The sequence below is a fragment of the Cohnella thermotolerans DSM 17683 genome, assembly GCF_000429825.1.
Taxonomy (GTDB): Bacteria; Bacillota; Bacilli; order Paenibacillales; family Paenibacillaceae; genus Cohnella; species Cohnella thermotolerans.
Genome location: NZ_AUCP01000036.1, coordinates 1 through 57,671 on the forward strand (window position 1 = coordinate 1; position 57,671 = coordinate 57,671).

The 57,671-nt window shown below is 60.1% G+C and carries 49 protein-coding genes, 1 other RNA gene, 2 pseudogenes, 1 riboswitch and 1 other annotated feature; of the genes and pseudogenes, 19 read left to right on the forward strand and 33 right to left on the reverse strand.

Annotated elements, in window-relative coordinates; genetic code table 11:
• Positions 1–243: 243 nt before the first annotated feature.
• The 16 genes and pseudogenes from G485_RS0106300 to rpoE all read right to left on the reverse strand — a co-directional run bounded on the left by G485_RS0106300 (position 244) and on the right by rpoE (position 15,435).
• Complete coding sequence (locus G485_RS0106300; protein ID WP_027091860.1) at positions 244–510, reverse strand: pro-sigmaK processing inhibitor BofA family protein; 267 nt, start codon at positions 508–510, stop codon at positions 244–246.
• On the reverse strand, positions 507–770 hold the full coding sequence (locus G485_RS25355; protein ID WP_051318070.1) for a DUF2508 family protein: 264 nt from the start codon (positions 768–770) through the stop codon (positions 507–509). Before G485_RS25355 ends, G485_RS0106300 begins: the two co-directional genes overlap by 4 nt.
• A 219-nt stretch (positions 771–989) precedes the next feature.
• Positions 990–1,589: a recombination mediator RecR gene (gene recR / locus G485_RS0106310; protein WP_027091861.1), complete on the reverse strand. Its 600-nt coding sequence runs from the start codon at positions 1,587–1,589 to the stop codon at positions 990–992.
• Between the two features lie 68 nt (positions 1,590–1,657).
• Positions 1,658–1,969, reverse strand: coding sequence for a YbaB/EbfC family nucleoid-associated protein (locus G485_RS0106315; RefSeq protein ID WP_027091862.1), 312 nt, complete (start codon positions 1,967–1,969; stop codon positions 1,658–1,660).
• A gap of 14 nt (positions 1,970–1,983) precedes the next feature.
• Positions 1,984–3,816, reverse strand: coding sequence for a DNA polymerase III subunit gamma/tau (dnaX, locus tag G485_RS0106320; RefSeq protein ID WP_027091863.1), 1,833 nt, complete (start codon positions 3,814–3,816; stop codon positions 1,984–1,986).
• A 38-nt stretch (positions 3,817–3,854) separates the two neighbouring features.
• A complete protein-coding gene (locus G485_RS25360) occupies positions 3,855–5,057 on the reverse strand; it encodes a two-component system sensor histidine kinase NtrB (protein WP_084423152.1) in 1,203 nt (400 codons plus the stop codon).
• 187 nt (positions 5,058–5,244) lie between these two features.
• Positions 5,245–5,510: signal recognition particle sRNA large type (gene ffs, locus G485_RS28805), an RNA gene on the reverse strand.
• 97 nt (positions 5,511–5,607) lie between these two features.
• Positions 5,608–6,021, reverse strand: coding sequence for a hypothetical protein (locus G485_RS0106335; protein WP_027091864.1), 414 nt, complete (start codon positions 6,019–6,021; stop codon positions 5,608–5,610).
• A 62-nt stretch (positions 6,022–6,083) separates the two neighbouring features.
• Complete coding sequence (gene rpmE / locus G485_RS28810) at positions 6,084–6,281, reverse strand: 50S ribosomal protein L31 (RefSeq protein ID WP_084423153.1); 198 nt, start codon at positions 6,279–6,281, stop codon at positions 6,084–6,086.
• An 85-nt stretch (positions 6,282–6,366) separates the two neighbouring features.
• The gene (locus G485_RS0106345; protein ID WP_027091865.1) at positions 6,367–7,647 is read right to left on the reverse strand and encodes a radical SAM family protein; all 1,281 of its coding nucleotides are present in this window, start codon (positions 7,645–7,647) and stop codon (positions 6,367–6,369) included.
• A gap of 1,129 nt (positions 7,648–8,776) precedes the next feature.
• Positions 8,777–9,998, reverse strand: a pseudogene (gene rho / locus G485_RS25365) (transcription termination factor Rho); the annotation flags it as partial.
• A gap of 58 nt (positions 9,999–10,056) precedes the next feature.
• On the reverse strand, positions 10,057–11,307 hold the full coding sequence (locus tag G485_RS0106355) for a UDP-N-acetylglucosamine 1-carboxyvinyltransferase (RefSeq protein ID WP_027091866.1): 1,251 nt from the start codon (positions 11,305–11,307) through the stop codon (positions 10,057–10,059).
• 175 nt (positions 11,308–11,482) lie between these two features.
• Entirely contained in the window at positions 11,483–12,337 is an 855-nt protein-coding gene (gene fba, locus G485_RS0106360) for a class II fructose-1,6-bisphosphate aldolase (RefSeq protein WP_027091867.1), read from the reverse strand.
• Between the two features lie 98 nt (positions 12,338–12,435).
• Entirely contained in the window at positions 12,436–12,831 is a 396-nt protein-coding gene (locus tag G485_RS0106365) for a response regulator (protein WP_027091868.1), read from the reverse strand.
• 132 nt (positions 12,832–12,963) lie between these two features.
• Positions 12,964–14,574 carry a CTP synthase gene (locus G485_RS0106370; RefSeq protein WP_027091869.1) on the reverse strand — a complete coding sequence of 537 codons (1,611 nt, stop codon included), beginning with the start codon at positions 14,572–14,574 and terminating at the stop codon, positions 12,964–12,966.
• A gap of 270 nt (positions 14,575–14,844) precedes the next feature.
• Positions 14,845–15,435, reverse strand: coding sequence for a DNA-directed RNA polymerase subunit delta (gene rpoE, locus G485_RS0106375; RefSeq protein ID WP_027091870.1), 591 nt, complete (start codon positions 15,433–15,435; stop codon positions 14,845–14,847).
• Positions 15,436–15,794: 359 nt separating this feature from the next.
• Between rpoE and G485_RS0106380 the strand changes: the two genes are divergently transcribed.
• Positions 15,795–16,961, forward strand: coding sequence for a S8 family peptidase (locus tag G485_RS0106380; protein ID WP_027091871.1), 1,167 nt, complete (start codon positions 15,795–15,797; stop codon positions 16,959–16,961).
• A 10-nt stretch (positions 16,962–16,971) separates the two neighbouring features.
• Here G485_RS0106380 and argS read toward each other — a convergent pair whose 3' ends face one another.
• From argS to speE, 5 genes are all read right to left on the reverse strand, one after another.
• Positions 16,972–18,651, reverse strand: a complete 1,680-nt coding sequence (argS, locus tag G485_RS0106385; protein WP_027091872.1) for an arginine--tRNA ligase — start codon at positions 18,649–18,651, stop codon at positions 16,972–16,974.
• Positions 18,648–19,079, reverse strand: a complete 432-nt coding sequence (locus G485_RS28260; protein ID WP_051318071.1) for a YwiB family protein — start codon at positions 19,077–19,079, stop codon at positions 18,648–18,650. The genes argS and G485_RS28260 overlap by 4 nt, the downstream gene beginning before the upstream one ends.
• Before the next feature lie 80 nt (positions 19,080–19,159).
• Positions 19,160–19,404 (reverse strand) — a binding site (T-box leader).
• Positions 19,405–19,491: 87 nt separating this feature from the next.
• Positions 19,492–21,717 (reverse strand): methyl-accepting chemotaxis protein, encoded by a 2,226-nt coding sequence (locus G485_RS0106395; RefSeq protein ID WP_027091873.1) that lies wholly within the window; start codon positions 21,715–21,717, stop codon positions 19,492–19,494.
• Positions 21,718–22,114: 397 nt separating this feature from the next.
• Positions 22,115–22,984 (reverse strand): agmatinase, encoded by an 870-nt coding sequence (gene speB, locus G485_RS0106400; RefSeq protein ID WP_027091874.1) that lies wholly within the window; start codon positions 22,982–22,984, stop codon positions 22,115–22,117.
• A gap of 25 nt (positions 22,985–23,009) precedes the next feature.
• On the reverse strand, positions 23,010–23,837 hold the full coding sequence (speE, locus tag G485_RS0106405; protein WP_027091875.1) for a polyamine aminopropyltransferase: 828 nt from the start codon (positions 23,835–23,837) through the stop codon (positions 23,010–23,012).
• 317 nt (positions 23,838–24,154) lie between these two features.
• Here speE and G485_RS25375 point away from each other — a divergent pair, with 317 nt between their 5' ends.
• Positions 24,155–26,260, forward strand: a complete 2,106-nt coding sequence (locus G485_RS25375; protein ID WP_240489081.1) for a transglycosylase domain-containing protein — start codon at positions 24,155–24,157, stop codon at positions 26,258–26,260.
• Positions 26,261–26,463: 203 nt separating this feature from the next.
• On the opposite strand, the gene G485_RS0106415 is transcribed toward G485_RS25375, so the two are convergent.
• Positions 26,464–26,973, reverse strand: a complete 510-nt coding sequence (locus tag G485_RS0106415) for a YwhD family protein (RefSeq protein ID WP_027091876.1) — start codon at positions 26,971–26,973, stop codon at positions 26,464–26,466.
• Positions 26,974–27,241: 268 nt separating this feature from the next.
• Here G485_RS0106415 and G485_RS0106420 point away from each other — a divergent pair, with 268 nt between their 5' ends.
• The 3 genes from G485_RS0106420 to G485_RS0106430 all read left to right on the forward strand — a co-directional run bounded on the left by G485_RS0106420 (position 27,242) and on the right by G485_RS0106430 (position 30,776).
• Complete coding sequence (locus tag G485_RS0106420; protein WP_027091877.1) at positions 27,242–29,236, forward strand: M1 family metallopeptidase; 1,995 nt, start codon at positions 27,242–27,244, stop codon at positions 29,234–29,236.
• 10 nt (positions 29,237–29,246) lie between these two features.
• Positions 29,247–30,065, forward strand: a complete 819-nt coding sequence (locus G485_RS0106425) for a hypothetical protein (protein ID WP_027091878.1) — start codon at positions 29,247–29,249, stop codon at positions 30,063–30,065.
• 95 nt (positions 30,066–30,160) lie between these two features.
• A riboswitch (cyclic di-AMP (ydaO/yuaA leader) is annotated at positions 30,161–30,304 on the forward strand.
• Between the two features lie 4 nt (positions 30,305–30,308).
• Positions 30,309–30,776 (forward strand): C40 family peptidase, encoded by a 468-nt coding sequence (locus tag G485_RS0106430; RefSeq protein WP_027091879.1) that lies wholly within the window; start codon positions 30,309–30,311, stop codon positions 30,774–30,776.
• Positions 30,777–30,942: 166 nt separating this feature from the next.
• Here G485_RS0106430 and uxaC read toward each other — a convergent pair whose 3' ends face one another.
• Positions 30,943–32,358, reverse strand: coding sequence for a glucuronate isomerase (gene uxaC, locus G485_RS0106435; protein WP_027091880.1), 1,416 nt, complete (start codon positions 32,356–32,358; stop codon positions 30,943–30,945).
• Positions 32,359–32,384: 26 nt separating this feature from the next.
• Positions 32,385–33,677, reverse strand: coding sequence for a Gfo/Idh/MocA family protein (locus G485_RS0106440; RefSeq protein ID WP_027091881.1), 1,293 nt, complete (start codon positions 33,675–33,677; stop codon positions 32,385–32,387).
• Between the two features lie 126 nt (positions 33,678–33,803).
• Here G485_RS0106440 and G485_RS0106445 point away from each other — a divergent pair, with 126 nt between their 5' ends.
• Positions 33,804–34,652 (forward strand): AraC family transcriptional regulator, encoded by an 849-nt coding sequence (locus G485_RS0106445; protein WP_027091882.1) that lies wholly within the window; start codon positions 33,804–33,806, stop codon positions 34,650–34,652.
• 152 nt (positions 34,653–34,804) lie between these two features.
• Here G485_RS0106445 and G485_RS0106450 read toward each other — a convergent pair whose 3' ends face one another.
• From G485_RS0106450 to G485_RS0106465, 4 genes are all read right to left on the reverse strand, one after another.
• Positions 34,805–36,115 carry a DUF4129 domain-containing protein gene (locus G485_RS0106450; protein WP_027091883.1) on the reverse strand — a complete coding sequence of 437 codons (1,311 nt, stop codon included), beginning with the start codon at positions 36,113–36,115 and terminating at the stop codon, positions 34,805–34,807.
• Positions 36,112–37,206, reverse strand: coding sequence for a DUF58 domain-containing protein (locus G485_RS0106455; protein WP_027091884.1), 1,095 nt, complete (start codon positions 37,204–37,206; stop codon positions 36,112–36,114). The genes G485_RS0106450 and G485_RS0106455 overlap by 4 nt, the downstream gene beginning before the upstream one ends.
• A 5-nt stretch (positions 37,207–37,211) precedes the next feature.
• Positions 37,212–38,177: an AAA family ATPase gene (locus G485_RS0106460; RefSeq protein ID WP_027091885.1), complete on the reverse strand. Its 966-nt coding sequence runs from the start codon at positions 38,175–38,177 to the stop codon at positions 37,212–37,214.
• Between the two features lie 127 nt (positions 38,178–38,304).
• The gene (locus G485_RS0106465; RefSeq protein WP_027091886.1) at positions 38,305–39,165 is read right to left on the reverse strand and encodes an ABC transporter ATP-binding protein; all 861 of its coding nucleotides are present in this window, start codon (positions 39,163–39,165) and stop codon (positions 38,305–38,307) included.
• Between the two features lie 301 nt (positions 39,166–39,466).
• Here G485_RS0106465 and G485_RS0106470 point away from each other — a divergent pair, with 301 nt between their 5' ends.
• Entirely contained in the window at positions 39,467–39,802 is a 336-nt protein-coding gene (locus G485_RS0106470; RefSeq protein ID WP_027091887.1) for a hypothetical protein, read from the forward strand.
• A gap of 13 nt (positions 39,803–39,815) precedes the next feature.
• On the opposite strand, the gene G485_RS0106475 is transcribed toward G485_RS0106470, so the two are convergent.
• Complete coding sequence (locus tag G485_RS0106475) at positions 39,816–40,598, reverse strand: YheC/YheD family protein (RefSeq protein WP_027091888.1); 783 nt, start codon at positions 40,596–40,598, stop codon at positions 39,816–39,818.
• Positions 40,599–40,772: 174 nt separating this feature from the next.
• On the opposite strand from G485_RS0106475, the gene G485_RS0106480 reads away from it, so the two are divergent.
• The 3 genes from G485_RS0106480 to G485_RS0106490 are packed head-to-tail and all read left to right on the forward strand — an operon-like array spanning position 40,773 to position 43,967.
• Positions 40,773–41,999, forward strand: a complete 1,227-nt coding sequence (locus G485_RS0106480; protein ID WP_027091889.1) for a phenylacetate--CoA ligase family protein — start codon at positions 40,773–40,775, stop codon at positions 41,997–41,999.
• 10 nt (positions 42,000–42,009) lie between these two features.
• Positions 42,010–43,008, forward strand: coding sequence for a 2,3-diaminopropionate biosynthesis protein SbnA (gene sbnA, locus G485_RS25380; protein WP_035155059.1), 999 nt, complete (start codon positions 42,010–42,012; stop codon positions 43,006–43,008).
• Complete coding sequence (locus G485_RS0106490) at positions 43,005–43,967, forward strand: ornithine cyclodeaminase (RefSeq protein WP_027091890.1); 963 nt, start codon at positions 43,005–43,007, stop codon at positions 43,965–43,967. Before sbnA ends, G485_RS0106490 begins: the two co-directional genes overlap by 4 nt.
• Positions 43,968–44,160: 193 nt before the next feature.
• Here G485_RS0106490 and G485_RS0106495 read toward each other — a convergent pair whose 3' ends face one another.
• Positions 44,161–44,688, reverse strand: coding sequence for an HPP family protein (locus tag G485_RS0106495; protein ID WP_027091891.1), 528 nt, complete (start codon positions 44,686–44,688; stop codon positions 44,161–44,163).
• A gap of 166 nt (positions 44,689–44,854) precedes the next feature.
• On the opposite strand from G485_RS0106495, the gene G485_RS0106500 reads away from it, so the two are divergent.
• On the forward strand, positions 44,855–45,826 hold the full coding sequence (locus G485_RS0106500) for a GntR family transcriptional regulator (RefSeq protein WP_027091892.1): 972 nt from the start codon (positions 44,855–44,857) through the stop codon (positions 45,824–45,826).
• A 378-nt stretch (positions 45,827–46,204) separates the two neighbouring features.
• Positions 46,205–47,827, forward strand: coding sequence for an alpha/beta fold hydrolase (locus G485_RS0106505; RefSeq protein WP_035155061.1), 1,623 nt, complete (start codon positions 46,205–46,207; stop codon positions 47,825–47,827).
• A 77-nt stretch (positions 47,828–47,904) separates the two neighbouring features.
• Here the strand turns inward: G485_RS0106505 and G485_RS25385 are convergent.
• Positions 47,905–48,630, reverse strand: a pseudogene (locus G485_RS25385) (MBL fold metallo-hydrolase); the annotation flags it as partial.
• An 83-nt stretch (positions 48,631–48,713) separates the two neighbouring features.
• Between G485_RS25385 and G485_RS0106515 the strand changes: the two are divergent.
• The gene (locus tag G485_RS0106515; protein ID WP_027091894.1) at positions 48,714–49,490 is read left to right on the forward strand and encodes an exodeoxyribonuclease III; all 777 of its coding nucleotides are present in this window, start codon (positions 48,714–48,716) and stop codon (positions 49,488–49,490) included.
• A gap of 53 nt (positions 49,491–49,543) precedes the next feature.
• Here the strand turns inward: G485_RS0106515 and G485_RS0106520 are convergent, their stop codons facing one another.
• Entirely contained in the window at positions 49,544–50,083 is a 540-nt protein-coding gene (locus G485_RS0106520; RefSeq protein ID WP_027091895.1) for a hypothetical protein, read from the reverse strand.
• A 95-nt stretch (positions 50,084–50,178) separates the two neighbouring features.
• On the opposite strand from G485_RS0106520, the gene G485_RS25390 reads away from it, so the two are divergent.
• Positions 50,179–50,820, forward strand: coding sequence for a TetR/AcrR family transcriptional regulator (locus G485_RS25390; protein WP_051318072.1), 642 nt, complete (start codon positions 50,179–50,181; stop codon positions 50,818–50,820).
• 98 nt (positions 50,821–50,918) lie between these two features.
• Here the strand turns inward: G485_RS25390 and G485_RS0106530 are convergent, their stop codons facing one another.
• Entirely contained in the window at positions 50,919–51,668 is a 750-nt protein-coding gene (locus tag G485_RS0106530; RefSeq protein ID WP_027091896.1) for a GntR family transcriptional regulator, read from the reverse strand.
• Between the two features lie 285 nt (positions 51,669–51,953).
• Between G485_RS0106530 and G485_RS0106535 the strand changes: the two genes are divergently transcribed.
• The 5 genes from G485_RS0106535 (at position 51,954) to G485_RS25395 (ending at position 57,643) form a co-directional block, all read left to right on the forward strand.
• Positions 51,954–53,300: an extracellular solute-binding protein gene (locus G485_RS0106535; RefSeq protein WP_084423156.1), complete on the forward strand. Its 1,347-nt coding sequence runs from the start codon at positions 51,954–51,956 to the stop codon at positions 53,298–53,300.
• A gap of 60 nt (positions 53,301–53,360) precedes the next feature.
• Positions 53,361–54,278, forward strand: coding sequence for a carbohydrate ABC transporter permease (locus G485_RS0106540; RefSeq protein WP_027091898.1), 918 nt, complete (start codon positions 53,361–53,363; stop codon positions 54,276–54,278).
• 13 nt (positions 54,279–54,291) lie between these two features.
• A complete protein-coding gene (locus G485_RS0106545) occupies positions 54,292–55,224 on the forward strand; it encodes a carbohydrate ABC transporter permease (protein ID WP_084423157.1) in 933 nt (310 codons plus the stop codon).
• A gap of 100 nt (positions 55,225–55,324) precedes the next feature.
• The gene (locus G485_RS0106550) at positions 55,325–56,248 is read left to right on the forward strand and encodes a carbohydrate kinase family protein (RefSeq protein ID WP_027091900.1); all 924 of its coding nucleotides are present in this window, start codon (positions 55,325–55,327) and stop codon (positions 56,246–56,248) included.
• A gap of 18 nt (positions 56,249–56,266) precedes the next feature.
• A complete protein-coding gene (locus tag G485_RS25395; protein WP_084423158.1) occupies positions 56,267–57,643 on the forward strand; it encodes a family 4 glycosyl hydrolase in 1,377 nt (458 codons plus the stop codon).
• Positions 57,644–57,671: the final 28 nt, after the last annotated feature.

The window sequence follows — 57,671 nt, forward strand, 5'->3', positions numbered from 1 at the left end:
GAGTGACAGGGTCCGTATTACGCTCGATGTTCAGTTTTCAAGGAACAAGTTTGTTGCGTTCGTCGCCGTAACAGCGACCTTCATAATATATCACAAACGGGCTCTTCATTGCAACAAGCAATTTATTCCAAATCGCCGTCCGCTCGCTTGCGATACATTCGCGCCTAACAAGCGCGAGAGTTAATGTAACACATCGGCCAGGTCTCCGTCAATCGTTTCTTGCTATTTTTTTATTGAATGTTTTTACGACAATACGAGATGTTGAAGCCCGAGCACCAATCCGATGCCCGGCAGACCGAGAACCGCAACCGTTCCGATCGTCCCCGGGTTCAGCGGAACGTACCACCCGGTGACGAGTCCCGAGAAGTTCAAGGCGTAGATCGCCAAAGCGGACAGTACCAGATGGGTTCCGAACCTTGTGGCCCACCCCCGAGGCAGGACCCGGCGAAGCATCAGATACAAGAGCGCGCACGAGGATGCGACGAACAACGCGAGCCACATCGTTCTCATCTATAGAACCCCCACTCCGCTTCCTTGTTGCTTTCGAATTTTCCCCATAAGAGCTTGGCCTTGCGAATCAGGATGTCCAGCTTCTTCTCGGCCGCTTCCAGCGAATAGATCGCGTAGTCCACTTGCTCGGGCTCGAGCGCTTCGTCGAATCGGTTCCGGGCGACCGAGCACTCCCGCTCCGCTTCCCTGATCTCCCTCACGATGCGTTCCTTCTCCGTATTCAAGTCGGGATCTTGCCGAAGTGCCTTTTTGCCGACCATTGCCATCCCCTCCCCATCGGAAATGAAATTGCCCGTAGACAACCCATTACCATCTCTATGTACAAAACCGATCGGCTAGAATCGGGATTCCAACCAAGAGCAGGGTTTGAAGGCAAGGAGCTCAAGATCCGCGACGTCGAACCGTCCCCTTAAAATAAAAACGCCCCGGCAAGGGCGTCGCATGCACAAAATTTCTATAATTGCACCATTTCAAGCGCTTCAATGGAGCTCCCGCCGGCCCTCGAGCGCCTTGGACAACGTCACTTCGTCCGCGTACTCCAGATCGCCGCCGACCGGCAGCCCGTGCGCGATGCGCGTGACCCTGATGCCGAACGGCTTCACGAGCCGGGACAAATACATCGCGGTCGCTTCGCCTTCGATGTTCGGATTGGTCGCCAGAATGAGCTCCTGAACCCGCTCGTCGCCGAGACGGCGGAGCAGCTCCGCGATGCGGATATCGTCCGGTCCGATCCCGTCCACCGGCGAGATGGCGCCGTGCAAAACGTGATAAAGCCCGGTGAACTCCCGCGTGCGCTCCATCGCCACCAGATCCTTCGGCTCCTGTACGACGCAGATAACGGAGTTGTCCCGGGTTGTATCGGAGCAGATCCGGCACGGATCGGTGTCGGTAATGTTGCAGCAGACGGAACAGTACGTCAACTGCCGCTTCACGTTCACGAGCGCTTTGGCGAAATCGATGGTGTCCTCTTCCTTCATGCGCAGAACGTAAAACGCCAACCGGGCGGCCGTCTTGGGACCGATACCCGGAAGGCGGGAAAACGAGTCGATCAGCTTGGCAATCGGTTCGGGGTAGAACAAAAGTTTTCAAACTCCTCTATTCCGGCCGGGTCGAGGCAAGCCGGCAACAGCCGGCCGGATTCGCTTGATCAGAACAATCCGGGAATTTTGAGCCCGCCCGTAAACTTGCCCATATCGTTGTTGGCCAGTTCGTCGGCCTTCGTGAGTGCGTCGTTCACAGCGGTAAGCACGAGATCCTGCAGCATTTCGACGTCTTCCGGATCGACGGCTTCCGGCTTGATCGTGACGCTCAGCACTTTCTTGTGCCCGTTCGCCTGCACGGTTACGACTCCGCCGCCCGCCGTTCCTTCCACCGTCTTGTTGCCCAATTCTTCCTGGGCTTTGAGCATTTGCTCCTGCATCTTCTTCACTTGCTTCATCATCTGGTTCATGTTGTTCATCTGTATGCGCCTCCTTAGTCGTCCTTAATAATGACCAGTTGTTCTCCAAAAAGCCGTATCGCTTCCTCTACCAAAGGCTCGCCCGGCGCGCCGCCGCCATCCTCCGGCTCCAGGCGGAGCTCTTCGGCGGCGGCCTCTTCACGGGCCGGCCCCCCGGAGGACACCGCCTCCTGCCACTCCTTCTGGGTGACCGTGGCGAGCTGGGTCGGGTGCCCCAGCAAAGCGGACAGGGCTCCTTCGATCACCTGCTTGTTCGCAGGCTTCTCCGTCGTCTCCCGGTGAATCGTGTTGCGGAACGCCACCAGAACGGTATCGTCCGCATAAGAGACGGGCTCCCCGTCCACAAGCCAGGCGTGGACCGTCACCCGCTCTTCCTTGACGCGCTGCAAAATCTGCGGCCATTTGGACAGCACCTGCAGCGCATGGGGCGAACCTCTGGCCGCGAGGAAAGGATCGAGCTTCACCCGCGTCCGCAGCCCCTTGGCGGAAGCGGCCGTCCCTCCGGCGGAGCCGCTCCGGCCGCCCCAGCCGTTGCCCTGGCTGCGGGCCGAACCGCCGCCGGCAGAGGCTGCTCCGCCCGGCGATACGGGCGCACCCGCGCCGCCGCGCAGCAGCTCTTCGAGCCGCCGCTCAAGCGCGGCCACCTGCTGCTGCAGCCGCTGCAGCTCGGGGCCGCCCGAGCCCGCACCCGCACCTACGCCTGCGCCGGGCGCCGGCGATCGCTGCGCCGCCGGCACGGTTGCCGCCTGCTCGGAGGCTTCCGCATCGGCGGCGCACAGCTTGAGCAGCGCGATCTCGAACATCGTCTGCGGGTGGGCGGCGTATTTCATCTCCGATTGGTACCGGTTCAGCAGGTCGATGATCGCGAACAGCCGCTCCTTGGAGAAGCTCTGCGCCATGTCGCGCAACTGTCCCGGATCGGCGACTCTCCCGGCCGAAGCGGCGGCTTGCGGCGCCAACTGGGCCAGCAGCAGATCCCGGAAATAATGCATCAGCTGCTCCAGGCACTTGTCCGCGCTCTTGCCCGCCCGCATCATCTCGTCGACTTCGCGCAGCACGGCCGACGCGTCCGCGTCCCGCACGGCGATCGCCAGCCGGCCGAACTGCTCGGCCGGCAAGCCGCCGGTCGCCTCCACCGCGTCCCGGAGCGTCACTTGTCCGCCCGTGAACGAGGAGATTTGATCCAGCAGGCTCAGCGCATCCCGCATCCCCCCGTCGGACAGGCGCGCGATATAAACGAGCGCTTCTCTCTCCGCTTGAATGCCTTCCTTCCGGCAGATGTCCTGAAGCCACTCGCTCTGCTCCTCCAGAGACACCCGGCGAAATTCGAAGCGCTGGCAGCGAGAGACGATCGTCGGCGGCAGGCGATGGGGTTCCGTCGTCGCCAGCATGAACATGACATGTCCCGGCGGCTCCTCCAACGTCTTCAGCAGGGCGTTGAACGCCTCCGTCGTCAGCATATGCACTTCGTCGATGATGTACACTTTGCGCCGGACTTCCGTCGGCGCGTATTTGACTTTATCGCGAATGTCGCGAATCTCTTCGACCCCGCGGTTGGACGCGGCGTCGATCTCGACCACGTCCATGACCGAGCCCGCCGCGATCCGTCTGCAGGCTTCGCATTTGTTGCACGGTTCCGGCGTCGGTCCCTTCTCGCAGTTGACCGCCTTGGCCAACAGCCTCGCGGCGCTCGTCTTCCCTGTTCCTCTGGGGCCGCTGAACAGATAGGCGTGGGACAAACGGTCTTCGCGAATGGCGTTCTGCAGCGTCTGAACGATATGCTGCTGACCGACCATGTCATGGAACGTCTGCGGGCGCCAGGCCCGGTATAATGCGATATGGGCCATCCCTTGTCGCTCCCGTCGGCTAGTTGACTTTCCCTCCATTATACATCATCGGACGGAAGCGCTCCACCGCCCGGCGAGGGCTTCCGCTGCGAAGCCCCGATTGCGGGAATCGTCACCGAAAACACCGTGCCTCCGGTTCCGCTCGACACCTCGATGCGGCCTCCCAGCTCGTGCACGATTCGCTGGCAAATGGACAAGCCCAGTCCCGTGCCCTGCTCCTTCGTCGTAAAGAAAGGATCGAACACCCGATCGATCATCTCTTCGGGTATTCCGGGCCCGTTATCGCACACGTCCACCGTGACCTCCGCCGCGCCGGGAGGGCATGGCCTTTCCCGTATTATCAGCATTCCTCCTTCGGTCATCGCTTCGATCGCGTTTTTGCCCAAGTTCAGAAAAACTTGCTTCAACAGCTCCTTATCCGCAAAAATGGAGGGGAGTTCGTTGCGGGGTATGTACTGCAGCGTTACGTTGTGCATCACAGCTTCGTTGCGAAGCATGGGCAGCATCTCGTCGAAAAGCTTCCCCAACCGGACCGGTTGCAGCTCGACTTTCTTAGGTTTGCTGAGCAGCAAAAATTCGTTCACGAGCGCGTTGACCCTCTCCAGCTCGGCCAGCACGATGTCGACATAGTCGAGCTCCCGGTTCATCTGCCTCTCGGCGAGCGAACGATGCAGGAGCTGAATGAACCCCCGAATCGCCGTCAGCGGATTGCGAATTTCGTGCGCCGTTCCGGCAGCCACTTCGCCGATCATTTTGAGCCTGTCCGACCTGCGGACCTGTTCCTCGAGCGCCATCAGTTGCGTGACATCCCGGAACAGAACGTAGGCGCCGATCACCTTCCCGCCATCGCCATCGCGGAGCAGTTCCCCGTCCAGCACCCATTCCCGCCGCCGGTCTCCGGAGCGCCACGTGTAGCTGCGGTTGCGAAACACCCGGCCCTGAAGCAGCGAGGCGTCTACCGGCAAAGGAACCGTTTGAAGCCGGAACAGGCTCTCCGCATTCTGGCCGAGAAGTTCTTCCCGCTCCCTGCCGATCGCCTGGCATACCATCGGACTCGCTTCCACGATCCGAAAGTCCGCGTCCAGCAGCAGTACGCCGAAATTTTCATGGCCAAGCAAATTTTCGAGGAAACGGCGGACGAACTTTTCCTTCCGCGGCTCTCTGCTTCTCGCTTCCTCGAATTCCCAATCCGATTGTTGGTCCTGATGTTTGGGGATATCCCGGTTTTTTGAATTGTCCATGTCGCGACACCACCCTCCGGTCTGTCTGCCCTGTCCGATGTTTTTCGTGGCCGGGGACTTTTTTCCTCCTTCGGAACTGCGACTTATGCCTCTGTCATGGCCAACATGCAAAAAAAGCATCCCGCGCAATGCATGCCTGCGCCGAGATGCTCTAACTACCGTGCTTTGAATGCTTAAAAAACGAGGACCGTGCACCTGCCCCCGATCGTTGCCATCCAGCCGGCCATGCCGATCCGCTCCCGCCCGGCTACCCCCCAGCACAAGAACGTGACCACTTACGGCTGCTTCCTTCCGGACCTGACCGGGTTCATGGGCGTCCCTTGCGGAGGACCTTGCGATCAACACGAAACCAAACATAGCCGGAACCTGCGTGACAAGACCTCAGACAGGAATTCAACCTCGCTATAGCGGATTGCGAGTTACAGGGCACCGCTACCTCCCCGTCTAGCACGGCATGACTTAGTATAACGAATTCGGAGCGCCAAAGCAACCGATGGAGACAGTATCCAGCCATTTGAAGCGGTCGGCGCTTGACGCAATGCGTTATCCGTTAACGCGTTCGGGTCGAGGTGACATGAATGTTGTATCTTGGAAAATTGAACCGGAGCACCGAAGCGGCTTCGCGTTCCACCGTAGGAACCTTGCGGGCGCTCAGACTCGGGTCCAACTTCAGCGTTACGTACGCATCGGCTCCGTTGAACGTCACGTTGCTTCCTCTGACGCCGCGCACGTTTTTGATCGCCTGCCGGATCAGCAACCCGTCGTTTTTGTAGTTGAGGGCCATGTGCCGACCCGGAATGTGGGGATTGGCGTTCGTGCGTCCCAGGTAACCGTCGTTCGCGTAGCTTTGGGGCTTGACGCTGCTCGTTCCGCCTTGATTGCTGCATCCGGCAAGGAGTCCGGCAGCCGCCAGAGAGAGCGACAAGGACGCCGCCAACCATCGTTTGCTCAGTTGTGCGAACATGAAAAAAACCTCCCTTTATCCGGTAGGATGTAATGGGAGGTCTATTTCTATACAGCCGGATCTTACAGGCCGTATTTTTTCTTGAACTTATCGACACGTCCGCCAGCATCCAGGAACTTCTGTTTACCCGTGAAGAAAGGATGGCATGCGGAGCAAATTTCGACGCGGATGTTCGGACGGACCGAACCCGTTTCGAAAGTATTGCCGCAAGCGCAAGTAGCCGTCGTCACTTGGTAATTAGGATGGATGGAATCTTTCAACGCGTTCACCTCTTTCTGCCCTGAACCACATGCGGATCCAGAGTATTAGACACATAATGGGATTATATCACGTCCGGAGTGAAAATCACAACCGGATTTTTCCGTCAATTTTTGGTGCGGACCCGGCCGCGGGCGGGACGTGGGTGAAGGAGCCGATCGTTACGTCGGGAAGCTCTTCCCTGAAAATGTCGAGCAGCGTTTTCATCCCGTAAATTTCGCCCTTGGCTTCCGGAATGAGCGCCAAATACGCGTCCGGGTCGATGTTCAGATTGCGCATCTGAATGAGCTTGAGACCCGTGCGGCGGACAAAGCCGATCATCGCCTCGATCTCCTCCTCGCGGTCCGTAACGCCCGGGAAGACGAGATAGTTGATCGACGTGTAGACGCCTTTGTCGGCGGCGTACCGGAGCGTCTTCTCGACGTTGGCCAGCGTGTAGCCGCGCGGCTTGTAATAAGCGTTGTAATGGTCGTCCAGCGCGCTGATCGTGCTGACGCGCATCAAGTCGAGGCCGGCGTCGGTAATGGCGCGGAGATGATCGGTCAGCCCCGCGTTCGTATTGATGTTGATGTAGCCCATCGACGTTTGTTCCCGGACGCGCTTGATCGCTTCGACGATGATTTTCGCCTGGGTGGAAGGCTCCCCTTCGCAGCCCTGCCCGAAGCTGATGATCGATTCGGGCGTCCGCAGATGCTCCAGCATAATCTCGACGACTTCGTCCACCGTCGGCTTGAACTGAAGCCGCGTCTGCGGAGAGACGAAGCCGCTGTCGTCGGGCTGCTCGGATATGCAGCCGAAGCATCCGGCGTTGCAGGCGAACGAGACCGGAACGGCCCCTTCCCACCGCTGCAGGAAGGTGTTCGACGACGTCAGGCATTCGTAGCCGAGCGCGCAATTGGACAGATGCTTGTACAGGCGGTTGTCCGGATATTTGTCCAGAAGCCGCTGAACCTGCCGCTTCACTTCGCCCCGGTCGCAGTTCTCCGGATTCCAGCGCTCGGCGTCATCGCTTCGGCAAGCGGCCACGTAGAAGCCGTCCTTCTTCCAGACAACGGCGGTGTAGCCGAACAAGGGCAGCAGCTGCGTCTTGTCGGTCTTCGTGTAGCCGGGCACATAGAATCGCGTATAGCCTTGCGGCAGCAGGGCGCCTACCGCGCAATAGTCGCCGGGTACGGGCACCATCCGGCCGGAATCGGGATCGATGCCGACGGGGCGGGTGTTAGGCAAAGCGACCAGCGTCGCGCCGGGCGGAAGCGGAATGAGATCGTCTTCGAGCAGCTCGACGAGGTCGTTGCCGCTGCGGGCGACGCCATACAGATCCGGATGGTCGAATACGTTATTGTTCTTGTCGGCGTAAACCAGATGCATTTTTTAAAAGCCCCTCTCGGTAGCCGGTTGTTTCAATCCACGCCTACGGCGGGCGACCAGGGTTGACCGGACGCTCAGGTCGAGCTGCCCTTCGTCGTGCGGCGGGAGCCGGTTCCCGTGCGTTTGGCGGTCGCCTTGGCGGCCTTGGCCTCGGCCGCTTCCGTCGCGGCAGCCGCGGCATCGCCCGAAGCCGATACGGCTTCGGCCTTGCTCGCATCGGCCGCCGGTGCGGCTTCGCCGGAGGCGCCGGCTTCCGCGGCGGCTGCGGCGGACTTCGTCCGGGCGCCTGCGCTCCGCGTGGAGGCGCCGGCTTTGCTGCGCGAGCTTGCCGCGCGCGGTTTCGCCGCCGCGGCATCCGCGGCCGGCGCGCTTTCGTCCGCGGCGCCTGCGGGGGCGCCGGCGGCCGCAGCCGGTTCGGCCGCCTCGGCCGTCGCCGCCGCGCGGCGCCTTGCGGGCGCGGCGCTTGCCGGCTTCGCCGTTGCGTCGGCGGCCGGCGCTTCCGGCGCCGGGCCGGAGCCAGCGCTGCTGCGCGAGCTTGCGTCGGCGGCGCCTGCACTTGCCGGGCTAGCGCTTGCAGCGCCCGCAAGCGCACCGCCCGTGCCGGTACTTGCTCCGGCACTGCCCTGGCTTGCATCTCCCGCATTCGCGATGCTTGCGGCGCCATTGCTGGCGCCGACCGTGCCCGCGCTAGCACTGCCTGCTCCCGCTGCGCTTGCGCCAGCCGAGCTGGCGGCGGGAGCCGGTCTGGACGCCGGAGCCGAAGACGACGACCACTGCGTCCCGCCCGACACCGTTCCGCCCGCCGGCTGCGAGGACACCGGGCGGCTCGTGCCCGTTCCCCCGCCGTACGGCCGCGAAGGCGAAGCGGAGGAATACGAGCCGGTGCCCGTCTGGGGCCGAGAACCGTTGTAGCCGACGTTCGGCCGCGACGTCATGCCCGTTCCGTTCGGACGCGCGGACGCGCCGGAGCTCGAGTAGCTCGAACCCGACGAATAGCCCGCCCCTTGCCCGGGGCCGGAATAAGCGCCGGTTCTCGCGGGACGGCTTGCGGCGGAAGAAGTCCCGCCGGAGCTTGCCGATCCGCTCATGCCGCTCGAGCTGCCCGAACCGCCGCTCGAAGCCGATTCGAGCGATTCCAGAAACTCCTGATTCGTCTTCGTATTCGCGAGCTTGCGCAGGAATTGATCGACGAATTCAATGGAGTCGTTCATGCCTTTGCGGATCGCCCATACTTTGTCCAGTTCCTCCTTGGTGAGCAGCATCTCCTCGCGCCGCGTGCCCGAACGCCGAATGTCCAACGCCGGGAAGATGCGCCGTTCCGCCAGCTTGCGGTCCAGATGCAGCTCCATGTTGCCGGTGCCTTTGAACTCCTCGTAAATGACGTCGTCCATCCGGGAGCCGGTCTCGATGAGCGCCGTCGCCAGAATGGTCAGGCTGCCGCCTTCCTCCACGTTGCGCGCCGCGCCGAAGAAGCGCTTCGGGCGGTGGAACGCCGCCGGATCGATACCTCCGGACAGCGTCCGCCCGGACGGCGGAATGACCAGGTTGTAGGCGCGCGCCAGACGGGTGATGCTGTCCAGCAGAATGACGACGTCGCGCTTGTGCTCGACGAGGCGAAGCGCCCGCTCCAGAACCAGTTCGGCAACCTTGATATGATGCTCCGGCACTTCGTCGAACGTCGAGGCGACGACTTCGCCCTTGACCGAGCGCTGCATGTCCGTCACTTCTTCCGGGCGCTCGTCGATGAGCAGCACGAACAGATCGATGTCCGGACGGTTCGTGGAGATACTGTTCGCGATCTCTTTGAGCAACAGCGTCTTGCCCGCCTTCGGCGGCGCGACGATCAGGCCGCGCTGGCCGAGCCCGACGGGCGCCAGCAAGTCCATGATACGGGTCGACAAACGGGTTGGAGTCGTCTCAAGAACAAGTTTCTCCTGCGGGAATAGCGGAGTGAGTGCGGGAAAATGGAGGCGTTCGGCAGCGGTCTCCGGAGATTCGCCGTTGACGGCGTTCACCTGCAGCAGTCCGAAGTAACGCTCGCTCTCCTTCGGAGCCCGGCATTTGCCCGATACGAGATCGCCGGTCCGCAGATCGAACTTGCGGATCTGCGAAGCCGAGATATAAATGTCTTCCGCGCTTGGCAAATAGTTGATCGGGCGAAGGAAGCCGTACCCTTCGGGCAGAACTTCCAGCACGCCCTCCATGAACATGAGCCCGCTTCGTTCGGCCTGCGCGCGCAGAATCGCGACGATGAGCTCCTTTTTCTTCATTTGGCTGTAGTCGGCGATTTGATAGTTCTTGGCGAGCTTGGTCAGCTCGTTCAGCGTCAATCCTTCCAAATCGGCCATCATGAGATCTGTCAATAGAATCCCCACTTTACGATCCGAATGGAGCGATCCGGCAAGCGGATCACCCTTCGCGCCATACTTCGGCGCCCAAATTGCTTAAATGCTCGACCAGGCGTTCATAGCCGCGGTCGATGTACTCCACGCCGGTAATCTCGGTGATGCCGTCTTCTACCGTCAGCGCCGCCACGGCCAGCGCCGCGCCTGCGCGAAGATCGGCCGCGCGCACCTTGGCCGCGTTCAACCGTCCGCCTTCGATGATGGCGGACCTTCCTTCCACCCGAATTTGCGCGCCCATGCGAATTAGCTCCGGCACATGCTTGAAGCGGTTGCTGTACACGAAATCGGAGAGGATGCTGACCCCTTGCGCTTGCGTGAGCAAGCTGGTCATCGGGGATTGCAAATCGGTCGCAAAGCCCGGATAGACGAGCGCTTTGACATCCACCGCCTCGTATTGAGGCTGGCCTACGACGCGGATCGATTCGTCCATTTCGTAGACGTGCACGCCCATCTCCTGCAGCTTGGCCGTCAACGCCTCGAGATGCTTGGGAATGATATTATCGATGAGTACGTCGCCCCGCGTGGCCGCGGCCGCGATCATGTAAGTGCCGGCCTGAATCCGGTCCGGTATGATCGAATGGCGGCAGCCATGCATGCTGTCGACGCCCTCGATGCGGATCGTCTCCGTGCCGGCTCCCTTGATCTTCGCCCCCATGGAGTTCAGGAGCGTGGCCACATCGACAATCTCCGGTTCCTTGGCCGCATTCTCGATGACGGTGGATCCTTTCGCCCGGGCGGCGGCCAGCATAATGTTAATCGTGGCGCCCACGCTGACGACATCCAAATATATTTTAGCCCCGCGCAGTTCTTTGGCCTTGATGCGGATGGCTCCATGTTCGTTGGTTACGACTGCCCCCAACGCCTCAAAGCCCTTGATATGCTGGTCAATGGGACGGGGTTCGAAGTTGCATCCTCCGGGCATTCCGATCGTCGCCTCTCCGAAACGGCCCAGCAACGCTCCCATCAAGTAATAAGAGGCTCTGAGCATCTTGACGCGTCCGTTCGGCATCGGCTTGGAGATCATCCCGGAAGGATCGATAGACATCGTGTCGGAGGTCCAGGTTACTTTGCCCCCGAGTTCTTCCAGCAATTCGATATAAATCGCTACGTCGCTAAGATGGGGAAGATTATCCAAACGCACTTCCGATTCGGCCAGAATGGCCGCGGGCAGAAGCGCGATCGCGCTGTTTTTCGCGCCGCTGATGCCAACCGTTCCTCGGAGCGGCCGGCCTCCGCGTATCATCAGTTTATCCATGAATGCATGGTTCCTCCTAGTCTGCTGCTCATGCACCGGGAGACGGAGGTCACGCCGATACAAAATGAAGGAAAGGGAAAACGCCGCTTGACGTTTTCCCATATCAGAAAGCATGACTGCTTCGAAGGCATGTCCGGCATGCCGGCGCCTCTTAAAATGGTGAAGTCGGTTAGGATTAGGCTTGGTTGCTGCTTCCGAACAGGCGGATTTTCTCTTGGACCACTTGCTTCATAGCTGCGCGAGCGGGCGTAAGATATTTGCGGGGATCGATAATGTTCGCGTCTTTGGCGAGGACTTCGCGAATTTGGGCGGTGCAAGCGACTTGGTTCTCGGTGTTGACGTTGATCTTGCCGACGCCGGCCTGGATCGCTTCGCGAATCATCTCGTCCGGTACGCCGGAACCGCCGTGCAGAACGATCGGAACCGGAATCTTCGCGGCGACCGCTTTGATGATGTCGTAGTGGATCTTCACTTCGCCTTTGTACATGCCATGAGCCGTACCAACCGCAATTGCCAGCGCGTCGACGCCCGTCTCTTCGTAGAAACGGATCGCTTCTTCCGGCTTGGCCAGTTGCGCATGAGCTTCGTCCACGCTCAGATCGTCCTCGACGCCGCCGATCGTGCCCAGTTCGCCTTCAACGGATACGCCCATCGCATGCGCGGCCTTAACGATTTCTTTCGTCAGCTTGATGTTCTCTTCGAACGGATGGTGGGAACCGTCGAACATAACGGAAGAGAAGCCTGCGCGGATACACTTCATCGCAATGTCGAAGTTGCTTCCGTGGTCAAGGTGAAGGGCGATCGGCAAGCCGGACTTCTTCGCTGCCGCTTCCGCAATCGCTACCGTGTATTCAATCCCCATGTACTTCAATGCGCCTTCGCTGACGCCAAAAATAAAAGGGGATTTCTCTTCGATCGCAGCATCGGTAATCGCTTGGGCGAACTCGAGGTTGTTCATGTTGAACTGACCTACGGCAAACTTGTTCGCCTTCGCTTTGGGCAGAAACTCATTCATTGATACGAGTGGCATGATGCAACTCCTCCTGCGCTTCAAATAAATCGCATTCGCATGCGACTTGCATACTGCGCTATTATAACACAAAATGAGTTTTTATTGTAAACCCGTCCCTACGACCCCGAAGCGAACCGGGAAGGCGCTCCTTCGCCCAGCTGCATATTGACCGCGATCCGCATCTCGTCGATGTCGAACGGCTTCGTAAAGTGCATGAGCGCGCCCAGATCGGTCGCTTCCTTGATCATGTCCAGCTCTCCGTAGGCCGTCATCATGATCACTTTGATCTCGCGGTTCATTTCCTTAATTTTCTTTAATATTTCGAGCCCGTCCATTCCCGGAATCTTCATGTCCAGAAGCACGAGATCGGGCGCGTGGTTGCGAACGATCTCCAGAGCGGCGCGGCCGTTGGCCGCCTGATACGTCTCATACCCTTCCGTTGCGAACACTTCGAGCAGCAAAATCCGGATTCCGATCTGGTCGTCGACGATCAGCAGCTTCTTCTTCCCCATCACCAATACCTCCGTTTCTCCAACCCGTTTTAACCGTATTCGAGATCGGCACCGGGAATTCCTTCAATCTCCATGGTAAAATGTGAAAAACGCCCCGGTATTCACCAAGGCGTTAAAATTGAAGGCGGCGATTCAAGCTTCCGCGCGAGACAGCGAAGCCTTCACGAACTCGCGGAACAAAGGCTGCGGACGGTTCGGGCGGGACGTGAATTCCGGGTGGAACTGCACGGCCAGGAACCACGGATGGCCCGGCAGCTCGATCATCTCGACGAGACGGCCGTCCGGCGAGGTGCCCGAAATGCGCAGGCCCGCGGATTCGATCGTCTCGCGATATTCGTTGTTGAATTCGTAACGGTGGCGATGGCGCTCGTACACGAGCTCGTCGCCGTAGCATTCGGCCGCCAGGGTGCCCGGAACCAGCTTGCAGGGATACAGGCCCAAACGCATCGTGCCGCCGAGGTCCTCGATGTCCTTCTGCTCCGGGAGCAGGTCGATGACGGGATAAGGCGTCGCCGGATGAATCTCCGAGCTGTTGGCGCCGTCGAGCCCGGCCATGCTGCGGGCGAATTCGATGACGGCCACTTGCATCCCGAGGCAAATGCCGAAGAACGGAATGCCTTGCTCACGAGCATAGCGGATGGCCGTAATTTTCCCTTCGATCCCGCGGTCCCCGAACCCTCCGGGAACGAGAATGCCGTGAACGCCGCCCAGCTTCTCCTCCACGTTGCCCGGCTCGACTTCCTCCGCGTTCACCCAGCGGATGTTCACTTCCGCGTCGGCGTCGATGCCCGCGTGGCCGAGCGCCTCGACGATGCTCAGGTAAGCGTCGTGCAGCGCGACGTACTTGCCGACGATCGCGATCTCCGTCGTCTTGCGGAGCGACTTGACCCGTCCGACGAGCGCTTCCCATTCCGCCATGTCCGGCTCGGGAGCGGCATGGGACAGTCCCAGATGTTTGACGACGTAATCGTCCAGGCCTTGATCGCGAAGCATGAGCGGCACTTCGTAAAGCGTGGAAGCGTCGCGGCATTCCACGACGGCGTTCGCGTCGATGTCGCAGAACAGGGCGATCTTGCGCTTCATCTCCTCGGCCAGCGGATATTCCGTACGGCAGACGATGACGTTCGGCTGAATGCCGATGCTGCGCAGCTCCTTCACGCTGTGCTGGGTAGGCTTCGTCTTGACCTCCCCGGCGGCTTTAATATAAGGAATAAGCGTGACGTGGATGTACATGACATTTTCCCGGCCGATGTCGCTCTTGATCTGGCGAATGGCTTCGAGGAAAGGAAGGCTCTCGATATCGCCGACCGTGCCGCCGATCTCCGTGATGACGACGTCGGAACCGGTCTCGCGCCCGGCCCGGAACACGCGGTCTTTGATCTCATTGGTAATATGAGGAATAACTTGCACCGTGCCGCCGAGATACTCGCCCCGCCGCTCCTTGCTGATGACGGTCGAATAGATCTTGCCGGTCGTCACGTTGCTGTTCTTGGACAGGTTGATGTCGATGAACCGCTCGTAGTGCCCGAGATCGAGATCGGTCTCGGCGCCGTCGTCGGTGACGAAAACTTCCCCGTGCTGATAAGGACTCATCGTCCCCGGGTCGACGTTAATGTACGGATCGAACTTCTGGATCGTCACCTTGAGTCCGCGGTTCTTGAGCAGCCGGCCGAGCGAAGCGGCGGTAATCCCTTTGCCCAGCGACGATACGACGCCGCCCGTTACAAAAATATATTTGGTCACTCTGAACGAAACCTCCCACCCCATGCCTGCGGCATTATCTTTATCGTACCCGCATTCGCTCGAATCAAGCAGAAACGCCTTCGCCGTAACCGAGACAGCTCCATCGAAGTCGGACGCGATACAATTTGACAAAACAAAAAAGTGTCACCCATTGACTGGGGGCACTTTTCATTCATTCATCTATGGAAAAGCATACTTCTAAAGCCCAAGCATAAGTTTACCGTCTCGCCGGTATGGTGTCAAGCCTGACAAACGCTCGGAAAAGCCCTTCTATTTGTCCTCTTCCTCATCATCCTCGATGTCGTCGAATTCGTCCTCGTCGAGATCGTCGGTCTCTTCTTCCACTTCGTCGACAAGCTCTTCGGCGAGACCAGCGTCTTCTTCGTCGTCGAGAATGACTTCCTCGTCGACTTCGGCGGCTTCTTCGCCCTCGTCGAACAGCTCCTCGCGCTCTTCGTCGAACAGATCGTAAGTCTCCTCGTCCGGCGAGAAGGACTCTTCTTCTTCCTCGCCGTACAGATCCTCGTCGTCGAGATCGTCGTCGTCGTTGATAATCCGCGGACGCTTGCCGCCGCCCGCAACGGAATCTTCCGAACGCTCCACCGGATACCAGCGTTTAAGGCCCCAGACGTTGTTGCCTACGCAGGCGAAGCGGCCGTCGATGTTGATCTCGGTGTAGAGTTGGGCGATCACTTCGTTGATTTGGTCTTCGGAGAACCCTCTGATCTTGGCGATCTCCATCATCAGATCGCGATAGTAGAATGGGGTATTGGCCGCTTTGAGCACCTCGAAGGCGAGGTCGACCATCGGCATTTCCCGGATTTTCTCGGCATCTAATTTCAGGACGTATTCCGCGCTCACGCTACTGCTCATCCTCTCTTTATGTTAAAACGTCGCAACTGTCCGCTTCTATGTCAACCTTTAGTTAACCTCATTTTTTGCGAAAATGCAAGCGCGGCCCCGAAGCGCGAAAAAGCGAAGGCACGTCCTGCGACGAATGCCTTCGCTTTTCGACTGTACCCCTTCCGGCCGCCCCGCCGGCGGAGAAGCCGTCGCGGTAAAGAGTCTCGCGCGGGAAACTCTCCCTTCATCCTATGTAGCCGGTGCCGGATAGGTACGGTGCGACGCCCATTTGCGGCAAAAAAAGGCCTCTTCCCCATGCGCTTGGATTGGCTCCCTCATACAATAGGGAAGCACATCCGCCGGGAGGGATTTGCGCAATGGACACCAACGGTTTCCTGGATTGGCTCAAAGGTTCCCTATCCTCCTCGGAGAACAGGGCTCGCAGGAGAATTATCCGGTTCGTGCGCCCGGACGACGACAGGCTGTTCCTTAAAGCGCTGCAGGCCGAAAAGACGTGGAACCGGTCGCTCAGGGAAATCCGGCGGCTCAGCATCATCAACGCCTACTCGTGCCCGATGCCTTCGCGCGAATGGCCCCTTCCCTTCGGGGACGCCATCGTCTGGGAGGAGGATCCTCTCGTCAGCATGCACGCCGCCCCCAAAGCCAGAACCGCGCCCAAGCGGGCCAGAGTGCGGACCTCCGTCGAACAGGGAATTCCTTGGGGCGTGCGGCGTATCCGGGCGCCCAAGGCTTGGAGCCGGACGACGGGCTACGGCGTGAAAGTCGGGGTCATCGACACCGGCGTCGACTTCAACCACCCCGATCTGCGCCACTCGGTGGAACGCGGCATCAACCTGATCCAGCGTACGATGCTGCCCCAGGACGACAACGGCCACGGCACGCACATCGCCGGCACGATCGCGGCGGCCAACCGGCTTCACGGGACGATCGGCGTCGCGCCGCGCGCCTCGATCTACCCGATCAAGGCGTTCGATTATAACGGAACGGCTTACGTCTCCGACATTATTCTCGGCATCGACTGGTGCGTCCGCAACCGGATGGATGTCGTCAACATGAGCTTCGGCATGCAGAACCGCAGCAAAGCCTTGCTGAGCGCCGTGAACAATGCGTACCGTTCCGGCATTCTCATCGTCGCTTCGTCGGGGAACGACGGCAAGCGCGACGAGATCGACTTCCCGGCAGGCTACCGTCAGACGATCGCCGTCGGCGCGACCAACCGCCAGGGGCGCGTCGCTTCGTTCACGAACCGGCACGGCGGCATCGACATCTACGCCCCCGGCGAGAAGATCGATTCCTGCTGGCTCCGGGGCACCCGGAAGGTGATGAGCGGCACCTCGATGGCCACTTCCCACGTGACCGGCGCGGTCGCGCTGCTGCTCGGACTGAAGCCGGGGCTGACGCCCGAGCAGATCAAATCGATTCTCAAACGCTCCACCCGGCCGGTGAAGATCGGCAAATCCCCGAGAACGGCCGGCGAGCTCGACGTCCTGCGCATGCTGCAAGCCGCGGACAAGATCACGTAACGCGCCGGGCTTACATTTGCTCCGGAGCGGACACGCCGACAATCTTCAGGCAGTTGGCCAGGACGATGCGCAGCGCGGCGAGCAATTGCAGCCGCGCTTGGGTCTGTCCGGCGTCCTCGGTAATGACGCGTTCGGCGCGGTAATAGCTATGGAACAGCGAAGCCAGCTCGTAGACGTACCGGATCATATGGTGAGGCGCGTAGGACGCGGCTGCGCCGGCGATCGTCTCCGGCAGCTCGCCCATCTTCCGCAGCAGGTCGAGCTCGTGCTCGGCGGTCAACTTGGCGAGCGGCGCTTCCCCGGCCGGCGCGAGCGCGATCCCCTGCTCCTGCGCCTGGCGGAAGATGCTGCAAATCCGGGCGTGCGCGTACTGAACGTAATAAACCGGATTCTCGTTGGACGTCGAGACGGCCAGATCCATGTCGAAGTCCAAATGCGAATCCATGCTGCGCATCGTAAAGAAATAGCGGATGGCGTCGACGCCGACTTCGTCCATCAGATCCTCCATCGTGATGGCCTTGCCGGTCCGTTTGGACATCTTCACCTTCTCGCCGTTCTGGAACAGGCTGACCATCTGGGCGATCAGAACGGTCAGCTTCTCCGGATCGTTGCCGAGCGCCGCCATGGCGGCTTTCATGCGGGGAATGTAGCCGTGGTGGTCGGCCCCCCAGATGTTGATCATTTGGTCGAAGCCGCGGCCGTATTTGTCCATATGGTAGGCGATGTCCGGCGTCAAATACGTATAGCTGCCGTCGTTCTTGACGAGCACGCGGTCCTTATCGTCCCCGAAGGCGGTCGTGTTCAGCCAGACGGCGCCGTCCTGCTCGTAGACGTGTCCCTGCGCCCGAAGGGCGTCCAGCGCGGCGGCGACGCGATTGTTCTCGTACAGCGAAGTTTCGCTGAACCATTCGTCGAAGCGAACCCCGAACCGTCCAAGATCGCGTTTGATCTTGTCGAGCTCCTTCTCCAGCCCGTAATTGCGGAAAAATTGAAAACGCTCCTCATCGGAGAGCGACAGCAGACGGTCTCCCTCCTGCTCCGCCAGCTCCTTCGCGAAGCCGACGATATCTTCGCCGTAATAGCCGTCCTCCGGCATCTCGGCTTCCTGGCCGAGCGCCTGGCGGTAACGGGCTTCGATAGAGGCGGCGAGGTTGGCGACCTGCTTACCCGCGTCGTTGATGTAGTATTCGCGCGTCACGTCGTACCCCGCGAAGTCGAGCACATTGCAGAGCGCATCGCCGACCGCGGCTCCTCTCGCGTGGCCCAGGTGGAGGCTGCCCGTCGGGTTCGCGCTGACGAACTCGACTTGAATTTTGCGCCCCTGCCCCGCGTCCACGCGGCCGTAATTTTCGCCTGCCGCGAGCACCTCGCCGATAATCGAATACAGGCAGCTTTTGTCGAGGCGGAAGTTAATGAAGCCCGGTCCCGCGATTTCCGCGGACAGAATGGAGGCTTTTGCCTTGTCCAGATGCTCCAGAATCGCTTCCGCGATCTGGCGCGGGTTGCGGCGGGCGATCTTCGTCAGCTGCATGGCCGCGTTCGTGGCCAGGTCCCCGTGGGCCTTATCCTTCGGCACTTCGAGCGCGAAGTCGGGCAATGCGTCCCGCTCCGTCAATCCGGCGGCCACGACCGCCTCCCCGATCGCCTCTTTCACTTGACTATACAATCTCTCCAGCGCATACTTGCTCATTCCTCGTGATCCTCCTGTACGCGCAGCCGCAAGTCGAAGCGGTCCGCGCTGATTTCGTCGATCCATAATTCATATTGCCATTCGATCTCGAGCGGCAGTCCGCCCGGCGTCTCGGACCGCAGGCTCAGAGCGGTCGTTTCCATTTCCAACCGCAGTCTTCCCGCGGGGGAGGCGTGCCATCCCGCCGTTCGCCGGCCGAGCCTGAACGTTTGCTCGCCTTGAACGTCCCCGTGCCGCAGCAGCGTCATCCCCGCGCCGTCCCATTTGACCGTCACGGAGCTTCCCCCGCCCTCCCCCGCGTCTTCGTATTTAATGTAGAGAGCGTTCCTTTTCGAATACAACATGCCCTTGTAAACCAGAACGCTCGTCTCGCCGCCGTGTCCGCTGCGCAACTCGATCTTGACCCGTCGCGGTTCCGATTCGTTCACGAGCCCCGATCCGCCCCTTCCGTATGCCCCATTGCCGCACCGACGAACCGCCCCTCCGGAACGCAAAAAATCCGTCTCTCGAAAGAGACGGATGTGAGGTCCGCGGTACCACTCTTCTGAATTCCGGCTCAGGCCTCCGCGGCTGCGTCCGGAATTCGCTCGATCGGATAACGGCAGATGCCGGGTTCCCCTACTGGACAAACGCTTTGCGTTCAGGGAACCAACTCCCGGGTGCGCTTCCCTTGCGCCGCCGCGCCGGCTCTCACCCTCCCGGCTCGCTGCTGCTGGCTCTCGCTCAAGGTACTCTCCCGTTCCACGTCGTTGGGTTTATTAACAACCATTATAGGATACCCGGAGCAAAAAGAAAAGCCGGAAAACCGCCCGGCCCCATACAGGCGGCTCCGGCCCGTCCTTATCGCTTGCGCGTCTCCGTCAACTGGAATTGGCCGACCAGCTGCTTCATGAAGGAGGTAACCCCCTCCACCGCGTGGGAAGTGTGGCGAACGCCCGTAATATCGGCCGTCAGCTCCTGCATTTTCGCTTCGACCTCGGTCGAGATCGCCCGGTTCTCCATGCTGACGGCCGCGATCTTCTCCATCAGCTCGACGACTTCGTCGACCACCTGCGTCTTCAGCGAATCCTCCGCCTGCGCGCCGGAGAGCGTCTCCGATGCGACCGCCACCAGCTGCGTGCCTTCCTCCACGACGCGGGTTCCTTCCTCCATGGAGGCGTAAGCTTCCTGGGCGTGCGCGTAAATTTTCTCGACGATGCCGTGAACCTCTTCCGTCGAGCTGCGGGTCATGTCCGCCAGCTTGCGAATTTCCGAAGCGACGACCGCGAAGCCTTTGCCGTGCTCGCCGACCCTCGCCGCCTCGATGGAAGCGTTCAGCGCCAACAAATGGGTTTGTGCCGATATTTCCTGGATGACGTTCAGCACGCTGCGAATTTCGTTCGCCGTATCCATGAACACGCGGATTGTCTCGTTCGTCTGGGCGACCCTCGACGAGATGTGGGACATCTTGTCCCCGATCCGTTCGACTTCGCCTTGCGCGATCGCGATCTGCTCGGACGCCTTCCGCTCCAGCGCGAGCAGCGTCCGGCGCATCTCGTCGGCCACGACCTTCGCTTCGTCGATGTCCTTGAGCTGACGGCGGATGCTTCGGATCATGTCGTGAATGCGGCCGCTGACTCTCTCCGTCGATTCGGCCGTCGTCGCGGCGGACTCGTTCAGCTGCTTCTGGCTGGAAGTGACGTCGGCCGAAGCGAGCTTCACGCGCAGCATGATGCCTTCGAGCGAGTCGATCATGTTGTTGATCCACTTGGCAAGATCGCGCGTCTCGTCGTTTTGGAACTCGTAGGCGTTGATCCGTTGCGTCAGGTCGCCCTTGCCTTCCGCGTTAATGCGAATGAAGCGGTTGATCTTGCGCAGCGGCTCGACGATCCGCTTCTCGCTCCGGGAGCGAAGCAAGCCCACGGACACGCCACCGTACGCCAGGTTGACGGCGAGCACGGACAGCGCCGTCTGCGCGGGAGAGAGGTTTTGCGCTGCGAAATAGCCTGCCGCCGCCGATACGAGGGCGAATATGCCCAGGAGCAACGATTGCGGCCGGACCTGCCGAAGCGATATGCTGCGGATCCGGTATACCTCCTCCAGGTCGCCTTCGCACATCATCCCCCAGACGTCCGGGCAGTGCGGAAGCTGGAACGTCACCCCTTTGCCGATAACGGGAATGTGACGATAGTCCGAGTAGCCGGGAAATTCGACGAACAGGTTGCTGCCGTTGCGAATGGTGTTCGCGACGCCGGGATGCAGCTGTCCGGTCGCCGGGTCGGTGAACATGATCTCAAGCTCGGTGTGCTCCTTGACGGACACGATGCCCCAGTCGGTGGTAACGCCGTCCTTCAGGTTCTCCCCGTGCGTAAATGTGCGGTCCTCGAACCGGCTGCGCGACAGCGCCGTTCCGGGCGCGATGTGCGTATTGAGCTCGGCCTTCGCCATGAACAAGTAGTTGTCGCCGGAGTCCGGATAGACGTGGCCGGATTCCCGCTGGATCAAATCCCCGATCACGTCGTTGGGCACCCGGCCGCACAGAAGCCCTTGGAGGGAGCCGTTCGCATCCGCGATCGGATTCATGAACAGCAGCGTCATCTTGTCGTGGAAGGAGGACGAGCGCGACCCGATCTCCAGCGTGAGCGGATCGGGGTACGGTCCGAACAGGCATTTGCGCGGCTGTCCGCCGCCGCCTCGTATGTAGCCCAGCCCGGAGGCGAGAAGCGATCCGGGGCCGTAGCTTGCTCCCTTGTGCGGCAAATGCGTCGAATAGACGACCGTTCCTTCCGAGTCGAGCAGAAACAGCTCGGTAAAGTCGGAGGCTCGGTTGTAAGCCGCCGCGAACAGCCGGTCCCAGACGTCCTGCCGGCCGTCAGCGTCGAACGACAGACCGTCGCCGGTCGTCTGCAGTTGTTCGAGCAAGCGGTCGAGATGGCGCCAGTTCTCCAGCGTCCAATCCTTCAGAATTTCCATTCGCGTCTCCGCGATGCCTTCGAAGATGTCCTCAACATCCTTCTTTAAATGCCTGTTGAGGCAATACGACCACCATAACGGCAATCCTTTCCTCCACCCTAGCCAACCGAACATATCCCATACCCCCAGAGAATGCGGCGTTGTATTTTGTCAGTTATTGTATCATAGCCCTAGTTCTTTTTCCTTATTTTTCATGAAAAAAAGAGTATTTTTTCAAAAGTACGTTAGCTTTATTGCAAAAAAACGAGATACTTTCCCGAATATTGGGTTTAAATTCCCGTTAAACCCGAACATTCGACTTGTCCGCGGCATTTTTTGTCAGAATAGTTTACCATTGGCCTTCTAGGTCTTAAGAACGGCCTTAAACGCAAGATGCCAAGTCAGCTCTGAACGCCTCCCGCGGGGCAAGACCTTGCAACCCGCTAATGTCGGCTTACAGCACTAAAAAAACCCCCGACTTCGCCGAGAGGCGGTCGGAGGTTCCTGGGCCGGAACGGGGCGCGTTCCGGGTTTATTTGACGAAGCCGAGCAGCATTTCGCGGACCAGCTTGGATGCGACGATCGGCGTCTGTTCCGTCGGGTCGTAGATCGGCGCCACTTCGACGACGTCGGCGCCGATGACGTTCGCGTCCGAGCGGGCGATCAGATGCACCGCTTCGAGCAGCTCCTTCGACGTGATGCCGCCCGCTTCCGCGGTGCCGGTTCCCGGTGCGGCGGAAGGATCGAGCACGTCGATGTCGATCGTGACGTAGACCGGACGTCCCGCCAGCCGGGGAAGCGCTTGACGAAGAGGCTCGGCCACTTCGAACGGATAGAAGTTGATGTTCTCGCGGGCATAAGCCCATTCCTCGCGGCTTCCGGAACGGATGCCGAACTGGTATACGTTGCTGCCGCCGATAAGGTTCGCCGCCTTCCGGATCGGCGTCGAGTGGGAGAGCGGCTCGCCCTCGTAGCTCTCGCGCAAGTCGGCGTGGGCGTCGATGTGGATAATCGCGAGGTCCGGATATTTTTTATAAACCTCTTGAAGCACCGGCCAGGTGACGAGATGCTCGCCGCCGAGACCGAAAGGGAACTTGCCGTCCGCCAGCACGCCGCGCACGTACTCGGCGATGATGTCGAGGCTCCGGGCCGGATTGCCGAACGGCAGCAGCAAATCCCCTGCGTCGAAGTACGCCAGCTCTTCGAGGCTGCGGTCCAGGTAAGGGCTGTATTCCTCCAGCCCGACCGAGGCTTCGCGGATGCGGCCCGGGCCGAACCGGGAGCCGGGACGGAACGAGACGGTAAAGTCCATCGGCATGCCGTAAATGACGGCTTTGGATGCGGCGTAGTCGTCGGAGCTGAGAATGAAGACGTTGCCGGAATATTTCTGGTCGAGGCGCATGGGGTCATGTTCTCCTTCGATTAGCTTATTTCGTCAGATCTTCGACGAACTTGGGCAGAACGAACGCCGCCTGATGCAAGCGCGGGGTGTAGTATTTCGTGTCGAGCTCGGCGATGTCTTCGGGCTTGACGTTCAGCGGATCGTGCTTTTTACTGCCCATCGTGAACGTCCAGAGGCCGCTCGGATAGGTCGGGATGTTCGCGACGTAGACGCGCACGATCGGGAACACTTCCTTGACGTCGCGGTTGACGCTGCGGATCAGATCGGCCTTGAACCACGGATTGTCCGTCTGTGCGACGAACAGGCCGTCTTCCTTCAGCGACTCGTAGATGCCTTGGTAGAAGCCGCGGGTGAACAGCTGCACCGCCGGCCCGACCGGTTCCGTCGTATCCGCGAGGATGACGTCGTATGTATTTTTGTGGTCGTGGATATGCTTGAAGCCGTCGTCGACCTGCACGGAGACGCGAGGATCGTCAAGCTTGCCCGCAATGGAGGGCAGGTACTTCTTGGAATATTCGATGACTTTGCCGTCGATGTCGACGAGCACCGCCCGCTTGACCTTCGGATGCTTGAGCACTTCGCGGATGACGCCGCCGTCGCCGCCGCCGACGACCAGGACGTTCTCCGGGTTCGGATGGGTGAACAGCGCGGGGTGCGCCACCATCTCATGGTAGACGAACTCGTCTTTGACGGTCGTCATCACCATGCCGTCGAGCACGAGCATATTGCCCCATTCTTCCGTCTCGATCATCGCAAGCTCCTGGAAGTCCGTTTGCTCGTGAACGTAAGTTTGTTTGATTTTGGCCGTAATGCCGAAGTTTTCGGTTTGTTTCTCGGTATACCACAATTCCATCGAGGACATGATCCAAGCCCTTCTTTCCCAGTAGTAGATTCAATCCGCCCCCGATGGGCGGAAGAGTCGTCCTTGTTGCCGCGCATGACCGGCAGCCGCGCCTTGCGGGACGGAGAATCGCATGCACGCCCGCGCTCGTCCGCCGCTCCGGCCGATGTATTAAACAAGTTGTATTATAGGGCATCGGGCGCAAAAAGCAACCATGAACGGAAGATGCCCCCTCCGGAGGCGATGGCGGGGAATAAGCGCGGCTCCCGTTTTCCATAATAAGGGGTGACAGTTAAACCCGTGTTAAGCGGCGAAAAGGAGGCGGCGGCATGAACGGAGAACTCGACAACCAACGGCCCGCGCAGGAGCAGCCGGCGCTAAAAGACGGCATCATGTCCCGGGAAATGACAGCTTCCGACACCCCCTCCCGCAGAAGAAAAGGGCGGCGGCTCGGACTGATCGCCATGGGCATGGCGGCCTTCGTCATTTTAACGATCGGCGCCGTTGCGGCATCCATCCGCTATGTACCGCTTCCTTCCGCCTCCTTTCCCCAATCGACGCAAATTCTCGACGCCGGCGGCAACGTGATCGCTTCCCTGCAGGGCGGCGTCAATCGGCGCACCGTTGCGCTGCGGGATCTTTCGCCGTGGCTGATCAAAGCGACGCTGGCGGCGGAAGACCGCCGCTTCTACGAGCATTCCGGCGTCGACTTGCGCGGCTTGCTGCGGGCGGCCTGGGTGGACGTGCGCCATATGTCGAAGGAGCAAGGAGCGAGCACGCTGACGCAGCAGCTCGCCCGCAATTTGTACTTGTCCCACGAGCGAACCTGGAAGCGCAAGCTCATGGAGGCTTGGTATGCCGCCAAGCTGGAGCAAGCTTATTCCAAGGATGAAATTCTCGAAATGTATTTGAACCAAATTTATTACGGGCATGGCGTCTACGGCGCGGAAGCGGCGGCCCGGCTCTACTTCGGCAAGCCCGCCAAGGAGCTGACGCTGGCGGAGAGCGCGATGCTGGCCGGCATTCCGAAGGGGCCCCGCTACTACTCCCCGCATTTGCGGCTCGACCAGGCCAAGTCCCGGCAGCGGAAGATTCTGAAGGCGATGAGCGAGACCGGCTTCATTACGCGGGAACAAGAGCGGGCGGCCGCCCGCGAAGAGCTGCGGATCATGCCGCTCCCCAAGGACAAAGGGCAGACCGCCCCCTACTTCGTCGATTACGTGCGCAAGCTCGCCGCCGAATACGTGCAATTGGACGAGCAATTGCTGAACGAAGGCGGCTTGCAGATCGTAACGACGCTCGACAGCCGCATGCAGCAAGCGGCGGAGGAAGCCGTCGCGAACCAGTTGCCGACGGACGGCGAGCTGCAGGCCGCGCTCGTCGCCATCGATCCGGCGACCGGCTTCATCAAGGCGATGGTAGGCGGACGCGACTACGGGCGGAACCAGTTCAACCGCGCATTCGCCACGACCCGCCAGCCCGGCTCCGCGTTCAAGCCGATCGTTTACGCGACGGCGCTCGCCGACCCGACCTTCACGCCGGTAACGCGGTTCCGGAGCGCGCCGACGACGTTCTACTACGACGACAATCGGAAAATTTACCGCCCGAGCAACTTCAACGACCGTTATTTCAACGGGGATATCGGGCTGCGGCAGGCGATCAAGTCGTCCGACAACATTTATGCCGTCAATACGATTATGCAGGTCGGGCCGGAGAAGGTGATCGACACGGCCCGCCGGTTGGGCATTACATCGAAGCTGGACGCCGTCCCCTCCCTGGCGCTGGGCACCTTCCCGGTCAGCCCGTTCGAGATGGCCTCGGCCTTCACGGCGTTCGCGGGAGGCGGCGCCCGGACGGAGCCCGTCGCCATTCAGCGCATTCTGGACCGGAACGGCCGGGTGCTATACGAAGCGCATCCCCGCAGGGAGCAAGTGCTGTCGCCGGCGCTCGCTTACGTCATGAGCAATCTGATGAAGAGCGTCTTCGACACCGGGGGGACCGCCCACCGCGTCTCCCGCATGATTACGCGCCCCGTCGCGGGCAAATCCGGAACGACGAGCTCCGACGCCTGGTTCGTCGGCTACACGCCGGAACTGGTCGCCTCCGTCTGGGTCGGTTACGACCGGGGACGCGCCATCACGTCCACCGAGGCGCACCGCGCGGCCCCGATCTTCGCCGAATTTGCCGAGAAGGCGCTTGCCTCGGTGCCTGCCCGCGACTTTCCGGTGCCGGAAGGCGTCGTCAGCGTCTACGTAGATCCCTCTACGGGACAGCTCGCCTCGGACAAGTGTCCCGAGAAGGTGTTGGAGACGTTCCTGGCGGGCACCGAGCCGACAGATACGTGTACGGTTCACGGCGAACCGGAGAAGGATGCCGGGCCCGGCGAAGGCCCCTCCTCCTGGTGGCGCAAAGTGCGGCGCTGGTGGAGGCTTTGAGGCGGGGCAAGCCGCTCTGTCAGGCCGCTCCATCGTCGACTCGCTGCTGAAGCCGTTCCGCTTCCGCAGCAAAATGCAAAGAACCTCCATCGCCGCTCATGCGAAGCGGTCTTGGAGGTTCTTTGCTTACGGCCCTAGTTGCTCGATTTCATCGAACATCTCGATGCCACGGCGCCCTTTTGCACTTTAGAAGCAACGCTATTTTAAGCCAGCAGATCCTTCAGCTGCTGCGGCGAGTTGTTCCACCACTCGATGTTGTGCTCCTGAAGCAGCTTGCGAAGCGCCGCCTTCTCCTCGGGACCGATGTTGTCGAGCTGATACTTCCGCTTGATCGAGGCATCGAGACGGTTCACGTGGTCGGCGAGAATTTTCCACCCTCTGCGCGCCTCCGAATCGATCAGCATCTCGCAAGAAGCCGCTCCCGCGTAGTAGCTGCCCGCTTCGTTGCGGTCGACGGCCACCCAGACGACCCAGGCCCGCCGGCCGTTCGGCACGTCTTCCTTGTTGGGAGAGAATTTGATCCCCCGCTCGATCTTGCTCTTCGCGTGCATCGCCCCGACGTCAATGTAAGCTTCGCCCTGGTCGATAATGACGCAGGCGACCTGGCTCAGGTCGATGCTCCCCGCTCCGAACCCTCTGTGTTCCTTATTGCTAACTACGTTCAACGCCAGCTTCTTCTTCTCCGGCGCAGGCTGCTGTTGATCGTTGTTCATCGCTCATCCTCCATCCTTACTCTCCTCATTTTAACGAAATTTTCGCAGAAAAGCGATGGATCGCCCTATCCCCCGGCCATTTCCCCGCCGCACCTTTCCCTACTCCCTGCAGACGCCTCAAACCCTGCCTTACTGCGGTCCTTCGCCCTCAAATCCCTTCCTTCTATGCAAATACACGGTGCGCAAAGGGTGGTCAAGCCGCAGATATAATCTTGGGACATGCGACATATACATCCCCTAGATGCTTGTCAACGGGAGGGTTAACCGTATGCCCCATCGCCGCTTGTTCCGCGTTCTCGTCTTGGCGCTGTCCGCCGTCCTGCTCGTCGTCTCCGTCCGGTTCGGATTCGCCGACGCCTGGCTGGACCAATTTGCCGTTCCGGCTACAGCCAAGCCCGCGGATACTTCCGCAACCAGCGCGTCCTCGAACGCGCCGTCTTCCGAATCCGGGGCCGACGTGCCCCTCGCGCCCAAGCCGGTCGTCCTCAGCAACCGGGTGACGGAGTACCATATTTCCGTTTCGCTCGGGGACGACGGCACCTTGACCGGCCAGCAGACCGTGACCTGGAAGAACCCCGGACGAAAGCCGGTATCCGAGATTTACCTGCATCTGTATCCCAACGCATTCTCTCCGGGCAGCACCTTCCTCGAAGAATCCGGCGGACAATTGCGCGGGGATAAAATGAAGCCCGGAGGCTACGGTTCGATGACGCTGACCGCCCTTACGACGGAGGAAGGCGAGACGCTGCTGCCCCGCCTTCATTACGTTCAGCCTGACGACGACAACGCCTCGGACCGCACGCTCGCGACGTTCCGGCTGCCCGAGCCGGTCAAGCCCGGCGAGAAGACGACGCTCAACATGAAATTCACCGTCAAGCTGCCGCAAGTATTCGCGCGCATGGGCAAGGCCGGCGACTTCGTGATGGCGGGCCAGTGGTTCCCGAAAATCGCGGTGTACGAGACGGCGGGGACCCGGGGACGCGCGACGGAAGGCTGGAACACCCACCAGTACCACGGCAACTCGGAGTTCTACTCCGACTTCGGCATTTACAGCGTCAAGATCGACGTTCCGGAAAAGGACAAAGTGGCGGCGACCGGCTTCCAAACCCGGCCGGCGACGATCAAGAACGGGCGCAAAATCTATCAGTTCTACGCAGAAGACGTGCACGACTTTGGCTGGGCCGCTTCGCCCTCGTTCCAATTCGTCGAGGATTCCTTCTCCTCCACGGGCGTGCCGGGCGTGCGCATCAAGCTGTATCTCGATCCGCAGCACAAGGATCAGGCCGACCGCTACATGCACGCCGCCAAGTCGGCGCTGGCCAAGCTGGGCGAATGGTACGGCGACTATCCGTACTCGACGCTGTCGATCGTCGTCCCGCCCGCGGACGCGAACGGGGCCGGAGGCATGGAGTACCCGACGCTCGTCACGGCGGCCGCGGCCAAGAGCACAAACCCCGGCTACGAGCTGGAGCGAACCGTCATTCACGAAATCGCGCACCAGTACTGGTACGGCATCGTCGCTTCGAACGAGTTCGAGGAAGCCTGGCTCGACGAAGGCTTCACCTCCTACACCGAAGACAAGCTGATGGCCGTCATCTACGGCGTCGTCCCGAACACGACGATCGAGGCCAGCTATATGACGCATCCGGAGCCGCTCAAGCTCGATTCCTGGCGCTACAGCAACTCCGACCGCTACGCCGAGAACGTCTATATGCGCGGCAAGCTCGTGCTGACGGCGATGGAGAAGCAGGTCGGAGAGAAGACGATGAATAAAATCATGCGCGCCTACTTCCAGAAGTACCGGTTCAAGCATCCGTCCTCCACGGACTTCCAGAAAGTCGTCGAGAACGTGACGAAGGACAAATGGGACGATTTTTTCCAAGCCTACGTGTATCGGGGGCAAATGGCCGACTTCGCCGTCGAATCCATCGATTCCCGGCCCGCCGAAGGCGGCGGCTATCAATCGACGGTGCTGCTTCGCCGCAACGGGGGCAGCCCGCAGCCCGTGACCGTGCTGTTCCGGTTCGCGGACGGGACGTCGATCCGCAAAACCTGGGACGACGTCCAGAACCACGTACAGTTCAAGCTTCAGCATCCGCAGCCGCTCCTTTACGCCGCCGTCGACCCTTCCCGGTCCGTCGTGCTGGACAATTTGCGGTTCAACAATTACTTGAAGACGGAAGTGCCGGAGAAGACGCGCACGCGCCTCAATATCGGCCTGTCGAAGCTGATCGACGGATTGCTTGGCACATTGGCATGGTGAGGTGAGGAAGGTGCGAAAATGGATAGGCAAGGGATGGAATACGACCCGGCGGCACAAATATGTGGTGATCGTGCTTTTCCTGTATCGGTTGCTGTGGGCCTTTTTCCTCTACCGGTTCATCGATTCCGTCGTGACGCCGGTGCTCGCCCGCTACCCCGATAACCATCCGAACTCGGACTCCGTTCACCTGTTCCTGATCGAAGCTCAGTTCCGATTGCTCAAGACGGATTTGGCGAACGATTTTCTCTGGCTGCTGGCCGGCATGTTTCTCATCCGCATGGTGTTGACGCCTCTGCTTAACGCGGGAATCTTCTATTCGTTCCGGCACTCGGAGGATTCGCAGGGCACGCGGGTGCTTGCGGGCATCCGCCATGCATGGAAGTCGGTCAGCATTCTCTATTGGGCGGAAAATGCGGCCATCCTGCTGCCTCTCTTCTGGCTGCTGCCGCTGGCCAAATCCCGGTTCCTCGCCGAGCCGTCGATCGAGGATTGGGCCCGTCATCTGCTTCCGTACGCCCTGGCTTGGGTCGTCTGGAGCTACGCGGTGCATCTGCTCTTCCAATTCATGCAATTCAGCGCGGCGTCCGGCGACAGCATTCCCGGCGGCCTGTGGCGCGCTTGCCGCCGGGCGCTGCCATTGATCGCGGTTTCATTGACAATCCTTGGCATCGGCCTTGCCGCTTCTCTGGTCGTCACGACGGCCTCCCTGTTCTGGACCGGCTTCGCCGCAGTCGCGCTGCATCAAGGGTTTCAGCTCGTTCGATCGCTCATTGCGCTATGGTCGGCGGCTTCGCAATTCGAGCTTTGGAAGCCAGACACGGCGATGTAGTTTCTTCCCGTCTTGTGTCGGATTCCGGAAGATTAAGGAATTCTAATCTGAAAGGAGAAGGAAAAACGCGCCAAAAGACGAATACGTAAAGCTAAGTGCAAAAATTGCCGAATTCCCTGGCACAAGGGAAACGGGGGAACCATTTTTTCCGGGTGAATTGATCTCGCTTAGCCGCAGGGATCATAGGGAACCTTCAACCGAACCCTTCAGCTAACCTCGTAGGCTTGGAAGGAGTCACTGGCTTTGCGGAAGTTTTCGGCAGCATTGTTCGGTTTGGCTTTATTGCTGGTTTTCCAGGTTGGCAGCGCGTTTGCCGATTCCAAGCTGGATACCACCGTAGGAGAACTGATCGGCATCGATTACGATTATGGCGGCACGACGACAGACGGCTTCGACTGCTCGGGGTTTACGTCCTATGTGTTCAAGAAGCTTGGCGTGACGCTGCCTCATTCGTCGAAAGAACAGTTCAACCTCGGAGATAAAGTCGCCAAGGAAGACCTGAGACCGGGCGATCTCGTGTTCTTCAACACGAGCGGCAGCGGCGTCTCGCACGTAGGCATTTATGTCGGAAACAACAAATTCGCGCATGCCGCTTCCAAAGGGGTCACCATCTCCGACCTCGACGAGAAGTACTACGCGAAGCGCTACCTTGGCGCACGCCGGGTCATGGATTCCGACACGTACCAGAAGGTGGCCGTCGACGCCGAATAAAGGCCCGGCCAAGCCAAACCTTCTTCGTCGTCCAAGGACGAAGAAGAAGGTTTGCGGAGATCATTCAGAAATGAACAAGCGTGAGACTTATCAAAGTCTGAATGATCGAGATACAGAACACAAGAGCCGCTGCATCGGGACCGGGTCCCGCGCAGCGGCTCTTGTGTCATTCTCCAAATCTGAAATACGCTTTCGCATTGCCGTAAGAAATGTCCTTCACCATGTTCCCGAGCAGCTCCAGATCGCCCGGAACTTCGCCGTTCTCCGCCCATTCCCCGATCAGATTGCACAGAATCCGCCGGAAATACTCATGCCGCGTATACGACAGGAAGCTTCGGGAATCGGTCAGCATGCCGACGAACCGGCTCAGCAGCCCGAGGTTCGCGAGCGCCTTCAGTTGCTCCAGCATGCCGTCCCTCGTGTCGTTGAACCACCAGGCGGAGCCGAGCTGCATTTTCCCTGGAATGCCCCCGCCCTGGAAGCTGCCGATCGCCGATCCGAGCACGTACAGATGGGTCGGATTCAGCGAGTAGACGATCGTGCGGGGAAGCGCGTCGTCCCGGTCCAACGCGTCCAGCAGACGAACCAGCGGCTCGCCGACCCCGGTATCGCCGATCGAATCGTAGCCGGTGTCCGGACCGAGGCGCTCGAACATCCGCGTGTTGTTGTTGCGAGCGGCGTTGATATGCAGCTGCATCGACCAGCCGAGCCGGGCGTACAGCCGGCCCAGGAACAGCATGGTGAACGTTTTGTATTTCCGTTCCTCGTCCTCGCTCACGGCCTGGCCCGCCACCGCCTTGTCGAATACGGCCGCAGCTTCCTCCAGAGTGGCATCCGCGAAGACCATAACGTCCAGCGCGTGGTCCGACACCCGGCACCCCGTCTCGTGGAAGAACGCCGCCCGCTCCTCCAGAGCGGCCAGCAGCGCGCCGTAGCCGTCGACCTTTCGGCCGATTGCCGCTTCCAGCTTGCCCAGCCAAGGAAGGAAGGCGGCCCGGCGAATCTCCAGCGCCTTGTCCGGGCGGAACGAGGGCAGCACCTGCACGGGGAAGTCCGGAAGCTCCCGCATTCGCAGATGGTATTCGAGCGAGTCGGCGGGATCGTCCGTCGTGCAGACGACTTCCACGCCGGACTTGACGATCAGGTCGCGCACCCGGAACCCGGCGGGCTGCCGCAGCTTCGCGTTAACCTTCTCCCAGATGGCGGGCGCGGTTCCTTCCCCGATCACGTCGTCTACGCCGAAGAAGCGCCGCAGCTCCAGATGCGACCAATGATACAGCGGGTTGCCGATCGTCTTCGGCACGGTCCGGGCCCACGCCAGAAAGCGGTCGTAGTCGCTTACGCCTTCGCCGCCCGTCACGAATCGCTCCTCGACGCCGTTCGCCCGCATGGCGCGCCATTTGTAATGGTCTCCGTACAGCCACACCTGCGTGATATTGTCGTAGGAACGGTTCTCCCAGATCTCTTGGGGACTTAAGTGACAATGATAGTCGATAATCGGCATGCCCGCGGCATAATCGTGATACAGCCGCTTCGCCGTCTCGTTCGCCAGCAGAAAATCCTCGTCCATAAAGGGCTTCATCGGCATCCTCCCCTTTCCGACTCGCGTTAGCGAAACTTCACCAGATCCTCGATTTGCACCGCCTGTCCCGTCCGGATCGAACGATTCGCCGCGATGCCGGTCAGAATCGATCGGGCGCCGTCGACGTGGTTCGCCGCCCGGTTCCACGGATCGGGCACCGGCGTGCCGAACAGGTCGTTCAGCATGACCGGGTCGCCGCCGCCGTGACCGCCGACGCCTTCTTCGACGTCCACGTCGTAGGGCGCTCCGAACATGGGCAGCACGCGGATGCGATGCCCTTGCAGCGCGCCCTCGTCCGCCTTCTCTCCGCCGGAATTGACGTACGACTGCTCGACGACTTCCATCTCGATCCGTCCCTTGCTTCCGTTGAACGCGATCCGGTAGCCTTCCCAGGGGGCGTATGCGGTCAGCGAGTAGGTCAGAATCGCCTGATTGCGGTAGCGCACGATAACGCCCATCGTGTCCTCGATGCTGATGCCGTCGCCGAACACGCTCTGATCGCGGCGGTAGCCGTCCTCATGCTCCGCGTCCAGGTACATCGCCTTCAGATGCTCGTTCGTATCCAGGTGCAGCGCGAACGGATCGTCCTTCGCCAGCGGGTTGCCCGTGGCTCGCTCGTAAAACTTCGTCACGCCCCGCCGCTCCGCGTTCTCCCGGCCGTAGAACAGCAGATCGCCGAAAGCGAATACCGTCTCGGGCCGAGAATCGATCCAGAAGTTGACCAGGTCGAAGTGATGCGTCGACTTGTGAACGAGCAGCCCCCCGCTGTTGCGCTTGTCGCGGTGCCAACGGCGGAAATAGTCGGCTCCGTGCTGCGTGTTGAGCAGCCACTCGAAGTGAACCGAATGGACGCTGCCGATGACGCCGGAAGCGATGAGCTCCTTGGCCTTCGTGTGGTGGGGCGCGTAACGGTAGTTGAACGTGACCCGCACATTCCGTCCCGTCCGCTCCACGGCGTCGAGAATCTCCTGGCACTTCTTCTCGTCGACGGTCATCGGCTTCTCCGTCACGACGTCGCAGCCCAGCTCCAGCGCGCGGATGATGTACGTATGATGGGTGCGGTCCACGCTGGTGACGATGACGGCGTCCGGGCGCTGTTCCTCGATCATCCGGTCGAACGCGTCGGAAGGATACGTCTTGACGGCGGGATAGCCGTAGGTCTCCTTCAGCCGCTTGTTCGCGTAGTCCATCCGGGTTTGATTGATATCGCAAAACGCCAGCAGCTCCGACGTATCCCGGAACGAGGTTGCGATCGCCCCATAGAAAAATTCGGCCCTTCCACCTGTTCCGACCAGTACGTATTTCTTCTTCGTCGACATGTTTGCGCTCCTCTCCGATCTTCGGATTCGGCCTTCATTTTACCGCAAACAAATGCTATAATTCTGCTCAAATGATGCGGTTTTGCGTATAAATGCCGCATATTTTGCGCATTTGGAGGAGCGAAGATGGACATCGAATGCCGCAGCTTCGGCAGCACCCGCGATTTGTATGTGGAATATGTAAAGCGCTCTCAACCTTACACGATGCAGAGCGATCATTTTCACTCCTATTATGAAATTTACTATTTGCTGTCGGGAAGCCGCATCTACTTCGTGCAGGACCGGACTTACCGGGTGGAGCAGGGAGATCTCGTCTTCATCGGCAAAAATGTGCTGCACAAAACGCTGCAAACGAAGGAGCCGGGACACGAGAGGTTCATTGTGCATTTCGACGACGCGTTTCTCGCCTCGAGGGCCGGCCCGCGGATGGAGCTGCTGCGGGAACCGTTCGCTTGCGACAGTCCGGTCGTGCGGCTGCCGCGTTCGGAGCAGCGGACGGTCGACGGGCTCGTTCGCCGCGTCGTGAGCGAAATTCGCAGCAAGCCCCCCGGCTACGAGCTGGTGCCGCCCGCCGCCGTCACGGACTTGCTGCTCGTCGTCGCCCGCTATTTGCGCGAACACGCCCCCCTCGCCGCATCCGAAGACCGTTCGCCCAAGCATGCCAAAATATCTGAAGTCGTGCGCTATTTGAACGGACATTACGACGAGCCGCTCAAGCTCGGAGAGATCGCGGAGCGGTTCTACGTCAGCCCTTACCATCTGAGCCGCACCTTTAAGGAAGTGACCGGCTTCGCCTTCTCCGACTACGTCATTCTGACGCGGATCAAGGAAGCGCAGAGACTGCTCCGGGAGACCGATCTGTCCGTCGCCGAAGTCGCCGCCGCGTCCGGCTTCGACAACTTCTCCCATTTCGGCAAGACGTTCAAACGAATCACCCGCCTGTCCCCGAGGGAATACCGCAAGCGAGGCGGGTGACCGTTCGCCAGTTGCGATGAGGAACGGAATCCCGGCCCTGTTTTTCCTTCCGCCGTTCCCGGTCAGCCGGCCGACTTCAGCCGTCTTCTCCGCATGACCGCTTCTATTCCGATTTCTCCAGCCCTGAGTGAGGGCAGGCGGAAGCCCAGGCCTTACTTGGACGGAGCCTTCCAGGGATAGTCCCGGATCAGCTCTTCGAGTTCCCCGGACGTCGCCTCCCGCGAGCCGTATCGGGCTCTCCCGTACAGCTCGGCCAGCAGCCGGCGCGCCCGCCGAAGCCAACCGGCGGATGCGGAGTCGGCCCCGCCATCGCGCCGTCCGTACCACCGCTCCAGCTCCGCCAACGTCTCGGCGGGCGTATCCGACGCGCGAAAGCCGTATCCCGCCTCCATTCCCGACGCCACCGACTCCCGATAGAGCCGGCGCACTTTGTCGCGAGCCGGAAGCCGATCCCATTCCTGCAGCGTCAACGGCTTGCGGGCGCCGCGTCTCCACAGGCGCACCGTCGCCTGGCGAAGCGCCTTCCCGATGTCCAGAAGACTTTCCCGCTCGTCGACGTAGGCCGGCTTCTCGGGCGGACCTTGGCGGGTGAGCAGCTTGGCGAGAAGCTCCCGAAGCCGATCGGCCAGCGTTCGCAGCCAGGCCCGGTCGAACAGATAGCGCTTCGCAAGCCACCAGATCGACACAACGGCAATCGCCCCCGCGATCCCGTACAGCGCTCGCTCCATCCACTTCGCCCAAGGGGCGGGGTGATCCGGCCCCTTATCCGGGAGCGGCCAGAAGGACGGAGCGGCGGCGGCCGGAGGCGGCTCCGGGTTCGTGGGTCCCCCCTTGGGCGCATGGGCGTTCAGGAAGTCCGCCACGCTGCTCCACAAATGGAAGCCGCTCGTCGCCAGGAAGACGGCCAGAACGACCGCGATGAACCCGGTCAGATAGGCGCGGCTCGACCGCGAGACGGGACGGGTGACGATTCCGTTCTGAAGACCGGCCGTATCCAGCAGACGCGAATGTGCGGCATAGGCGCCCAGAACGAACCAGACGACGCCGGAGACGATGAACAACGGGCGGTACGGGGCCAATCCGGCCGCCCAGTGGGCCGCGATCAATGCGATGCCGTTCGTGGCGACGCCGGCGGCGCAGATCGCCGTCGGCCGCGGCGGGAGCCCGCTCCGCCAGACGGCCGCTCCGAGATAGAGCGCCGGGAGCAGCCAACGTCCGCGTGTCACGACGGCCGCCGCGGCGACGGCCAGAATGATCGCGGCATAGACGGCCAACGGCGGCAGGCGGCGCGGAACCGTCAGCGCCGCTCCGAGCAGGGCGGCTGCCAGCACGAACGCCAGCCAGCGGTAAACCGGTTCGGGCGGGACCGCCGCCGAAACCGCCAGTGTGGCCGGGAGCCAGGCGAGCCATTGGGCGAGCGCCCGCCCGACCGGCGCCTGCCTCGGCAGGGACCGGCTTCTCATGCGATCGCCTCCCGGTACAGCAGCAGCGTCTCCACCCGGTTGCCCGCCGCCCTCAGGCGGTCGACCAGCGCTCGCTGCTTCGGAGTCAGGAAGGCCGAGATGAGCAGCAGGTTCGCGTTCCGGAGGCCCGACGCGGCCATTTCCTCCAGCACGTAAGCGAGCTCGCGGCGGACATCGGCTTCGAATTCCGCCATCAGGCGAAGAAGCCGGAACAGATGCTCCCGCCCGGCACGGGGCTCGACCCGGAGCGGAACGTCCGTGCGGCTGCCGGCTTTGCCGTTGAAGATCAGCCCGGCCTTGCCTCCGTTGTTCATCAGCCCGTAAATGACGGAAGCGGCGTAGCTGACCGCTTCTTCGAACGCTTCGGGCATGACCCTCCGATTCTCCGACGGATCGAACAGCTCCGCGTTCAGGACGACGATCAGATCGTTGTCGGTCATGCTCTCCCGCTTGTTGACGAGCAGCTGCCCGGTCTTCGCCGTCGCGCTCCAGTTCACCTGCTTCAGGGAGTCGCCGCTTCGGTAAGCGCGAACGCCGGCGACGTGCTCGTGATCCTCCCGGAACGCTTCCGGCGCGCTCAGCGCGCTCTGCATGAATTTCCGCACGGAGACGGGCAGCTGCGCCGCCTCCTTGAGCCTCGGCAGCACCGCGATCTCGCATTCCGCGGTCATGCCGAGCGAGGCGGACGGCGTGCCGATCAGGTCCCCGATCGTGCACGTCAGGCTCGACAAGCGGTAGACGCCGCGGTGCGCGCAGGTCACTTCATGCTTCCGGAGCACTTTCGTATAAGGAGGAAGGCTAAACAGGCTCGCATGATTCTGAAGCAGCTGTCCCGAGCTGACGGACATCTCCGCGCTTCGGTTGTCGAACCGCAGCATGGCGGGCATGACCGTCTCCACGCGAATCCAGGGCAACGGCAGGAGCTTCGCGTTCACCAGCCGCTCGTTTAACGTGACGCGCTGCCCGGCAAACACGTACGGCTCCCCGAAGAAACGCTCGTACCGGATCCCCCGCGCCCCCCATATGCGGAACGCCAATCGCTGCAGCCCATAGACCGCGCCGAACACCGTAAGCAGCCATACGATCGCCACCCGCCTCAACTCCGTTCCGGAACGGGCTCGGCGGGAACGGGAACGGCCCGGACGATGCTTTGCAGCAATCGTTCCGGGCGTCCGCGTTCGGCTCCGAACAGGTCCTTGAGCTGAATGCGATGGGCGAACACCGGCACGACCAACGCTTTAATATCGTCCGGAAGGACGTAATCCCGCCCCCGGAGCAGCGCGCGCGCTTGCGCGGCCTTGACGAGCTGCAGGCTGCCGCGCGGACTGACACCGCTTCCAATATCGGGGTGCTCACGGGTCGCGGCCACGATCGCCAGCAAATAGCGCAGCAGATCGTCGCTGATTTTCACCTGGGGAACGAGGCTTTGCATGCGGGCGAGCTGCTCCCGGTCGAGCACCGGGCGCAAGGAAGGCAGCGGATCGCGAGCCGAGAAGCGCCTTAAAATTTCGGCCTCTTCTTCCGGCGTCGGGTAGCCCATCGGCACACGCATCATGAAGCGGTCCAGCTGCGCCTCGGGCAGCGGGAACGTCCCGTGATTCTCGATCGGATTCTGGGTCGCGATGACGAGGAAAGGAGCCGCCAGCGGATACGTGTCCCCGTCGATCGTCACCTGGCGCTCCTCCATGCATTCCAGCAGGCTGGACTGCGTGCGCGGCGTCGCCCGGTTCAGCTCGTCGGCCAGCAGAATATTGGTGAACACCGGACCTTGCCGCAGCTCGAACCGGCCCGCCTGCTGGTTGTAGAAGTTAATGCCCGATATGTCGGAGGGCAGCAGGTCGGCGGTAAACTGAATCCGCTTGAAGTCGCAGCGGAGCGTCTTCGCGAGCGACTTGGCCAGCAGCGTTTTGCCGGTGCCCGGAACGTCCTCCAAAATGAGATGGCCGGAAGCGAGCAGCGCGATCAGGAGGCATTCGACAACTTCCTGCTTGCCTACGACGGCGGAGGCGATCTGCCCGGCGATCGCGTCGGCTTGGATGCGAATATCGGAGAACGTTGTCATGAAGGCGGCCCTCCCATGGGATGATCCTGAATTACCTCCATTTTACAGGGGGAGCGGCGGGCTGACAAATAAATTGCGCCCCTTGGCCGCAACATACGGACGCAAGGGGCGTTCCAGGAGAACATATTTAGACGGCCGCATACACGGGTTCGCCGGAATCCTCCCGTTCGCTGTCCACCACGCTGGGAGAAGCGCCCGCCGGCTGCTCGGCCAGTCCGTAGGGAAGGCACATCGGCGTTCCCGTGCGGGGATCGGGAATGACGTCGGCGTCGATGCCGAACACGACCCGAAGCATTTCCGGCGTCATCACTTCGGTCGGGTTGCCTTCGTATAGAACGGTGCCCTGCTTCAAGGCCACCATATGCTGCGCGTACCGCGCCGCGTGGTTCAGGTCATGGACGACCATGACGATCGTGCTGCCCTGCTCCCGGTTCAGCTTCTCCAGCAGCATCATCACTTCGATCTGGTGCGCCATATCGAGGAACGTCGTCGGTTCGTCGAGCAGCACCATCTCCGTTCCCTGCGCCAGCGCCATCGCGATCCACGCCCGCTGCCGCTGGCCGCCGGAGAGCTGGTCGACCGGCCGGTCGCCGAAAGCCTCGATCCCGGTCGCTACGAGCGCCCACTCCACCATCCGGCGGTCTTCGGCCGTAAGGCTTCCGAAGCCCCGCTGATGGGGATAGCGGCCGAAGGAGACCAGCTCGCGCACGGTCAGGCCTTCCGGCGACGAAGGATTCTGCGGAAGAATCGCGAGCTGCTTCGCGACTTCCTTGGTCGGCTGGCGATGAATTTCCTTGCCGTCCAAATATACGCAACCGCTAAGCGGACTTAGAATTCGCGCCATGGCTTTCAGAATCGTCGACTTGCCCGATCCGTTGGAACCGACCAAAGCGGTAATTTTCCCATCCGGCACCGACAGATTCAGTTCCTCGACGATCCGCCGGCTTCCGTAGGCGAGCGACAGCCGATTCGTGCTTAAACGCGGCATGGCATTTCCCCCTTGCTCCGCAATTGAAAATGATTCTCATGACCTCATAGTATGAATGATAATCGTTCTCATTTTTATTGTCAACTCAGAAATGGCGCGGAGTTCCGGCAGAATTTGACGATTCGAGCAAGAAGAAATGAACTGTTCATGGCGAATTCGTCCCCCTTGCGACAACATGGAAAACGATCCGCCCTTCCCCGACTCCGAGCTTTTGGCGGATGGGTGCGCTCCCCTTGTCAATCTTATAATTCCGAGTATAATACTACGAATAACAACCCTTTTACGACTGGAGATGCGGAACATGACGCAAATTTATCGGCAAGTTGCCGCTCAATGGATAGATGATTATTTGGATCTGTACAACTTCGCCGTTCAAATCGGCGACGAAGCGTGGCAGGAGGAGATCGTCGGCCGCCTGCGGTCGAGAGAGACCCACATTCGGGAGCTTGCCGAGCATCTCGCGCTTCAGGAGCTCTGGAGAAAGTTCGACGCCATCAATCGCCGCATGCTCGAAATCTACGACCAGCTAAAAAGCAACCGGGATGAAGCGAACGTCCAGCGGCTGCGCGAAACGGTGTGGGAGCTGAAGCAGCAACGTGCGATCATCGCGAGCAAAATCAGAGCCCATTGCGCATGATCGCAGGCAAACGCTATCCCCGCCTCGCTTTTGTGATTTTCAAGTTATAAGTTTGCCCGTATCCCCGGGCCAGCCGGACGATCCGCCGCAGCATCGCCGGGTCGGGGAGCAGCTTGAACGGTTTCGGATCGGGCCGCGTATTGACCTCCAAAATCCAGGCCCGCAGCTTCCCGTCCACTGCGATATCCAGCCCGAGCTCGTTCATTCGGGGATGGAAGCGGCCGAATCGCCTCGCCGTCAACCGGGCCAGCCGATCGAACGTTCGCAGCAGCCGCTGCGCGCGCGTCCTCCCCGCCTTCCGGGCAAGCACACGATCAACCGGATAAATGCTGCCGCCCTGGCTCCCGTTCGTTACCGCTTTGAGCGGATGCGCCACGCGCGCCAGCTTGCCCGTCACTTCCCAGGTCCGATCGGATCTGCGTTGAATCATCACCCGAAAATCGACGGGGCGTCCCCCGAACCGAAGCCCCCGTATGCCTCTCTGAGCCAAATACGGTCCGTTCCGTTTATGGGCGTCGATCCACCGGTATACTTCCCGGTAGGTGCTCAACCGCTTTTGCCGCGTCCCCGCGTGGATGCGGTACGTCCCTTGCGCCTCTCGTTCCACCTTCATGACCCCGTTGCCGAGCGACCCCGACACCGGCTTGACGTACGCCATTCCGTAACGGTCGAGCAGCTTCTTTAACGTCCGTCCGTTCATCCGTTTCGTCTCCGGTACATGGGGGGCCAACGCCGGCGAGCCGACCAGCATTTTGGTTTTCTCCCACTTGCTCGTGATCGCGGTCCGTTCGCTCATTCGAACTCCTCCCGTCTGCCCGGCTTTCTCTCCGGGGCATCCTGCTTCTACCATATGGCGATTCCGCCGTCGCGGAAGGGCGAGCGCCCGTCCGGTCCATAGCCCGAACCATCGGAACTTAGGCACATAAAATGGATTGTTGGATATTGGCCGATCAATCGGTGGAGGACAGCGATGAGACAGACGAATTGGTTAGAGAAAAAAATCGAACGGACGCTCGAAACGTTCCCCTGGTACGGCCTGCTGCATCCGGGAGGCGCCGACGGACTTAGGAAGACGACCGCGCTCGGACAGCTTCCGCTGATGACGTCGGAGCGGCTGGAGAAGCATTACTACGGGGCTTACCGTCCTCCCGGCGACGTGCGCCGTTTGCGCGTTTACCGGACGTCCGGCACGAGCTCCGGCATTCGCAAAACGATTTATTACTCGGAGGAAGACGAACGCAGATACGCGGAGATCAAGAGCGGCATTTTCGGGCGGTTCCTGCAAGGGTCTGGCGTCCGCAACGCCTTGTCCGACATGGGCACCGGCCATGCAGCCGACACGGCCCGGGACGTGTTCCGCCGCATCGGGCTGCAGGCCGAATCGGTATCGTTCCGGCTGCCGGTCGAACGCCATCTCGAGCGGTTGGAGGCGCTGCGGCCGGGCGTGCTATACACGATGCCGTCCATCCTGGACCGTCTGCTCCAGGCCGCCGATGATCCCGCGCGGTTCCGCATCCGCAAAATCATTCTCGTCGGCGAACCCGCGCCGCCCGCATGGCAGGCGTACGTCGCCGAGCGGCTCGGCATCCGGCCGGCGGACGTGATGGATACGTACGGATCGATCGAGATCGGAACGCTTGCCTACTTCTCCCACCGGCACGGGAGATACTTGTTCGCCGAAGGCATCGAGGCGGAAGGACTGCGCGATGAGCCGCCGATTGCCGGTTCCGGCACGCTTGGAGACGGCGAGTCCGTGCTGGCGCTGACCTCGACGGAGAGGGAGATGTTCCCGGCCGTCCGGTACGTGACCTACGACGTCGTGCGGGATTTGCGCCCGATCGAGGTCGACGGCGAACGGCGAATGAGCTTTCAGGCCCTTGTCCGCAGGCTGGGACCGGAATTGAAGCACGGCGAGAAGATCAGCGTGTACGACATCGAGAATGTCGTGTTCCGCCACCTGGAGCAAGCGGTCGTGCGCATCCAGGTGGACGGCAACAAGCTTCGCGTTCACGTTCGGAGCGAAGGCGCGAATCCGGAACGATTGGCCGCGATCGAGCACGAGCTGATGGACCGGATCCCGGAGATCGGCCAGATGATCCGCAACCGGCTGCTCGACGAGCTCAAAGTCGTCCAGGCGGACAGCGACGCCCCGTTCGACGGCGAGGCGGTCAAGCATAAGAAGATTTACTACAAGTGAGGTGCCGACGATGGAACTCACGGACGGCGTGCTGAAGACGATCGGCCGAACGCCGCTCGTGCGGCTCGGCCGAATGTTCGCGCATGCGCCCTATCAGGTGTATGCCAAGCTGGAGATGATGAATCCCGGCGGAAGCGCCAAGGACCGCCCCGCGCTGCGGATGATCGAGCAAGCCGTCGAGCGGGGAGACATCGGCCCCGGAACGACCGTCGTCGAGTCGAGCTCGGGCAATCTCGCCGTCAGCCTGGCGCAAATTTGCCGGTATTTGGGGCTCGGCTTCGTCTGCGTGCTGGACGCCCGCACGACGCCCGTCCATCTGCAACTTCTGCGCAGCCTCGGCGCCCGCATCGAATGGATCGGCAAGCCCGACCCCGAGACGGGCGAATACTTGCCCGCGCGCATCCGGCGCGTCCGGCAGTTGCTCAAGGAAATTCCCGACAGCTATTGGCCCAATCAATACGCCAATCCGGACAATTACATGGCCCACTACCTGACGACGCTGCCGGAGATCGTACAGGAGCTCGGCCGGATCGATTATTTGTTCTGCGGCGTCAGTACGTGCGGGACGGTTCGCGGCTGCGCCGAACGCATCCGCAACGAGGGCATGACGACGAAGGTGGTCGCGGTGGACGCGGCGGGAAGCGTCATTTTCGGCGCCGGAGAGGGCGGGCGCGCTGTTCGGCGGCTGCCGGGCCTCGGGGCCGCGGTCGTTCCCCCATTGAACAAGCCGGAATTGGTCGACCGGGTCGTGCATGTAACCGACGCCGACTGCGTGGCGGGCTGCCGGGAGCTGCTCGCCTCGGAAGCGATTCTGGCGGGCGCCTCCTCCGGAGGGGTGCTGACGGCGATTCGCCGCATGCATGACGACATCGAACCGGACGCCGTATGCGTCGCCATCCTCGTCGATCGCGGCGACCGCTATTGGGATACCGTTTACAACGACGATTGGGCGACGAGCGTTCCGGGGTACAACGGGAAGCCGACTTCCGGCGGGGAGAGCAGGCCATGATCTACTTGAACGACAGCCATATCGGGGAAATAGGCGTGGATTGGCGGGAGCTGGCCGGCACGATCCGCCAGGTGCTGCGCCTTTACGGCACCGAGGAAGTCGCACAGCCGCTGAAGCCTTATTTGCGGTTCCGCGATCCGGCGAACCGCATCATCGCGATGCCCGCGTTCGTGGGCGGCGAGGTGGAGGCGTGCGGCATTAAGTGGATCGCCAGCTATCCCGGCAATCCCGCCCGCGGCCTGCCCCGCGCGCACAACACGATCGTGCTGAACGATCCGGCCACGGGGGAGCCGGCCGCCTGCTTCCGGAGCAACGCGTTGAACGCGCTGCGAACCGCCGCCGTCAGCGGCGTCATGCTGGACGCGTGGGCGGCCTGGCGCGGAACGCCCTCCTTCTCCGCGGGAATCGTCGGCTTCGGCCCGATCGGCCGGGCGCATTTGGAGATGCTTGACTCCCTGTTCGGAGAGCGTCTCGAGACCGTCCGGCTGTTCGATCCGCGCGGCGTCGATCTGCAGGATTTCGATGCGGACATGCGTGCGCGGACTTTCGTTTGCCGGGATTGGCGGGAAATATACGACCGTTCCGACGTGTTCATTACCTGTACGACTGCGCGGGAACGTTATATCGACCGTTCGCCCCGCCCCGGCGCGCTGCTGCTGAACGTATCGCTCCGGGATTATGTGCCGGACGCCGTCAAGGATGTGAACGCGGTCGTCGTGGACGACTGGACGGAAGTATGCCGGGAAAATACCGATATCGAGCGGCTTCACCTGCTGCACGGATGGACGAGGGAACGCGCCGTCACGCTCAAGGAGGCCGTCATCGGCGGCGGACTGGCGCGTTTCGTTCCCGGCGAGCCCGTCTTTTTCAACCCGATGGGCTTGGCGGCATTCGACATCGGCGTGGCGGCGCATTATGGGCGCAAAGCGCTGCAGACCGGCGTCGGCGTTCGCTTATAGCGGCGCCGTTCAAGGCGCGGGTTGAAGACGCAAGAACGTTCTTCCGCGGGCTACGCAAAATAAAAAGCCGCGCGTCCCCCCTCGGGAGAAACGTCCGGCTTGAGGTATCGCTAGATTTTCTTGAACAAGTTGACCATAAATAAGACGGCCGACGAGATGACGACCGGGGACGGAGGGCGTCCGTCCGGTCCGGCTACAACCAGAAAGTCGGGTAGCGGCGCTTCGGATCCAGATTGTTGAAAAGCAGCGCAATGAGGACGATGACAATGGCGCCCAGCAAAACTGGGGCGAACAGGAACGACCAGCCGCTCCCCGACGTCATAACGACGATCGGGTCGGCGCCCGCGGGCGGATGGGTCGTCTTCGTCAGCACCATCAGCCCGATGGCGAGACCGACCGCAACCGCCATGCCGACCGGTCCGGCTCCGAACCCGTGATAGACGACAAGACCGACCAAGGTCGACAGCAAGTGACCGCCTATGATGTTTCGGGGCTGGGCCAAAGGCGAGTCCCACAATCCGAAGGCGAGCACGCAGCTGGCCCCGAACGGCGCCATGATCCACTTCGCCGACGTCCAGTCCGACAGCCCGGCCAATACCGCGATCGCCGCAATGCCTCCCGCCGCCGCAATCGCCGCCGTGCGCCACGCGACCTTGAGCGGGCTTCGGCCCGTTCCTCTCATTTTCGCCCAGTAACCGATTGCTTCATCCTTTCCGGTCATCTCCTCACCTCTTTTGACTATTTACATAGTTAACTATTAATATTATATTTGCGGCGGTTTGACACGTCAACAAGGTTCATTTTGCTGATAATGTAGTTGGCCTTACAGGTGAGCCGATGCTAAAATATAAAAATAGAACTAGATGACTATGAAATGGGGTCATTCCATGGATAACGAACTGTCCCTCAAAGTCGACCCTCACCTGACATTCTCCGTTAACACGCAAATCCGGGAGCAGTTGAAGTGGCTGATCGGAATCGGGAAGATTCGCCCGGGAGATAGGCTTCCCCCCGCCAATCAATTGGCGGATCGGCTGGGCATTAACCGCAATACGGTGAATTGGGTGTACACCCAGCTTCGGGACGAAGGGCTCGTGGTCATGCAGAAAGGGCGCGGAACGCAGGTGGCCCGCAGTCAGGCGGTTGCGCAGCTGCAGGAGAAGCGCCAAGCGATGCACCGCTTGCTGACGAATACGATCGGAGAAGCCTCCGCCGCGGGCGCCGAACTCGGCGAGCTCTTCACGGCGGCTCTCGCCTATACGCTGCTGCATCAAGACACGCCTACCGGCAAGCCCCGTTTTGTATTTGTGGAGTGCAAGGAGCATGACTACCCTTTCTATCGAAGAGAAATCGAACGCGTAACGGGCGGGGAGGTCCGGACCGTATTCCTTGAGGATTTGCGGGGAGCCGGCTCGGGCGCGGCGGAGGCGCTGGCCTTCTCAACCATTGTCGTCACGACGCTGAATCACGTGGAAGAGGTGAGAGCGCTATTGACGGGGTTCGAAGCCAGAATCGTCACCATCGGCGCCGCCGTACACGCGCCCACGCTGCTGGAGATCGCAAAGCTGGCGCCGGGAACGAAGGTAAGCTTCGTCTGCCTGGGAAAAGCCGGCGGGCAATGGATGGCCAGCCGGGTGAAGGAAGCCGGAATCGCACAGATCGAAGCGGAAAGCTTCGGGCTGGACGATAAAGCGTCGCTCGCTTCAAGCCTGAAACGGTCCGACCGGATCTACGCCTCGGCCGCCGCGTACCCCGAGGTGAGCGCGCTTGCGCCGGGCAAGGTCGCGATCTACCCGATGGTTCTGGAGAAAAGCAGCGAGAGCCTGCTCGCGGAGGCGGGGACGGGGAGCGCCCGTTGATTGAGGAACAGGCTTGGCGTTCCGGAACCTCGCGGACTGTGGCGGCCACATGGGAGGCGAATTCATTTGTTCGGCGCGAATCGTTCCTGGCCGCCGTGGCGCTAACGAACAGAAAGAACGCTATTTCGCGTCCTTTCTTGTTTGACTAGATCTAACGAACCGGTGACCGCTATTGGACATGCCTGTCGTGCATATGCGCGTTTTTCCGCCATATAAGGTTGTCTGGGTTCGTTAGCGCTCGAAATCCATCCGTTTTGTTGCCGATGAGGTCTCTGGTGTTCGTTACGCCCTAACCTGCACTCTTCTATTTTGAGTTGGCAGGATTAACCTGATATATTGGATTTATACCATCAATAGAGAGAGGTGCCACTATATCAGATGAGGAATCGTAGAAGCCATGCCTTCAAAACCGCGGCGACCGCCGTCCTTGCGCTGACGATGGCGCTGCCCGGCGTCGCGGGCGCGGCGCAGGCCGACTCGACGGGCAGCGGGCTGGCCCCGATCCGGGAGACCGCCGGCAAGCTCGGCGCGCAAGTCCGTTGGGACCGCGCGAGCCGGACCGTTACCGTCACCAAAGGCACGACGACGCTCGTGCTTACGATCGGGCAAGCGACCGCCACCTTGAACGGAGCTCCCGTTCAGCTCGGCGAGCCGCTTCGGGTCGTGCGCAATCAAACGCTCATCTCCCCGGATTTGCTCGCCCAATGGCTGGCCGCGGTGTCCGAACAGCCCGAAGAGGCGGCGGATACGGCGGATCTTTTTATTCGCGCACTGAGCCAAGGGGATGCGAAGCAAGCGCTCCAGTATATGAGCCCCGAGTTCAAGAAGGTGGCAACCGAGCCGCAGCTTCAAAGCTTGTGGGCGGCTTACGGCCAAGTGTACGGCAACGTCGTCAAGCAGCTGTCCAAAACGACAAGCCGCAACGCCGTCCACGACAACGTTACCTATACCTATCAAACGGACAAAACGCAGCTCTCTTACACGGTTCGGCTGAATAAAAAAGGCGAAGTAGACGACCTGTACATCGGCACGGCCAACCCTTCGTCCTACCATGCGCCTTCCTACGACCACCCTTCCGAATATACGGAAGAAGAGGTCACGATCGGCGAAGGGCCTCTCGCCTTGCCGGGAACGTTGACCAAGCCGGCGACGGGCGGCCCGTTCCCCGTCGTCGTGCTCGTTCACGGCTCGGGAACGCACGACCGCGACTCCTCCATCTACGGGGCGAAGCCGTTCCGCGATCTCGCCGTCGGCCTCGCCGCGCAAGGAATCGCCGTGCTGCGGTACGACAAGGTCACGTACGAGCACACGTTCAAGATCGCGTCGGACCCGAAGATCACGCTCCGGCGGGAGACGGTAGACGACGCGATCGCCGCCGTGAACCTGTTAAAGACGAGAGCCGATATCGACGCGTCCCGCATTTTCGTGGCCGGTCACAGCCAGGGCGGGTTCGCGATGCCGCTGATCGTCGATGCCGACAAGGATCATGCGATCAAAGGCACCATTCTGCTGTCGGCCCCGAGCGGCAAATTTACGGACTTGCTGGTCGAGCAGCAGCAGGAACTGATCAAGCGGGTCAAGAGCCTCGGGCAGGATACTGCGCCGTACGAGCAGAGCGCCGCGCAGGTGAAGGCGGTGGCCGATATGGTGAACGATCCGCAGTATTCAGCCGACCATCTGCCAAGCAACTTCCCGGCTTCCAACGCCTATTGGTGGTACGAGCAAAGGGATTACGTTCCGGTCGAGCTCGCCAAGAAGCAATCCGGTCCGATGCTCGTGCTGCAAGGGGAGAACGACTTCCAGGTGCCGATCGACCAGTTCGAAGGGTGGAAAAGCGGGCTGCAAAACCGGTCGGACGTAGAGTTCAAGTCGTACCCGAAAGTGACGCATCTGCTCGGCGAATACGACGGCGTCTCCACCGGAGCCGAATACGTCCAGCCGAGCAACGTGGCCGAGGCCATCGTCAATGACATCGCCTCCTGGATCAAGAGAACGCCATAATTCATCCGATGGATAGCGAAAGGCCGGGGACTGCCCGGCCTTTCGTCCGTTTTGTACGTCCAGAGATTGCTCCCGCGTCACTCCGCCTCCCACCAGGCGAGTTCGGGAATCGCTTGTGCGTCTGCGGACACGGCTTCGCCGATGCGGGGCGTGGCGACCCGAACGCCGCGCATTCGGGCCGCCCGGGTCACGCGTTCGATCGGATCGGTCCAGGCGTGGAAGGCGAGTGTGAACGCGCCCCAATGCACGGGAATCATCAGCTTCCCCTGCACGTCGAGTTGGGCTTGCACCGTCTCTTCCGGCTGCATATGGATCGCGGCCCACCTGTCGTCGTACTGCCCGCACTCCATGAGCGTCAAGTCGAACGGTCCGAACTTCTCTCCGATCTCCTTGAAGTGGGGGCCATACCCGCTATCCCCGCTGAAAAAGACCCGCATCCCCGCCCCCGCGACGACCCAAGAGCACCACAGCGTCGAGTTGCGGTCGAACAGTCCGCGCCCCGAGAAGTGCCGGGCCGGCGTGCAGACCAGCTTCAAGCCGTCCAACTCCGCTTCGTCCCACCAGCGATGCTCGCTCACCTTTGCCGGATCGACTCCCCAGCGGATAAGCCGGGCTCCCACTCCCTGAGGGGCCAGGAACCGCTTCGCCTTGTCCTTCAGCTTCAAGATCGAGCCGTAATCCAGATGGTCGTAATGGTCGTGGGACAGGACGACGGCGTCGATCGGCGGCAAACGCTCGGGTTCGGCCGGCAGGACGCGGCTGTAGCGCTTGCCCCCGAACAGAGGGAACGGGGACGGCGTGTCCGAAGCCCAGTCGACGGCCGGAAGGCGGCAATCTATGATAAACTGGAAGAATAGATTCGGATTCGATAGGGAGAGTCGACAAGATGAAGCTGGCATCCTGGAACGTCAACGGCTTGAGAGCGTGCGTCAATAAAGGATTTAACGAATATGTGCTGGAATCGGGCGCGGATATTGTCTGCGTGCAAGAGACGAAGCTGCAGGAGGGGCAAATCAGCCTGGACTACGGCGATTCGTATTCGTTCTACTGGAACTATGCGGAGAAGAAGGGGTATTCGGGGACGGCCGTTTTTACGAAAATCAGACCTCTATCCGTGCGATACGGCATCGAGGACGACTATGAGCCGGAGGGGCGGATCTTGACGCTGGAATTCGAAGGCTTCTATCTCGTCAACGTCTATACCCCGAACGCCAAGCGCGATCTGTCCCGGCTCCCGTACCGGCTCGAATGGGAGGATCGGTTCCGCGGCTACTTGCAGCAGCTCGACGCCGTTAAGCCGGTCATCGCCTGCGGCGATTTGAACGTGGCGCACAAGGAGATCGACATCAAGAACTGGCGAAGCAACCGCGGCAACTCCGGCTTCACCGACGAAGAGCGGGAGAAGATGACGCGGCTGCTGGACGCCGGATTTATCGATACGTTCCGCCATTTCTACCCGGATCGGGAGGACGCCTACACGTGGTGGTCGAACATGCCGAAGGTGAGGGAGCGCAATGTCGGCTGGCGGATCGACTATTTTCTCGCTTCCGAGAGGCTCATTCCCCATCTTGTCGACGCAGGCATCGACGCCCACGTGCTGGGCAGCGATCATTGCCCGGTGACGCTGGAAGTGGCGGATTCGCTCGCTTCAAGGAAGGAGTAGATCGTGCATGTTACTTCTTTGTAATGTTGCCGGCTTCGGAAGCATGGCGCCGGCTACGCTTCATCTTTAGCGCGCTTCGGCCATAACGTGTAGCTGAAGCTGATCAGGAAATCGATGCCCAGCACGAGCGACCACAGCCTAATGACCCGGTCCAGACTTTCGGTCCGCTCTTCCACGTTTACGATAAGTATCGTTGCGTACAGCAGCGCACATCCAATGGCCCAGGCAAGCAGATGCCGGTACCAACCGCTTCGTTCTTGACGGGCGTGCTCCCGGCCAAATCCGGCCTTCTTGGCGGGCGCGGGACCGCCTGCGAACCGGTGCATGAATCGGGCGTCCGCCCATTGAATCATCGAATGCCCGAATGCGATCGACACGCCGATGTAGACGGCGGCCAAACCGTGGGCCATCGTGGCCCTCGCTCCATTCTTCAAATCGATCGCCGCCACGGCAAGAAGAACGAGATCGACGACAGGCGTGCAATAAAGCAGCAACGCGCCGATCCGCCGTTTACCGAGCGCATAGCGGCAGAACAACCCGGCCAGCACGAACACCCAGAATGCAATTTCACATCCGATAATGACCGCAACCATCGCTCCGCCCCTCTCTTTTTTAATACATTTGTATTAAAAATACGGACTTATTATAGCACGATTGTATTGAAAAACAAGCGTGCTATAATGAGTACATGCCAAAAATCGTGAATCATGAGGAACGAAAAGAAAATATTGCGGAAGCCGTATGGCGCGTGATCCGTACGGACGGGCTGGACGGCGTATCCGTTCGACGCGTGGCGGACGAAGCGGGAATGTCGCTGGGCTCGCTGCGCCATTACTTCGCTTCGCAGGACGAGCTGCTCGCGTTCTCCATGAGTCTGATCTCGAAGCGGGTAAGAGAACGGATTCGAAGCTTGCCGTTCACCGGCGAGCCGCGCCGGGATATCGAGATTGCGCTCGCAGAGCTGCTTCCGCTCGACGAGATCCGTACGCTGGAAGCCGAAGTGTGGCTCGCCTTCGCGGGGAAAGCCGCCTCCGACGCCGGCATACGCGCGATTTATCAAAACGTGCACGACGATCTCTATGCGGGACTTCGCGGCATGATCGACCTTCTCGTCTCCCGGAAGCTGGCGAAGGAAGGCATGGACGCCGAGCTTGAGACGAGAAGGCTGCACGCGCTTCTCGACGGGCTGGTCGTCCACCGCGCCGCATTCCCGGAACGAACGGGCAAAGACGAGATGCTGCGCACCGTCTCCTATCACCTCGACAGCTTGCTTGGGCACGCTCCAACTGAAAAGAACCGTCCGGGAACAAATTCGTTCCCGGACGGTTAGGACAAACAAAGAGAGTCGAACCAAGCTCTTGCAGTCGAGATGAATTCGTTTGAGTGGAGACTAACTTGCCGCGTGCCAATTCCTTTCCTAATCAAAACCTACCCTTCATTTTTCTCCTCTTTGTTAAAGAAACGTTCAAGCGTAAACTTCGTCAAATCCCCTCGAACGACCGCAGAGGAATATTCAATCGGCCGGTCATCCTCTGCAAAAGTAATCGACTCCAGCAGAAAAGCGGGCGATCCGGGTTTGACTTCAAGCAGACCGGCCGTATGCTTGCTCTGGAGAATCGGCTCGATCGACTCGATCGAACGTTGAAGGGCAATGTGATACTTCGTGCGCAGCAGCTCGAACAGCGAGCCGGTGCAGTCGTCCTCGGTCAGGCCCGGCGCAAGCTTCCACGGAATAAAAGATGTGCTGTATTGCAAAGGCTCCGAGTCGGCGTAGCGAAGCCGAACCAGCTTGACTACCGGATCTTTCAACTCGATCTTCAGCTTCTCCGCCAGCGTCATGTCGGCGGGAACAACCCCCTGCTCCAGCACCTTGGCGTGGCTTTTGACCCCGAGACCATTCATTTGCTCCTGGAAGGACTTGATGCTCGGCGTCAACGATTCCTTCAGCTTCGGCTTGGACACAAAAGTACCCTTGCCTTGCACCTTCCGGACGTACCCTTCAAGCTCCAACTGCTGCATCGCCAGCCGGATGGTTGTCCGGCTGACCTGGAACTGCTGGGTCAACTCGTTCTCCGTCGGCAACTGGTCGCCGACCCTCATGCCGCCGTTTTTGATCTTCTCCAGCAGCTTTTCCTTAATCACATAATAAAGGGCGACGCCCTGTTTGCCTTCAGTCATCATAACAACCTCCAATTAACAAGCTATGTGTTGTACACATACGGACATCGGAATAATCATTATAAGTTCATTGTAACCGCAGCGTGCTGTAGAGTAAAATACTAATCGCGATATAAACCCGTTCATCCCATGTAATTCAAAACTCATAGCAAACAAGATGAACTGAAATTTCGTCACTTATATTGACGCTCCAATAACCCAAATATATAATGATGTTGTAACAATATAACTAATTTGTTGTAACGTAATCATTAAAAATGAAAGCGCTATAGGAGGCGAAACGGGATGAAATCGGGAGTGAAATGGATAGGGGCCTGCGCGGCTGGTTTAATGCTGTTGTCCGGGTGTTCAGCCGCTCCGACAGGATCGCCGGCGGCTTCGAGCTCGGCGTCGGGAACCGCCGCAGCCGAAACGGCGGCGGGAAGCGAGCTGGATTGGAGCAAGATCAACGATCCTTCGCTTAAGGGTCAGGAAATCACGCTGCTCTGGAGCAACGACAAGAACAATCTGATGGCCGATACGTTCGCTGAGTTCACGAAGCAAACGGGCATTAAGGTGAATGCCGTATCCACGGACTATAACTCGCTTTACAACAAGATTTCGACCGCGGTCATGTCCAATTCCTCCGATATCGACGTCGTCGAGATGGACACGATCTGGGCCGGGCAATTTCTGAAGGGGAATTTTGCCGTCGACCTGACAAACGTGGTGCCGCCGGACGTACAAAAACAATTCTCTCCTTCGTCGCTCGAATCCGTTAAATACGACGGCCATCTCGTCGCGATTCCGCATTTCTCAAGCACAAAGCACTTTTATTGGAACACCGAGCTCCTGGCCAGGGCCGGGATCGACAAGCCGCCCGTTACTTGGGACCAGTTCAGAGAGGATTCCTTGAAGCTCAAAGAGCTTGGCATCTATGCCTCGGCATGGTCCTGGAAGCAAGCGGAAGGCCTTGTTTGCGACTTCGTCAGCCTGACCAGCGCCTTCGGCGGCAAATTTTTCGACGACAACGGCAAGCCCATCTTCAATCAAGGCGGAGGGGTTCAAGCCCTTCAATTCATGACGGATCTCGTCCAAAAGGACAAAACGGTAGATCCCGCCAGCTTGCAATGGACGGAGAACGATGTGCAGAACGCGTTCGCTGCGGGCAAAATCGCCATGATGAGCAACTGGGAGTATATGTACCCGGATTTGGACGATCCGACGAAGTCGAAAGTGGCCGGCAAAACGGACGTCGGTCTGATGCCGGGAGAAGGCGGCATTCTGTCGGCGGCGGTTACGGGCTCGGAGGGTTTGGCGATTCTGCAGTCCAGCAAGCATAAGGAGGCGGCTCTCGCCTTCCTGAACTTCGTCGCCAGCAAGGAGTTCCAGCTTCCGTTCTTCCAGAAGACGGGCAACTATCCTTCCTTGAACGAATTGTTCCAGGACAGCGAAGTGGTCAATTCGGACAAGAGCAACCATTTCTCCAAGATCGTCAACCAATATCAATACGGCTATAACCGTCCAAACGCACCCGGTTATGTAACGTGGTCGGATGCGCTTGCGGCCGAGATTCACGAGGCCCTGGTCGGCAACAAGACTCCTCAAGCCGCTTTGGACAGCGCCGTACAGAAAATCGAGAGCTCCCAATAAACGGTGGGGAAGCGGCCGGCGCGTCCAGCCGCTTCCCGAAGCAAGGAGGAACACGACGCCATGGCCCGAATATCCCCTTCTCCTAGGCTTGGGCTGCTCAACCGCAAGCGAAAAGACACTTTGTTCGCCATCTTGCTTTTATTGCCGACCGTCTATGTGCTTTGCAAAGTTTTTATCTACCCGATTTACCAATCGGCGGTCTGGAGCCTGTTTAAATACAATTTGACGGAACCGGGGGACGTTCGCTTCATCGGATGGGGCAACTATCTGGAGCTGCTCAAAAATCACGACTTCTGGGTCTCGATCGACCGCACCTTCTATTTTACGATTCTATCGGTCGCCGCCGAGCTGGTTCTCGGCTTCTTCAGCGCCCTGCTGCTCAACCAATCTTTCAAAGGCCGCACGTTCTTCCGGGGATCGATCATCGTCCCTTGGGCGCTTCTCACACTGGTCAACGGCTTGATGTGGAACTGGATTTATCAGCCGGGCAACGGCGCGCTGAGCCAACTGCTGCATCGAGCGCACCTGCTTGCGCCGGATCAGAATCCGGTCTGGCTCGGCAATTCGGATTCCATCATGAACTTCGTGATTTTGGCGGACGTATGGAAGACGACGCCGTTTATGACTTTGTTGCTCCTGGCGGGAATGCAGCATATTCCCGGGTCCCTCTATGAAGCCGCGGCCATGGACGGCGCGGGTTTCTGGAAGAAGCTCAAGCACGTGACGATCCCGCAGTTGATGCCGTCCGTCATCGTAGCGGTTGTGCTCCGACTGATCAACGCGATCCGGGTATACGACATTCTCACCGTCTTTACGGGAGACCCGACGACATCCGTCAGCTATTTGACGTTCAACAACGCGTTCCGTTACTTCTACTTGGGAAGATCGTCCGCCATGGCCTGGCTGACGACGTTGTTTATTATCCTGCTGATCGTCGTTTACATGATTTTGTTGAGACGCAACTCGGACACCGATTGAGAGGAGGGGCATCATGTCAAACACGACTTTGCGAAGGGGAATCGGGAGACGCTTGTTCAGAGCGAAACCGACGGAATTGATCCCGCCGTTTTATTTGTGGATCGGACTTGCGCTGCTGTGCGTGTTCACTCTGGCTCCGTTCGCCAATCTTGTGCTGTCGTCCTTGATGGAGAAGCAGGAACTGCTGAGCGGGCACCTGTTTCCGAAGAAGTTCACTCTGATCAATTACCGGCAGCTGTTCGGCGGGCCGGGAGCATTGGACTTCGTCTCCGCCATTCGCAACAGCGTTGTCGTCGCCGCGGTTACGACGGCATTCACGATTTTGATCGGCGTCTTCGCTTCCTATGCGCTGGCCCGGATCAAGTTCCGCTTCCGCTCCACCGCTCTCTTCGCCATTTTGGCGATGCAGCTGCTGCCGACGATCAGCATCGTCGTTCCCCTTTACATGATGATGCGCGACGGCGTAACGGTCGGCATTCCGTTCACCGACATCGTTTGGTTTCGAACGCCGCCTTTGCTCAATACGGTTTGGGCGCTGATCGTGTCTTATATCACCTTCTCTTTGCCATTCGCCGTCTGGATGATGACGGGCTATTTCAAAAACGTTCCGAAGGAGATGGAGGAAGCGGCGTTTGTGGACGGAAGCGGGCGTTTTCGTACGATGTTCACGATTGTTTTTCCGCTGGCCATGCCGGGAATCGCGGCAACCTCGATTTTTACGTTCCTGACGGCCTGGGACGAATTCATGTTCGCCAGCTCCTTTACCCAGACGTACGCCTCCAAAACGCTGCCGATCGCCGTAAGCGAATTTGTGGGCAAACACAGTCTGGACTGGGGCCTGATGACGGCGGCCGGTTTTATCGCCTCGCTGCCTCCGGTATTGATCTCGCTGTTTCTGTACCGTTATATTGTAGGCGGCTTGACGGCAGGCGGGGTTAAGGGATAAAGGGGAGATTTGGCGAATAGACAAGTCTTCTCTTGCATCAATTTGTAGTAACGTTATAATGAATTTGAACAGATGAGCGAACTTGGGAGGTGCTTGCGGTGTGAGAACCTATGACGCGCTGGTTTGCGGGACGATCTTCACGGATGTGATCTTTGCCTCCATTCCCCGAATGCCTATGCCGGGAGAGGAGGTGTACAGCGGGGCGTTCGAATTCACCTGCGGAGGAAGCGCCTATATTACGTCCGTGGCGATGTCCCGTCTCGGAATGGACGTTTGCGTCTTGTCCCCTCTCGGCAACGATGATTTGAGCGAGCTTACCGAATGGCGCCTCAAAAGAGAAGGCATCTCCACCGACCGAATCTATCGTCTCGACCGTCCGTTGCGAAACGTCACCGCGGCGTTCAATCATGGAGGCGATCGAGCGTTCCTGACCTATGAGGACAAGCTGGATTTCCCGCGTTACCAAGATCACCTCATGCAAATGGTACGGCAATCGGCATCGCGCTTCATACTCGTTAACCCAAAACCGGAATACGTGCCCTTGATCGAAGCGGCTCGGAGCCAAGGGATGCGCGTCGTGTACGATCTGGGCTGGGACGATTCGTGGCTGACCGATCCGAGGCTGAAGGACATTCTCCGGTTAGGTCATTTGTACACGCCCAACCTGAAAGAGGCGCTCGCGATCACCGGAACGGAGACGGCGGAACAAGCGCTGGAGGCGCTTGGAGAGCTGTTGGACACCGTCGTCATCAAACTGGGGCCGGAAGGAGCCGTATACTCCGACGGGGGAACGCCCAAAAGAGTGAAGGGGTATCCGGTCGATCATCCGATCGATACGACGGGCGCCGGAGACAATTTCCTTGCGGGTTTGCTGACGGGTCTGTCCAGGGGCTGGCCGTTAGAAGAGGCGGTACGGCTTGGCAATTACTGCGGATCCTGCTCCGTCCGAGGGCTGGGCGGTACGGCCGCTTCTCCGACCTGGAACGAGGTCGTCTCCCTGGAAGAATTCAAACCCAAGAACTGATACAGGAGGAATCATACGATGAAACTTACGGTACTAGGCGGCGCTGGCATGAGAACGGCATTATTGGTAAACGGTCTGATCCGGCATTCCAAGGAGTTGGAATTTCGCGAAGTCGCTTTGTTCGACAACGATGAAGAAAGGCTGTCCGTCATGGGCAAGCTTTCCAAATATATAGCGGAGAAAAACAACGCCCCGTTCAAAGTGACTTTCACGACGGACATTCGGGAGGCGGTCAGAGGAACCGACTTTATCTTCTCCGCCGTGCGTGTGGGGCAGGAAGAGAGCCGCGTCAACGACGAGAGGGTTGCCCTGAAATATGGCGTCCTCGGTCAGGAAACCACCGGCCCCGGGGGCTTCGCCATGGCGCTCCGGACCATTCCGGTCATGATCGAATACTCGCGAATCATTGCCGAAGAGGCTCCGAACGCCTGGCTGCTGAATTTTAGCAACCCTTCCGGTCTTCTCGCTCAAGCCCTCAACACGTACGGTTCCGCGAAGACGATCGGCATCTGCGACGCCCACGCCGGCATCAAGAACGCCTTGAGCAAATTTCTGCGCGTGCACGCCAACCGTTTGCAGGTCGATTATTTCGGCTTGAACCACCTTGGCTGGGTGCCGAAGGTGCTTCTTGACGGTCAGGACCAAATGCCCTACCTGCTCGAAAACTTCGAACGTTTGCAGAAATCCTCGCATATTTTCAGCTTCTTCGATCCGGAGTTGATCCGCAATATCGGCATGCTGCCCAACGAGTACTTATACTACTTCTACTATTACGACCAAGCGGTCAAAAACATTTTAGAAGTCGGAGAGACGCGCGGCGAACAGATCGTCAAGCTTAATCGTCCCCTTCTGCAGCGCATCACCCCGCTTGTCAAGGAAGGAAAGCTTGCCGAAGCTTGGAAGGATTATAACGATACTTTGGAAAAGCGTTCGAGCACCTATATGTCCCGCGAAACGTCCGGCCATGTTCACAATATTCACGAGCATGAGGAGCCGGCTCCGCTGGAGTTCGAAGAGGAAGGCTACGAAGGACTGGCGATCAATATTATCAAGAGCATCCATTTGAACAAGCCGCAAGTTCTGATTCTGAACGTGCCGAACAACGGCACTATCGGCGGGTTGAGCGATGACGACGTGGTTGAAGTTCCTTGTCTGGTCAACGGCAACGGTTATTCACCGCTGACCGTCGGGGAAATTCCGGGAGCATCCAAGGCCTTGATTCACCCTATCAAAGCCTACGAGCGGTTCACCGTGGAAGCTGCCGTCAAAGGCGACTATCAAGCCGCGCTCAATGCGCTGACGGTTCACCCGATGGTGCCTTCCTTTACGGTCGCCAAACAGATCCTGGATGAATATTTGGTCGTTCATCAACCTTACCTCCCTCAGTTTCAATAATCATGGCTTTGCAAGCAAAGGCACCGCT

Coding starts and splice junctions, on each gene's coding strand:
- G485_RS25395 (WP_084423158.1), top strand. CDS start 56,267: ATGAAACTTACGGTACTAGGCGGCGCTGGCATGAGAACGGCATTATTG.
- G485_RS0106445 (WP_027091882.1), top strand. CDS start 33,804: ATGGACATCGAATGCCGCAGCTTCGGCAGCACCCGCGATTTGTATGTG.
- G485_RS0106490 (WP_027091890.1), top strand. CDS start 43,005: ATGATCTACTTGAACGACAGCCATATCGGGGAAATAGGCGTGGATTGG.
- sbnA (WP_035155059.1), top strand. CDS start 42,010: ATGGAACTCACGGACGGCGTGCTGAAGACGATCGGCCGAACGCCGCTC.
- G485_RS0106440 (WP_027091881.1), bottom strand. CDS start 33,677: ATGTCGACGAAGAAGAAATACGTACTGGTCGGAACAGGTGGAAGGGCC.
- dnaX (WP_027091863.1), bottom strand. CDS start 3,816: ATGGCCCATATCGCATTATACCGGGCCTGGCGCCCGCAGACGTTCCAT.
- G485_RS0106515 (WP_027091894.1), top strand. CDS start 48,714: ATGAAGCTGGCATCCTGGAACGTCAACGGCTTGAGAGCGTGCGTCAAT.
- G485_RS0106500 (WP_027091892.1), top strand. CDS start 44,855: ATGGATAACGAACTGTCCCTCAAAGTCGACCCTCACCTGACATTCTCC.
- argS (WP_027091872.1), bottom strand. CDS start 18,651: ATGAGCAAGTATGCGCTGGAGAGATTGTATAGTCAAGTGAAAGAGGCG.
- G485_RS25355 (WP_051318070.1), bottom strand. CDS start 770: ATGGTCGGCAAAAAGGCACTTCGGCAAGATCCCGACTTGAATACGGAG.
- speB (WP_027091874.1), bottom strand. CDS start 22,984: ATGCGCCTCGACCAGAAATATTCCGGCAACGTCTTCATTCTCAGCTCC.
- G485_RS0106530 (WP_027091896.1), bottom strand. CDS start 51,668: ATGACTGAAGGCAAACAGGGCGTCGCCCTTTATTATGTGATTAAGGAA.
- G485_RS0106535 (WP_084423156.1), top strand. CDS start 51,954: ATGAAATCGGGAGTGAAATGGATAGGGGCCTGCGCGGCTGGTTTAATG.
- G485_RS0106450 (WP_027091883.1), bottom strand. CDS start 36,115: ATGAGAAGCCGGTCCCTGCCGAGGCAGGCGCCGGTCGGGCGGGCGCTC.
- G485_RS0106355 (WP_027091866.1), bottom strand. CDS start 11,307: ATGGATAAACTGATGATACGCGGAGGCCGGCCGCTCCGAGGAACGGTT.
- G485_RS0106335 (WP_027091864.1), bottom strand. CDS start 6,021: ATGTTCGCACAACTGAGCAAACGATGGTTGGCGGCGTCCTTGTCGCTC.
- G485_RS25390 (WP_051318072.1), top strand. CDS start 50,179: ATGCCAAAAATCGTGAATCATGAGGAACGAAAAGAAAATATTGCGGAA.
- G485_RS0106505 (WP_035155061.1), top strand. CDS start 46,205: ATGAGGAATCGTAGAAGCCATGCCTTCAAAACCGCGGCGACCGCCGTC.
- G485_RS0106415 (WP_027091876.1), bottom strand. CDS start 26,973: ATGAACAACGATCAACAGCAGCCTGCGCCGGAGAAGAAGAAGCTGGCG.
- G485_RS0106495 (WP_027091891.1), bottom strand. CDS start 44,688: ATGACCGGAAAGGATGAAGCAATCGGTTACTGGGCGAAAATGAGAGGA.
- G485_RS0106315 (WP_027091862.1), bottom strand. CDS start 1,969: ATGAACAACATGAACCAGATGATGAAGCAAGTGAAGAAGATGCAGGAG.
- G485_RS0106365 (WP_027091868.1), bottom strand. CDS start 12,831: ATGGGGAAGAAGAAGCTGCTGATCGTCGACGACCAGATCGGAATCCGG.
- G485_RS0106465 (WP_027091886.1), bottom strand. CDS start 39,165: ATGCCGCGTTTAAGCACGAATCGGCTGTCGCTCGCCTACGGAAGCCGG.
- G485_RS0106380 (WP_027091871.1), top strand. CDS start 15,795: ATGGACACCAACGGTTTCCTGGATTGGCTCAAAGGTTCCCTATCCTCC.
- G485_RS25360 (WP_084423152.1), bottom strand. CDS start 5,057: ATGGACAATTCAAAAAACCGGGATATCCCCAAACATCAGGACCAACAA.
- G485_RS25375 (WP_240489081.1), top strand. CDS start 24,155: ATGAACGGAGAACTCGACAACCAACGGCCCGCGCAGGAGCAGCCGGCG.
- G485_RS0106420 (WP_027091877.1), top strand. CDS start 27,242: ATGCCCCATCGCCGCTTGTTCCGCGTTCTCGTCTTGGCGCTGTCCGCC.
- G485_RS0106540 (WP_027091898.1), top strand. CDS start 53,361: ATGGCCCGAATATCCCCTTCTCCTAGGCTTGGGCTGCTCAACCGCAAG.
- G485_RS0106480 (WP_027091889.1), top strand. CDS start 40,773: ATGAGACAGACGAATTGGTTAGAGAAAAAAATCGAACGGACGCTCGAA.
- G485_RS0106545 (WP_084423157.1), top strand. CDS start 54,292: ATGTCAAACACGACTTTGCGAAGGGGAATCGGGAGACGCTTGTTCAGA.
- G485_RS0106460 (WP_027091885.1), bottom strand. CDS start 38,177: ATGACAACGTTCTCCGATATTCGCATCCAAGCCGACGCGATCGCCGGG.
- G485_RS0106470 (WP_027091887.1), top strand. CDS start 39,467: ATGACGCAAATTTATCGGCAAGTTGCCGCTCAATGGATAGATGATTAT.
- G485_RS0106345 (WP_027091865.1), bottom strand. CDS start 7,647: ATGCATCTGGTTTACGCCGACAAGAACAATAACGTATTCGACCATCCG.
- G485_RS0106395 (WP_027091873.1), bottom strand. CDS start 21,717: ATGTTCGGTTGGCTAGGGTGGAGGAAAGGATTGCCGTTATGGTGGTCG.
- fba (WP_027091867.1), bottom strand. CDS start 12,337: ATGCCACTCGTATCAATGAATGAGTTTCTGCCCAAAGCGAAGGCGAAC.
- uxaC (WP_027091880.1), bottom strand. CDS start 32,358: ATGAAGCCCTTTATGGACGAGGATTTTCTGCTGGCGAACGAGACGGCG.
- G485_RS0106520 (WP_027091895.1), bottom strand. CDS start 50,083: ATGGTTGCGGTCATTATCGGATGTGAAATTGCATTCTGGGTGTTCGTG.
- G485_RS0106475 (WP_027091888.1), bottom strand. CDS start 40,598: ATGAGCGAACGGACCGCGATCACGAGCAAGTGGGAGAAAACCAAAATG.
- speE (WP_027091875.1), bottom strand. CDS start 23,837: ATGGAATTGTGGTATACCGAGAAACAAACCGAAAACTTCGGCATTACG.
- G485_RS0106300 (WP_027091860.1), bottom strand. CDS start 510: ATGAGAACGATGTGGCTCGCGTTGTTCGTCGCATCCTCGTGCGCGCTC.